The sequence below is a fragment of the Aneurinibacillus thermoaerophilus genome (assembly GCF_900099925.1).
In the GTDB taxonomy this organism is placed as follows: domain Bacteria; phylum Bacillota; class Bacilli; order Aneurinibacillales; family Aneurinibacillaceae; genus Aneurinibacillus; species Aneurinibacillus thermoaerophilus.
In genome coordinates this window covers 1-45,180 of sequence record NZ_FNDE01000032.1, presented here as the reverse complement: position 1 = coordinate 45,180, position 45,180 = coordinate 1, and the positions used below count along the sequence as shown (strand labels likewise).

43 protein-coding genes and 1 rRNA gene are annotated in these 45,180 nt (G+C 43.9%); 32 read left to right on the top strand and 12 right to left on the bottom strand.

Annotation, left to right across the window (positions count from 1 at the left end; translation table 11 throughout):
- From BLR88_RS14265 to dnaA, 8 genes are all read right to left on the bottom strand, one after another.
- A 16S ribosomal RNA gene (locus tag BLR88_RS14265) occupies nt 1–135 on the bottom strand; the annotation flags it as partial.
- Nucleotides 136–647: 512 nt separating this feature from the next.
- The gene (gene gyrA, locus BLR88_RS14260; RefSeq protein WP_091260972.1) at nt 648–3,158 is read right to left on the bottom strand and encodes a DNA gyrase subunit A; all 2,511 of its coding nucleotides are present in this window, start codon (nt 3,156–3,158) and stop codon (nt 648–650) included.
- 143 nt (nt 3,159–3,301) lie between these two features.
- A complete protein-coding gene (gyrB, locus tag BLR88_RS14255) occupies nt 3,302–5,215 on the bottom strand; it encodes a DNA topoisomerase (ATP-hydrolyzing) subunit B (RefSeq protein ID WP_057897217.1) in 1,914 nt (637 codons plus the stop codon).
- Between the two features lie 7 nt (nt 5,216–5,222).
- Nucleotides 5,223–5,471: an extracellular matrix regulator RemB gene (remB, locus tag BLR88_RS14250; RefSeq protein WP_057897218.1), complete on the bottom strand. Its 249-nt coding sequence runs from the start codon at nt 5,469–5,471 to the stop codon at nt 5,223–5,225.
- 15 nt (nt 5,472–5,486) lie between these two features.
- Nucleotides 5,487–6,599 carry a DNA replication/repair protein RecF gene (gene recF, locus BLR88_RS14245; RefSeq protein WP_091260970.1) on the bottom strand — a complete coding sequence of 371 codons (1,113 nt, stop codon included), beginning with the start codon at nt 6,597–6,599 and terminating at the stop codon, nt 5,487–5,489.
- Nucleotides 6,600–6,652: 53 nt separating this feature from the next.
- Nucleotides 6,653–6,883: a S4 domain-containing protein YaaA gene (gene yaaA / locus BLR88_RS14240; RefSeq protein WP_057897220.1), complete on the bottom strand. Its 231-nt coding sequence runs from the start codon at nt 6,881–6,883 to the stop codon at nt 6,653–6,655.
- Between the two features lie 17 nt (nt 6,884–6,900).
- Nucleotides 6,901–8,043 carry a DNA polymerase III subunit beta gene (dnaN, locus tag BLR88_RS14235; RefSeq protein ID WP_057897221.1) on the bottom strand — a complete coding sequence of 381 codons (1,143 nt, stop codon included), beginning with the start codon at nt 8,041–8,043 and terminating at the stop codon, nt 6,901–6,903.
- Nucleotides 8,044–8,249: 206 nt separating this feature from the next.
- Nucleotides 8,250–9,611, bottom strand: coding sequence for a chromosomal replication initiator protein DnaA (dnaA, locus tag BLR88_RS14230; RefSeq protein WP_057897222.1), 1,362 nt, complete (start codon nt 9,609–9,611; stop codon nt 8,250–8,252).
- A 574-nt stretch (nt 9,612–10,185) separates the two neighbouring features.
- Between dnaA and rpmH the strand changes: the two genes are divergently transcribed.
- From rpmH to BLR88_RS14170, 11 genes are all read left to right on the top strand, one after another.
- On the top strand, nt 10,186–10,320 hold the full coding sequence (gene rpmH / locus BLR88_RS14225; RefSeq protein ID WP_057897223.1) for a 50S ribosomal protein L34: 135 nt from the start codon (nt 10,186–10,188) through the stop codon (nt 10,318–10,320).
- Nucleotides 10,321–10,419: 99 nt separating this feature from the next.
- Nucleotides 10,420–10,767 (top strand): ribonuclease P protein component, encoded by a 348-nt coding sequence (gene rnpA, locus BLR88_RS14220; protein ID WP_409359905.1) that lies wholly within the window; start codon nt 10,420–10,422, stop codon nt 10,765–10,767.
- Between the two features lie 100 nt (nt 10,768–10,867).
- Nucleotides 10,868–11,632 carry a membrane protein insertase YidC gene (gene yidC / locus BLR88_RS14215; protein ID WP_057897225.1) on the top strand — a complete coding sequence of 255 codons (765 nt, stop codon included), beginning with the start codon at nt 10,868–10,870 and terminating at the stop codon, nt 11,630–11,632.
- The gene (gene jag, locus BLR88_RS14210) at nt 11,629–12,402 is read left to right on the top strand and encodes an RNA-binding cell elongation regulator Jag/EloR (RefSeq protein ID WP_057897226.1); all 774 of its coding nucleotides are present in this window, start codon (nt 11,629–11,631) and stop codon (nt 12,400–12,402) included. Before yidC ends, jag begins: the two co-directional genes overlap by 4 nt.
- A 173-nt stretch (nt 12,403–12,575) precedes the next feature.
- On the top strand, nt 12,576–13,949 hold the full coding sequence (gene mnmE / locus BLR88_RS14205; protein WP_057897227.1) for a tRNA uridine-5-carboxymethylaminomethyl(34) synthesis GTPase MnmE: 1,374 nt from the start codon (nt 12,576–12,578) through the stop codon (nt 13,947–13,949).
- Between the two features lie 41 nt (nt 13,950–13,990).
- Complete coding sequence (gene mnmG / locus BLR88_RS14200) at nt 13,991–15,877, top strand: tRNA uridine-5-carboxymethylaminomethyl(34) synthesis enzyme MnmG (RefSeq protein WP_091260968.1); 1,887 nt, start codon at nt 13,991–13,993, stop codon at nt 15,875–15,877.
- 9 nt (nt 15,878–15,886) lie between these two features.
- A complete protein-coding gene (gene rsmG, locus BLR88_RS14195) occupies nt 15,887–16,603 on the top strand; it encodes a 16S rRNA (guanine(527)-N(7))-methyltransferase RsmG (protein ID WP_057897229.1) in 717 nt (238 codons plus the stop codon).
- Nucleotides 16,604–16,874: 271 nt separating this feature from the next.
- On the top strand, nt 16,875–17,699 hold the full coding sequence (gene noc, locus BLR88_RS14185) for a nucleoid occlusion protein (RefSeq protein ID WP_057897231.1): 825 nt from the start codon (nt 16,875–16,877) through the stop codon (nt 17,697–17,699).
- A 179-nt stretch (nt 17,700–17,878) separates the two neighbouring features.
- Entirely contained in the window at nt 17,879–18,640 is a 762-nt protein-coding gene (locus BLR88_RS14180; protein WP_057897232.1) for a ParA family protein, read from the top strand.
- Nucleotides 18,633–19,490 (top strand): ParB/RepB/Spo0J family partition protein, encoded by an 858-nt coding sequence (locus BLR88_RS14175; RefSeq protein ID WP_057897233.1) that lies wholly within the window; start codon nt 18,633–18,635, stop codon nt 19,488–19,490. Before BLR88_RS14180 ends, BLR88_RS14175 begins: the two co-directional genes overlap by 8 nt.
- An 83-nt stretch (nt 19,491–19,573) precedes the next feature.
- The gene (locus BLR88_RS14170) at nt 19,574–20,722 is read left to right on the top strand and encodes an aminotransferase class V-fold PLP-dependent enzyme (protein WP_057897234.1); all 1,149 of its coding nucleotides are present in this window, start codon (nt 19,574–19,576) and stop codon (nt 20,720–20,722) included.
- 101 nt (nt 20,723–20,823) lie between these two features.
- Here the strand turns inward: BLR88_RS14170 and yyaC are convergent, their stop codons facing one another.
- Entirely contained in the window at nt 20,824–21,465 is a 642-nt protein-coding gene (yyaC, locus tag BLR88_RS14165) for a spore protease YyaC (protein WP_057897235.1), read from the bottom strand.
- Nucleotides 21,466–21,925: 460 nt separating this feature from the next.
- Between yyaC and BLR88_RS14160 the strand changes: the two genes are divergently transcribed.
- Genes BLR88_RS14160 through BLR88_RS14150 form a run of 3 tightly spaced genes read left to right on the top strand, consistent with a single transcriptional unit; the run spans nt 21,926 to nt 23,386 of the window.
- Nucleotides 21,926–22,198 (top strand): DUF3343 domain-containing protein, encoded by a 273-nt coding sequence (locus BLR88_RS14160; RefSeq protein WP_057900187.1) that lies wholly within the window; start codon nt 21,926–21,928, stop codon nt 22,196–22,198.
- A 35-nt stretch (nt 22,199–22,233) separates the two neighbouring features.
- The gene (locus tag BLR88_RS14155) at nt 22,234–23,157 is read left to right on the top strand and encodes a mechanosensitive ion channel family protein (protein WP_057897236.1); all 924 of its coding nucleotides are present in this window, start codon (nt 22,234–22,236) and stop codon (nt 23,155–23,157) included.
- 25 nt (nt 23,158–23,182) lie between these two features.
- Nucleotides 23,183–23,386: a DUF951 domain-containing protein gene (locus BLR88_RS14150; protein WP_057897237.1), complete on the top strand. Its 204-nt coding sequence runs from the start codon at nt 23,183–23,185 to the stop codon at nt 23,384–23,386.
- Nucleotides 23,387–23,428: 42 nt separating this feature from the next.
- Here BLR88_RS14150 and BLR88_RS19630 read toward each other — a convergent pair whose 3' ends face one another.
- A complete protein-coding gene (locus tag BLR88_RS19630) occupies nt 23,429–23,578 on the bottom strand; it encodes a hypothetical protein (protein ID WP_156423976.1) in 150 nt (49 codons plus the stop codon).
- Nucleotides 23,579–23,710: 132 nt separating this feature from the next.
- Between BLR88_RS19630 and ychF the strand changes: the two genes are divergently transcribed.
- The 18 genes from ychF (at nt 23,711) to rlmH (ending at nt 42,726) form a co-directional block, all read left to right on the top strand.
- Complete coding sequence (gene ychF, locus BLR88_RS14145) at nt 23,711–24,817, top strand: redox-regulated ATPase YchF (protein ID WP_057897238.1); 1,107 nt, start codon at nt 23,711–23,713, stop codon at nt 24,815–24,817.
- 249 nt (nt 24,818–25,066) lie between these two features.
- A complete protein-coding gene (rpsF, locus tag BLR88_RS14140; RefSeq protein WP_057897239.1) occupies nt 25,067–25,357 on the top strand; it encodes a 30S ribosomal protein S6 in 291 nt (96 codons plus the stop codon).
- 24 nt (nt 25,358–25,381) lie between these two features.
- The gene (gene ssb / locus BLR88_RS14135; protein ID WP_217639395.1) at nt 25,382–25,849 is read left to right on the top strand and encodes a single-stranded DNA-binding protein; all 468 of its coding nucleotides are present in this window, start codon (nt 25,382–25,384) and stop codon (nt 25,847–25,849) included.
- A gap of 40 nt (nt 25,850–25,889) precedes the next feature.
- The gene (gene rpsR / locus BLR88_RS14130) at nt 25,890–26,120 is read left to right on the top strand and encodes a 30S ribosomal protein S18 (protein WP_057897240.1); all 231 of its coding nucleotides are present in this window, start codon (nt 25,890–25,892) and stop codon (nt 26,118–26,120) included.
- Between the two features lie 139 nt (nt 26,121–26,259).
- Nucleotides 26,260–27,252 carry a YybS family protein gene (locus BLR88_RS14125; protein WP_057897241.1) on the top strand — a complete coding sequence of 331 codons (993 nt, stop codon included), beginning with the start codon at nt 26,260–26,262 and terminating at the stop codon, nt 27,250–27,252.
- A gap of 14 nt (nt 27,253–27,266) precedes the next feature.
- Entirely contained in the window at nt 27,267–29,228 is a 1,962-nt protein-coding gene (locus tag BLR88_RS14120; protein WP_091260966.1) for a DHH family phosphoesterase, read from the top strand.
- Complete coding sequence (rplI, locus tag BLR88_RS14115) at nt 29,225–29,668, top strand: 50S ribosomal protein L9 (protein WP_057897243.1); 444 nt, start codon at nt 29,225–29,227, stop codon at nt 29,666–29,668. The genes BLR88_RS14120 and rplI overlap by 4 nt, the downstream gene beginning before the upstream one ends.
- Nucleotides 29,669–29,684: 16 nt before the next feature.
- A complete protein-coding gene (gene dnaB / locus BLR88_RS14110) occupies nt 29,685–31,037 on the top strand; it encodes a replicative DNA helicase (protein WP_091260964.1) in 1,353 nt (450 codons plus the stop codon).
- 274 nt (nt 31,038–31,311) lie between these two features.
- Entirely contained in the window at nt 31,312–32,601 is a 1,290-nt protein-coding gene (locus tag BLR88_RS14105) for an adenylosuccinate synthase (protein ID WP_057897245.1), read from the top strand.
- Nucleotides 32,602–32,951: 350 nt separating this feature from the next.
- The gene (locus tag BLR88_RS14100; protein ID WP_091260962.1) at nt 32,952–34,430 is read left to right on the top strand and encodes a M23 family metallopeptidase; all 1,479 of its coding nucleotides are present in this window, start codon (nt 32,952–32,954) and stop codon (nt 34,428–34,430) included.
- 114 nt (nt 34,431–34,544) lie between these two features.
- Nucleotides 34,545–35,264 (top strand): response regulator YycF, encoded by a 720-nt coding sequence (gene yycF, locus BLR88_RS14095; protein ID WP_175493633.1) that lies wholly within the window; start codon nt 34,545–34,547, stop codon nt 35,262–35,264.
- A 3-nt stretch (nt 35,265–35,267) separates the two neighbouring features.
- Nucleotides 35,268–37,082 carry a cell wall metabolism sensor histidine kinase WalK gene (gene walK / locus BLR88_RS14090; protein ID WP_057897247.1) on the top strand — a complete coding sequence of 605 codons (1,815 nt, stop codon included), beginning with the start codon at nt 35,268–35,270 and terminating at the stop codon, nt 37,080–37,082.
- Nucleotides 37,072–38,460, top strand: a complete 1,389-nt coding sequence (locus BLR88_RS14085; protein WP_091260960.1) for a YycH family regulatory protein — start codon at nt 37,072–37,074, stop codon at nt 38,458–38,460. Before walK ends, BLR88_RS14085 begins: the two co-directional genes overlap by 11 nt.
- Nucleotide 38,461: 1 nt before the next feature.
- Nucleotides 38,462–39,283: a two-component system regulatory protein YycI gene (locus BLR88_RS14080; RefSeq protein WP_057897249.1), complete on the top strand. Its 822-nt coding sequence runs from the start codon at nt 38,462–38,464 to the stop codon at nt 39,281–39,283.
- A gap of 174 nt (nt 39,284–39,457) precedes the next feature.
- Nucleotides 39,458–40,285, top strand: coding sequence for an MBL fold metallo-hydrolase (locus BLR88_RS14075; RefSeq protein WP_057900190.1), 828 nt, complete (start codon nt 39,458–39,460; stop codon nt 40,283–40,285).
- Nucleotides 40,286–40,316: 31 nt separating this feature from the next.
- Complete coding sequence (locus tag BLR88_RS14070) at nt 40,317–41,540, top strand: S1C family serine protease (RefSeq protein ID WP_057897250.1); 1,224 nt, start codon at nt 40,317–40,319, stop codon at nt 41,538–41,540.
- Nucleotides 41,541–41,763: 223 nt separating this feature from the next.
- Nucleotides 41,764–41,985: a CxxH/CxxC protein gene (locus BLR88_RS14065; protein WP_057897251.1), complete on the top strand. Its 222-nt coding sequence runs from the start codon at nt 41,764–41,766 to the stop codon at nt 41,983–41,985.
- 261 nt (nt 41,986–42,246) lie between these two features.
- Nucleotides 42,247–42,726 carry a 23S rRNA (pseudouridine(1915)-N(3))-methyltransferase RlmH gene (rlmH, locus tag BLR88_RS14060; protein WP_057897252.1) on the top strand — a complete coding sequence of 160 codons (480 nt, stop codon included), beginning with the start codon at nt 42,247–42,249 and terminating at the stop codon, nt 42,724–42,726.
- Here the strand turns inward: rlmH and BLR88_RS14055 are convergent.
- Nucleotides 42,628–44,376 (bottom strand): recombinase family protein, encoded by a 1,749-nt coding sequence (locus BLR88_RS14055; RefSeq protein WP_091260956.1) that lies wholly within the window; start codon nt 44,374–44,376, stop codon nt 42,628–42,630. The two genes, rlmH and BLR88_RS14055, sit on opposite strands and share 99 nt — an antisense overlap.
- A 395-nt stretch (nt 44,377–44,771) precedes the next feature.
- A partial coding sequence (locus BLR88_RS14050) for a transposase (RefSeq protein ID WP_091260830.1) occupies nt 44,772–45,180 on the bottom strand: 409 nt, incomplete at its 5' end.

The window sequence follows — 45,180 nt, the reverse complement described above, 5'->3', positions numbered from 1 at the left end:
GGCAGGTTGCCTACGTGTTACTCACCCGTCCGCCGCTAACCTCAGGAATGCAAGCACTCCATCGGTTCGCTCGACTTGCATGTATTAGGCACGCCGCCAGCGTTCGTCCTGAGCCAGGATCAAACTCTCCAAAAAAGTTGAAGATTGATACGCAAGCTCGTAAGCTAGCTCATAAAGTAAAGAATGTTTTTCGGGCCCCATAAAAGTGCCTGAAATCAACTTTGAAGCTGACCTTCACTTTCATGGGATATTTACCTCGCACACAAACGAGTGTCACTGTTCAGTTTTCAAGGAACTTCTTTTTCATTTTCACCGCGTTTCAGCGGCGACTTCTTTATCTTATTACATTCTAAAATAAATAGCAAGCACTTTTTTATAAAAAATTTAAACTCACTTACCATTTATTGTTGAATGCTTTGTTTTTAAACAGCAGTATTGGATAATGTACCACGTTTTTGGTTTAAATAAAAATCTTTATCCCAGAAGAGAAGAAAACCTAATGCTTCTCTCAGCTTTTCAAACTTCGCTAAAAAAACAAAACCGACCGTATTAGTCAATCGTCTTGCACTTATTTAAAAAGGAAAAGCAGCGCTTATGCACGCTGCCCTCCTGTAAAACTTTTCGGCTTTTCTTCATAATCAAACTTACTATGAAGGTTCGACAACCTCACTCGTTATTTCCTGCACTTCCGCCGTCTCTTCTGTTACTTCTACTTTGGCCACAGTCGCTACTTCTTCCTGCTCGTCAAGACGAATTAATTTAACTCCTTGCGTATTGCGACCCATGGAAGAAATGTCTTTTACACTAAGCCGAATGATAATACCGGTAGATGTCACCAGCATTAAGTCATTCTTCTCATTCACAACTTTTAACCCCACGACTACCCCGTTACGTTCTGTCAAATGCAATGTCTTAATTCCTTTACCTCCGCGGGATTGAAAACGGTAAGAAGACAGTGGGGTACGCTTGCCGTAACCGCGCGAAGTAACGATAAGCACATCAGCGTTTTCTTCAGCAATGTCCATGTCAATTACGCAATCTTCTTCACTTAAATGAATACCTTTTACGCCGGTCGCAGAACGCCCCATCATTCGTACGTCCTTTTCCGAGAACAGAATGGACATCCCCTTTTTGGTTCCCATAATGATGTTCTGATCTCCGTCAGTTAACCGAACACCCACAAGTTCGTCATCTTCCCGCAAATTAATAGCAAACAAACCGATACGACGAATATTACTAAAAGAAGCCAAATCTGACCGCTTCACGATCCCTTGCTTCGTGGCAAAGAACAAGTAATGGTTATCAGTAAACTCCTTAATCGGGATAATGGTTTGGATGTGCTCACCCTGTTCAATCTGCAGCAAATTAATAATTGGAATGCCCTTTGCGGTACGGCTCAATTCGGGAATCTCGTATGCTTTTAAACGATATACCTTTCCTTTGTTTGTAAAAAACAAAAGATAGTTATGCGAATTCGTTGTAATCAAGTGTTGCGCAAAATCATCTTCACGCGTACTCATCCCCTGCACACCGCGACCACCGCGTTTCTGCGCCCGATACGTATCCACAGGTAACCGTTTAATATAACCGCGGTGCGTAAGAGAGATAACAACTTCTTCTTGCGGAATTAAATCCTCATCCTCAATATTGTTCATATCTACCGTAATTTCGGTCCGACGATCATCCCCGTATTTTTCCTTAATTTCGGTTAATTCCTCACTAATAATTTCTAAAATTTTACTTTCATCACCAAGGATCGCACGTAACTCGGCAATTAATGCAGACAATTCATTGTATTCTTCTGTCAGACGTTCAATCGAAAGACCAGTCAACGCTTGCAAACGCATATCCAGAATTGCGTTCGCCTGCTCCAGCGTAAAACCGAGTGGAACTTCCCGTCCCTTCATCGAGAAGGTCTCGGCCATCAAATAACCACGCGCTTCTTCACGGTCAGAAGCAGAGCGGATCGGCCCCTCACGATCCACTAAATCGTCCACAATGTCGATTGCTTTCAGCAAACCCTCAACAATGTGGAGTCTTGCCTCCGCTTTCCGTAAATCATATTCGGTACGACGGCGAATGACTTCTTTCTGATGTTCCAGATAATAATAAAGCATCTGCTTCAAATTCAAAATGCGTGGCTCATTATTTACGAGCGCTAACATATTAATTCCAAAACTCGTCTGCATGGCTGTGTGCTTATACAAATTATTTAATACAACCTGCGGGTTTACGTCACGTCTGAGTTCAATGACGATCCGCATGCCATTTCGATCCGACTCATCACGCAAATCAGTGATACCGTCCAGTTTCTTTTCACGAACCAGTTCTGCGATTTTTTCAATCAAACGTGCCTTATTTACCTGATACGGTATTTCCGTCACAATAATCTTTGGCTTATTTCCCTGATCTTCAATTTCCGCTTTTGCCCGGATAATAATGGAACCTCGTCCCGTTTCATACGCGCGACGGATTCCGCCTCGTCCCATAATATATGCTCCTGTTGGAAAATCAGGGCCGATGATATGCTCCATCAAGTCGCGGCTTGTACAATCGGGATTCTCAATAAGCAACAAAATTCCGTCAATCACTTCCCGCAAATTATGCGGAGGAATATTTGTTGCCATCCCTACCGCAATCCCAGATGTCCCATTTACAAGAAGATGTGGAAAACGGGCCGGCATTACAAGCGGCTCCTGTTCATTGCCATCGTAATTAGGGCCAAAATCAATCGTATCCTTGTTAATATCTCTCATAAGCTCCGTGGCGATTTTCGACATCCGCGCTTCCGTATAACGCATGGCAGCTGCGGAATCCCCATCAATGGAGCCAAAGTTCCCATGTCCGTCAACCAACGGATAACGGTAGGAAAAATCCTGCGCCATCCGCACCATTGTTTCATATACAGCCGAATCTCCGTGCGGATGGTATTTACCAATAACGTCCCCAACAATACGTGCCGACTTTTTGTATGGTTTATCAGGGGTAACTCCCATCTCGTTCATCGCATATAAAATCCGGCGGTGAACAGGCTTCAGACCATCGCGAACATCCGGAAGAGCGCGACTCACAATAACGCTCATCGCATATTCAAGGAATGATTCGCGCATCTCCTGGTTTATATTAATATCAATAACGTTAGATTGTTGTTCGGCCATTAAACTACCTCCGTCGTTCAACGTTTATTTGGCCCACTCACAGCAGGTCGCAATCATTTTGCCCATAAGTTTTATTATATCATTTATCTCCGTTTACGCACAAAAATAAGCCCTCTTAATTAAAGAAGAAGGCTTATTTTTTGTTAAATATCGAGGTTGCGAACTTTTCTTGCGTTTTCCTGGATAAAATCACGCCGCGGTTCGACTTTATCCCCCATCAACATCTCAAAAATTTCATCCGCCTGCATCGCGTCTTCCAACGTAACGCGTAATAGCGTACGGCTTTCAGGGTCCATGGTAGTTTCCCATAGCTGTTCTGGATTCATCTCACCAAGACCCTTATACCGTTGAATATTTGGTTCCGGACGTGGTGACGCTTCCGCTCTAATCTTCGCGAGCTGAGCATCATTATAAGCATAGCGAATGACTTTTCCCTGCTGGAATTTGTATAAAGGCGGCTGTGCAATATAAACGTAACCATTCTCTATCAACGGTCGCATATAGCGGAAGAAGAATGTGAGGAGAAGGGTACGAATATGCGCCCCGTCTACGTCAGCATCCGTCATAATAATAATCCGATGATAACGGGCTTTAGAAAGATCGAAATCTTCCCCGATTCCCGTTCCTAAGGCGGTAATAATCGCTCGTATTTCCATGTTGGAAAGAATCTTATCCAAGCGCGCTTTCTCCACGTTCAAAATCTTACCTTTCAGCGGTAAAATCGCTTGGAATTGACGGTCGCGCCCCTGCTTTGCTGAACCTCCGGCTGAATCTCCCTCGACAATGTACAACTCGCTGATGGAAGCGTCCCGACTAGAACAATCGGCCAGTTTTCCCGGTAATGAGCTAAATTCCAGCGCGTTCTTCCGCCGGGTAAGTTCCCTCGCTTTCCGGGCCGCTTCCCGAGCACGTGCCGCCATCATCGACTTTTCCACAATTTTCTTTGCTTCTTGCGGATGCTCCTCAAGGAAAGTGAAAAAATGCTCAGCAAACAACGATTCCGTTATACCACGCGCTTCACTATTTCCAAGCTTTGTTTTCGTCTGGCCTTCAAACTGCGGGTTTGGAATTTTTACACTAATAATCGCCGTCAATCCTTCACGCACATCATCGCCTGTCAGATTTCCGTCTTTGTCTTTCAGCAAGTTATGCTTGCGTGCGTAATCATTAATCACCCGCGTTAGTGCGCTCTTAAAGCCGGACTCGTGCGTTCCGCCTTCATGCGTGTGAATGTTGTTAGCATAAGAATAAATATTGCTGGCAAACGAATCGTTATATTGAAGAGCAATCTCAACCATGAGACCGTCTTTTTCGCCGTCGATATAAATCGGAGGCTCATGGAGTTTTTCCCGGTTTTTATTCAGATATTCTACAAAAGAGCTAATGCCACCGTCATAATGGAAAGTCTCTGTCTTGTTCTCCCGCTCATCATGCAAGGTAATACGTATGCCGCGGTTTAAAAACGCCAGCTCGCGCAAACGCTTCTGCAAAATTTCGTAGTCAAACACGGTTGTTTCTGTAAAAATCTCCGGATCAGGCAAGAAAGTTACCTCCGTTCCCGTGTCTTCCGCTTCCCCGACCACCTTCAGTTCATCAAGCGGTTCTCCGTACGAATAACTTTGCTTATAACGCTTGCCATTCCGTTTCACTTCTACAGTCAGTGATTTAGACAGCGCGTTTACGACAGACACGCCCACCCCGTGCAAACCGCCGGATACTTTATATCCTTCACCGCCGAATTTACCGCCGGCATGCAATACGGTTAAAACGGTCTCAACTGTGGATCTGCCGGTTTTTTCGTGAATTTCCGTCGGAATGCCTCGTCCGTTGTCTGTAACCGTTATACTGTTATCCGGATGAACATATACGTGGATATCATCACAATACCCGGCAAGCGCTTCGTCAATGCTGTTGTCTACAACTTCCCAAACGAGATGATGCAATCCCCGAGTACTCGTCGATCCAATATACATGCCGGGACGTTTCCGAACCGCTTCCAGACCTTCAAGAACCTGAATCTGACTTGCTCCATAATTGTTCTGCGCATTATCTGTCATATAAGTCTCACCTGCTTTCTAAAAAATGAGCGCGACGCTTCAACGTTAGAGATGAAATCGGAGAACAATAAATTTTATCTTTCGTCACAACATACGATTTCGCTTGTTCATCCCCAAGCGCGACAACGCGGCCAGACTCCTCTGCCTTCTGCAAAAATTGCCGGGTAATCTTAGAGGATTGCTTCATGTGGTAATCAAGAATCGCGATTACATCTTTGGCACGTACTACCATATCGCCACCCAAATGAATAAACATACGGTTCCTCCTTCATTATTCCCGCGTAATAGTTCCTTGTTTTACCCGGTAAAGCGCAGCCTGCTGCAATGTCTGATGATATAAGCCCTCTACGCCTGTCGTAGTCACAAACGTTTGCACGCGGTCTTTAATATTTTGCAAAAGGTGGGTCTGTCGATTAGCATCCAACTCGGACAGCACGTCATCAAGAAGAAGAAGCGGGTACTCTCCCACCTCCTGACGAATTAATTCAATCTCTGCCAGCTTTAATGAAAGCGCGGTTGTACGTTGCTGTCCTTGTGAACCATATCGATGAACGCTCGTTCCGTTAATAAAAAAATGGATATCATCACGGTGCGGTCCAGCCAGACTGGTGCCCCGGACGATTTCCCGCTCCTGAATAGAGGTAAGGTATTTGTAGACAACTTCTTCTGCTTCGTTTTCCGACATATCTTTTGTAACCGGGAACGTACTTTCATACGAAAGCGTCAATTTTTCTTTTCCCTGAGTGATTTGGGCATGGATTTCCCGCCCCCACTTTTCCAGTTTATCCATGAAAACGAAACGTTTTTGCAGCACTTTCACAGCGAGATTTGCCATCTGGATATTGTAAACGTCAAGCATATCGCGAAACGCCTTGCCCGTCTGTAGTTCTTTCATCGCTTGATTGCGCTGTTGCACAAGTTTTTGGTACTGCAGCATATTATACAAGTAAGACTTGGATACCTGCCCGATTTCCATATCGAGAAAACGGCGACGGACATTCGGGCTTCCTTTTACGATGCTTAAATCTTCGGGCGCGAACATCACGACGTTCATAGCGCCGATATAATCGCTCAAACGGCGCTGTTCTAATTGATTGACTTTGGCTTTTTTCCCTTTTGCGGTAAGCTGAATATCCAGCGTTACCGGGCTACCCCGACGATCTAACCGGCAAGACAGGCGGGAAAACGAAGCGTCCCACCCGATTAATTCTTTGTCTTTGTTTGTGCGGTGTGATTTCGCCATCGCCAGAACGTAAATTGATTCCAGCATGTTTGTCTTTCCCTGCGCGTTTGAACCGACAAATAAAACAATAGGAGCGTCAAAATGTACGTGGACATGCTCAAAATTCCTGTAATGTGTCAATTCCAATTCTCTCAATATCAAACCGTCTTCCCTCCCGGCTCGCACGCTTTTCTATGGATAAAGCATGCCGCTGGCTACTTCACGGTTTGACGTAACACTTCATATGTGCCGAACCCTTCTACGTAAACCGTATCTCCATTATACAACTTTTTGCCGCGTCGATTCTCTGGCTCTTCATTTACCTCAACATGTGTTTGGGCAAGAAATATTTTTGCCTGTCCGCCTGTATCAATAATCTCGGCCAATTTCAAAAATTGGCCGAGGGGGATATATTCCGTCGTAATAGTAACCTTTTTTTTCTCCATTATGATGTAACCGCTCCCTATTGATTCGTTCTCACAGGCAAAATAAGGTGTAAGATCCAATCATGCTCCGTTGGACGAATGATAAATGGACTCATCGCACCAGTAAAACCGATGCGGATATTTTCGCTATCTACGGCCCGAAGTGCATCAATCATGTATTTCGCATTAAATGAGATTTTTACGTCTTCACCATCTACGGAGGAAGGTGCAACCTCTTCGGTTACTTTCCCTACTTCCGGCGTATTAGAAGAAATCTCGACCATTCCATCCGGACGCGTAAACAGGCGAACAATGTTATTTTTCCCTTCTCTTGCTAATAAGCTTGCCCGTTCTATTGCCCCTAAAAACTCTTTTGTCGATAAAATTATCTCCGTTTTCGTATTTTGCGGAATAATACGGCTTGTATCCGGGTATGTTCCGTCCAAAATACGAGAGTAAAAAAGAATATAGTTAATCTTTACCAAAATTTGATTATCTGTAATAACAAGATCCACTAGTTGGTCATCGTCTGGGAGAACTTTACTAAGCTCAATCAAACTTTTTCCTGGAATAACTACATTATCGAAACTTAAACTTGCCGCTGATTCAACGGAGGCTTTTCTTGTAGTTAGACGATGACTGTCTGTGGCCACGAACGAAAGTTGTCCGTCTCTCAGTTCCCACATAACGCCTGTCAGAATCGGTCGGGTTTCTGTAGTAGCAACCGCAAAGACCGTTTGACGAATCATTGTTTTTAACAAATCAGAAGGTAAACTAAGTATCTTATCCTCTTCAATTTGCGGCAGACACGGATAATCTTCAGCATTCATACCATTCAGGTTAAATTCTGAACGTCCAGAAGAAATGGTAGTAATAAACCGTTCATTCACTGAAATAGTTACTTGTTCGCCCGGCAACTTCCGTACAATTTCCCCTAAAAATTTAGAGGGCAGAACAACACTGCCTGGCGTAATGTCTTCAATCCACTGATGTTCTCCCGATTCCATCGGGACGTATTGTTCAATTGAAATATCCGAGTCGCTTGCTGTCAATGTAATTCCATCCTCATGAGCTACAATCTTAATTCCTGTAAGAATCGGAATCGTTGTTCTGGACGACACAGCTTTGCTCACTATATTAATCGCATTCGTCAGTTGCTCTCTTTGAATTGTAAACTTCATTGTATCCCCCTTTTAGGAATCTTCTTGGTCATTTTATCATATACTTTTATTTTATTCTTTTTTTATATCCAGTAATAGTAATAGAGGAGGTGGATATGTGAATAAGTTTGGTGTAAAAAAGAAATAAAGCCTATACACATGTGGATAACTTTGTGTACAGGCTATGTTGGTTATTCACATTTGTGCACAGGCAGGCTAATCGAAATTTATCGGCCGTTTTTAATCTTATCGATTAATTCCTGAATGGTTCCTTGTAACTGGCGATCGTTTTGTAAAGCCTTCGTAATTTTTTCATGCGCGTGAATGACGGTGGTATGATCGCGTCCACCAAATTCTTCCCCGATTTTTGGCAGGGAATAATCGGTTAGCTCTCTGGATAGATACATGGCAATTTGCCGTGGGAACGCGACGGACTTTGTTCGTTTCTTCGCTTTAAAATCCTCCAATTTTAGATTGAAGTATTCACCTACAGCTTGCTGAATGGTTGCGATGTTGATGATACGTGGCTTGTTGGAAGGAATAATATCTTTTAGTGCCTCTATTGCCAGTTCTGTGTCGATGTCCCGATTAATAAGAGAGGAATAGGCAACGACACGAATAAGCGCTCCTTCCAACTCACGGATATTCGTATCGATTTGGTTGGCAATATACACCATAACCTCGTTTGGAATTTCTAGGTTTTCCGCTTTTGCTTTCTTGCGTAAAATGGCGATTCTTGTTTCCAAATCCGGAGGTTGAATATCGGTAATTAGCCCCCATTCGAAACGGGAGCGTAACCTGTCTTCTAGCGTCGGAATTTCTTTGGGGGGCCGATCGCTTGAAATTACGATTTGCTTGCTTTCTTCATGCAAGGTGTTGAATGTATGGAAGAATTCTTCCTGCGTCTGTTCTTTTCCGGCTAGGAATTGAATATCGTCAATAAGCAAAATGTCTACGTTCCGGTATTTGTTGCGGAAATTGACTGTTTGATTATCACGGATCGAATTAATAAATTCATTTGTAAATTTCTCGGACGACAGATAAACGACTCGGGCGTTTGGGTTTTGCTCAAGTACATAATGACCGATTCCGTGCATTAGATGCGTTTTTCCCAGCCCAACGCCTCCGTAGATAAAAAGTGGGTTGTAAGCCTTTGCAGGCGCTTCAGCGACTGCAAGAGAAGCCGCATGCGCAAAGCGATTCCCCGCTCCAATGACAAATGTATCAAATGTATACTTCGGGTTTAGCATCGTTTGGGGGGAGTCGTCTTGCGTCGAGCTACGTTTTTCTTTTGAAGCGGGAACCGTACCCATTTCCGGTTCGTTTTGTTGGGAGTTTGAGGTAGGGACAACAAATTTGATTGTAATAACTTTGCCGGTTACCTCATACAATGTTTCTAGAATTAATTCGGAATATCTTGATTCGAGCCAGTCCCGCGTAAATTCGTTAGGAGCAGTAATTAAGAGCGTATTGTCGTCGAGCGACGTGGCTTTTGTTGATTTTAGCCATGTTTCAAAACTGGGTTTGCTAATGCGGGTTTGTATATGTGATAAGATAGTATCCCAAAGTTCTTTAGCATTGGTAACCATGTGTCTCCTTCCTTCTCCTTCCCCTTCCCATATAACAGCTTTGCTGAACCGTGTTTTTTTAAGAAGAAGCATGTAATGCTTAATAGGCGGCGATAGCAAAAGACATTGTGGATAATTCGTTTATATTTTGAGCGAGCACCGCAAAGGCTTCTTACTGTCTTTTGACAAAATCCCCATACATGTGGATGGTATTTTCCACACTATGTTTAAAAATGTCCACAATTTTATCCACATATTGTGGATAAATACATTGGTAACGTCAAGTTATCCACCGATTAAAACAAAATCATGATAGCAGATAAAGCTAATCACCGCAACGTTTTTTTGATAGTTATCCACAAATTCTATACCTTGTGTATAAAAGATATTCACAACACTAGATTTTGTGAATATCTTTTGGAGAAATGTGTGGGTAATTTGATTTCGGGAAATAATTTACTCACAGGGGATTGGGAAATAAAAAATGTGGATAAAGAATGACAGCTTGACATCTCACTCCTGGGATAGATATAATAACTTAGACTGTCTATAATATTGTTATTTTGGATGGAACCTTCCCAAGGAGGTGGATATAATGAAACCGACTTTTAACCCAAACAATCGTAAGCGTAAAAAAGTTCACGGCTTCCGCGCTCGTATGAGCACAAAGAACGGTCGTAAAGTTCTTGCACGCCGTCGCAGAAAAGGAAGAAAAGTATTGTCAGCATAAGGCCACTCCCATAGTGGCCTTTTCTACCGTTTTATTGGAGGATAAAGCGGGGAAGACAGCAGCAGATAAGGAGTGTGTCCTTTGTATCGCAAGAACAGGTTGCGAAAAAATGAGGAATTCCAGATTGTTTTTAAACAGGGCACTTCTGTTGCGAACCGCCAATTCGTTATTTATTATCTGGAAAAAGAGGGACAGGACGCTTTTCGGGTAGGGGTTTCTGTCAGCAAAAAGATGGGAAAGGCGGTTACGCGCAATCGGCTGCGGCGAATCATCAAAGAGGCGATTCGCCTGCGCGCGGATGAGATTAAACCGAACGTTGACTTCATTGTGATTTGCCGTCTGCCTGCTGTGGAGCTGGGATTTCATCAATTTAAAGAAAGCCTCTACCATTGCATGAGGAAAGCCCGTTTATTCAAAGGAACGAAAAGAGGAAAAAATACATCTTGATAATAATATTTGATAATAATATTTGTGTCAGAAAGTTTTCATTTTTTTCTTTCGGCAAGTATAATAATTGAAAATACATAAGTTGCAAGGGGGAATTTTCTTGCTTCCCAAGCGATTAAAACTGGCACTGCTTTTTGCGCTAATCGCTGTATTTTCCGCAGGATGTACCGCCGCCAACCCGAATCATCCTTTGCCGATCGACCCGAACAGAGGAATTTGGGACAAGTTTTTTGTATATCCGCTTTCTTGGTTGTTACAAGAATCGGCGGCTTTGGCCAGTGGAAACTACGGAATTGCGATTTTAATCGTAACTATTATTGTTCGCGTAGCGATTTTGCCGCTCATGATAAAACAGATGAAAAGCAGCAAGAAGATGCAGGAATTGCAGCCTGAGATGATGAAGCTGCGCGATAGGTTCAAAAACGATCCGCAACGTTATCAGCAAGAAATGATGAAGCTGTACCAAACGCATCAAATCAACCCGCTTTCTGGATGTTTGCCGATTTTAATCCAGATGCCGATTTTGCTTGCTTTTTATCATGCGATTATTCGGACAGGAGAAATTCGCTCCCATAGTTTTCTATGGCTGCAGCTTGGCGCAAAAGACCCGTATTTCATCTTACCGATTATTGCAGCTATAACCACGTATTTGCAACAATGGATGATGATGCGAAACAATGCGGCTGCTGCTGAAAATCCGCAAATGAAAATGATGCTATATTTGATGCCGGTTATGATTCTTGTCATCTCTATGACCCTTCCGTCTGCCTTATCTTTGTACTGGGTATACGGAAACATCTTTACTATTGTTCAAACATATTTCCTTTATCGCGATACTGCTCCTAAAGGAGGAACGGCCAAGTGAAAAAGGTGACGGCAACGGGAAAAACAGTAGAAGACGCGATTCAATCAGCGTTGCGGGAGCTTCAGACCACGCGCGACATGGTTACATACCGTGTGCTGGAGGAGCCAAGTAAAGGCTTTTTTGGGTTAATTGGTGCTCGTGACGCAAAAGTGGAAGTAATTCTACAGGAAAAACTAGAAAAAAATGAAGTTTCTGGTGTTCTGGAAGAGTCGTCTGTAAATGAACCTGTGCCTGAACCTGAAAAAATAGCCATTTCTTCCCTAGAAGAAAATGTTGAAGAGGCGGAAGAAACACCGGAAATGCCCAGGGAGGCAGTGAGAGTAGATGCGATCCGCCGAGGGAAAGCGTTTTTGGAAGAAGTACTCGCTACAATGGGGCTTCATGTCCAAGTGGAACAGATCGAAGAAGATGGGAAAGTAATCTTTAACCTAAAAGGCCAAGGGCTTGGTCTCGTCATCGGTCGCCGCGGCCAAACGCTTGATTCACTTCAATATTTAGTAAATGTGGTGACAAACCGGCATATGGATAAGCGAGTGCGAATTGTGCTGGATGCGGGGGATTACCGTGAAAAACGGAAAGGGGCACTGGAGCAGCTAGCAGATCGGATGGCGCGCCAAGTAGCTAAAACCCGAAAACCAGTACGTCTGGAACCGATGAATCCAGCGGAACGGAAGATGATTCATAGCCGACTGCAAAATCACCCACAGGTAGAGACGTTTAGCGAAGGGACGGAGCCGTACCGACGTGTGGTTATCACTTTGAAAAAGTAATAATAAATATAGAAACCTCCCTGCTTTTTATTGTAGGGAGGTTTTTTGTGGATAAAGTAAAGATGATACTTTACTAATGAACTTTTGTTTTGTTCTCAAATATTGATGAAGTATGTTATCCTATAAATTTAGGGAAAGCTTTAAAAAACATGCCTTTTGCGTGGTGACATAAAATGGATTTTGATACAATAGCAGCCGTTGCAACGCCTCTGGGTGAGGGTGGTATCGCCATTATTCGCGTGAGCGGATCGGATGCGATTGCAGCTGTGGATAAAATATTTAAAGGACGTCAAAAATTATCCACTGTGGATAGTCATACCATCAATTACGGGCATCTAATAGATGAAAACGGTGAAACTTTAGAAGAAGTGATGGTTTCTGTTATGCGGGCACCGCGTACGTTTACGAGGGAAGATGTTGTCGAAGTGAATTGCCATGGAGGGATTGTGTCCGTAAAGCGCGTACTAGATCTTGTACTTGCGCAGGGGGTACGCATGGCCGAACCGGGCGAGTTTACGAAGCGGGCATTTCTTAATGGTCGAATCGATTTGTCGCAGGCGGAAGCGGTTATCGATTTGATTCGCGCTAAGACGGATCGTGCGATGAAAGTGGCGCTTAATCAGGTGCAAGGTAAGTTGTCAAAACTTATTGGTAAACTGCGTCAGCAGCTGCTCGAATTAATGGCACATATTGAAGTAACAATTGATTATCCTGAGCATGATGTGGACGAAGTGACACGAACTTTGTTGTCCGAGAAAAGCCGCTGGGTACAGGGAGAGATCGAAAAGCTTCTAAGCACAGCAAAGCAGGGAAAAATTCTGCGCGAAGGTTTGGCTACCGTTATTGTTGGTCGGCCAAACGTGGGAAAATCGTCGCTTTTAAACAGCTTGCTACAGGAGGTGAAAGCCATCGTTACAGATGTTCCTGGCACGACGCGTGATATTATCGAGGAATATGTCAATGTCCGGGGTGTTCCGTTACGCCTTGTTGACACTGCAGGGATTCGGGAGACCGAAGATATTGTCGAGCGTATTGGGGTCGAGAAATCGCGTGAGATGCTGGGAAAGGCTGATTTGGTTCTCTTGGTGCTGAACTTTGGGGAAGAGTTAGAGGATGAGGATCGTAATTTGCTTGCGGTCGTTAAACCGATGAACGCAATTGTTATTGTTAATAAGACTGATTTGCCGCAGAAAATCGACATGGAAGAAGTACGCAGACTGGCTGGAGATTTGCCGCTCGTTACCATCTCGGTGAAAGAAGAAGAGGGGATCGAACAACTTGAAGAAGTGATTGCTTCTTTATTCTTCTCCGGCTCGGTACAGAGCGATGATTTAACATATGTAAGCAATTCTCGACATATTCAGCTTTTACAGGAAGCGTATAGAACGATTGGAGAAGCGATTGAAGCAGTGGAAAACGGATTGCCTGTCGATATGGTGGCGTTTGATATTCGCCGCACATGGGAACTGCTTGGCGAGGTGGTCGGGGACGCAGTGAGCGATGATTTGATTGATCAGATTTTTTCTCAGTTCTGTCTTGGAAAGTAGTAAGAAAGCGCGGAGAATTGCGCGGAGGAGGAAATACGAAAATGGGATACCAGGCAGGTACATTTGATGTAATTGTTGTCGGCGCCGGACATGCGGGAGTGGAAGCGGCGCTTGCCGCGGCCCGCATGGGATGTTCGACGCTTCTGTTAACAATTAATCTGGATATGATAGCGTATATGCCATGTAACCCTTCGATTGGCGGGCCGGCCAAAGGTCACGTGGTTCGTGAAATCGACGCGCTCGGTGGCGAGATGGGCAAAAATATTGACAAAACGTATATTCAGATGCGGATGCTAAATACGGGGAAAGGCCCGGCTGTGCGTGCGTTGCGCGCGCAGGCGGATAAATTTCTATACCAGCATACAATGAAGCAAACGGTGGAAAATACAGAAAATCTGACGTTGCGCCAAGGGATGGTTGAGCGTTTGATTGTTGAGGATGGCGTATGTAAAGGTGTGATTACGAAAACTGGTGCCGAATATGCAGCTAAGGCAGTTGTATTGACAACCGGTACGTATTTACGTGGAAAAATTATTATCGGTGAGTTGCAATATGAAAGTGGTCCAAACAATATGCAGCCGTCCATCGGATTGTCCGATCATTTGAGAGAGCTTGGTTTTGAATTGGTTCGTTTTAAAACTGGTACGCCGCCGCGCGTTCACAACAGTTCAATTGACTATAGTAAAACAGAAATTCAGCCGGGAGATGATGTTTCGCGGGCATTTTCTTATGAAACAACGGAATTTCGTGTAGAGGATCAGCTACCATGCTGGCTTACGTATACGAATGAGAGAACACACGAAATTATCAACAATAATTTGTATCGTGCGCCGATGTTTTCCGGAGCGATCGAGGGAACGGGTCCTCGTTATTGTCCTTCTATCGAGGATAAAATTGTTCGCTTCAGCGATAAGCCGCGTCATCAAATTTTCTTAGAACCGGAAGGACGCAATACAGAAGAAGTATATGTACAAGGATTATCCACAAGCATGCCTGAAGAAGTGCAATTAGAAATTCTGAAAACAATCTCTGGTCTGGAAAACGTAAAAATGATGCGTCCTGGATATGCCATTGAATATGATGCGATTGTACCGAGTCAGCTGTGGCCAACCCTTGAAACAAAGCGGCTTAAAAACTTGTACACAGCGGGACAATTAAATGGCACATCCGGCTACGAAGAAGCGGCGGGCCAGGGAATTATGGCTGGCATTAACGCCGCGTTGAAAGTACAAGGTAAAGAGCCGCTCATTCTTGATCGTTCGCAAGCATATATTGGTGTGATGATCGATGATCTTGTCACGAAAGGAACGAGTGAACCGTATCGTTTGCTTACATCCCGGGCGGAATACCGGTTACTTCTACGTCATGACAACGCGGACATGCGTCTTACGGAAATCGGATATAAAATTGGCTTGATTAGCGAAGAGCGTTATCAGCGTTTTTTGAAGAAAAAAGAAGCGATCGAAGCAGAGAAGGAACGCTTGAGGACAACGAAAATAGGGCCGCAACCGGAAGTGCAGCAAATGCTGCGCGAGGTTGGTTCTAAAGAGCTTGACAATGCGATTGATCTGTATTCCTTGTTGAAACGTCCGGAAGTAACTTATAAGCATATTGCACAGATTGCGCCGGCGGAAATGGAGATCCCGGCGGACGTAGCGGAGCAGGTTGAAATCCAGATTAAGTACGAAGGATATATCCGCAAGCAATTACAGGATGTGGACCGTCTCAAGAAAATGGAGAAAAAACGTTTACCAGAAAATCTGGATTACATGAATATCCAAGGTCTTGCAATGGAGGCGCGCCAGAAACTTAACAAAGTCAAACCTCTTTCTATTGGCCAGGCATCGCGCATTTCCGGGGTAACGCCAGCGGATATCTCCGTTTTACTTGTATATCTCGAATCTTATAATCGAAAAGTCGCAAATTAGGAGAGATCCATGGACGCAGTGACATTGAGACAATTAACTGCTGAAAAAGGAATTGAACTTTCAGAAGAGCAGCTTCAGCAGTTTGAGAAGTATTATGAGCTACTTGTAGAATGGAACGAAAAAATGAATTTGACAGGGATTACGGAAAAGCAGCAGGTATATGAAAAACATTTTTATGATTCAATTACACCGGCGTTTTATTATACGTTTACTGGTGCGGAAAGTTTAATTGACGTTGGTTCAGGTGCGGGCTTTCCGGGGATTCCGCTCAAAATTTGTTTCCCGTCATTAAAATTGACGATACTTGATTCGTTGAATAAGCGGCTTGTCTTTTTGCAAGAAGTGGCAAGGCAGCTTGGCCTGGTGGATATCTCATTTGTCCATAGCCGGGCAGAAGATGCCGGAAAAGACAAGAAATACCGTGATCGCTTTGATCTTGTGACTGCCCGGGCGGTAGCGAGGATGAGCGTACTTGCGGAATTGTGTTTACCGTTTGTTAAACCGGGCGGCGCGTTCCTTGTCATGAAAGGTGCGGATATTGAAGCGGAGTTGAACGAAGGCAAAAAAGCGATTAAAGTTCTTGGTGGAAAAACCGAAAGAGTCGAGACGTTTGAACTTCCGGAAGAAAAAGCGGAACGCAACATCATCATTATTCGTAAACAGCAGAAGACCCCATCTGTTTATCCTCGAAAAGCCGGTACTCCCGCCAAGAAACCAATTGTATAACAAGGACAAGAAGGTAGCCAAAAGGCTGCCTTTTCTCATTGACAAATGCGAAAAACTTATGGGGCCTGTCCGTCTTTCCTTTTTTGCGGCAAATTTGTATGGGAGCAACAAAGGCTGTTGCCTGCGCTTGCGTTTGACAGCAGCTAAGTTTTTTATCGTGTTCTATAAGATTGCGCGCTTTCATAATGTTTCACGTGAAACATTGTGCAGGAAATAGGTGGGATGATGGCGAATATTGAAATTGGAAAGAAGGAGAAGTGGGTGATGTCTTATGAAGGATCAGTTTTCTCGATTATTTGGTCTAACAGAACGTACCGATCAGGAAGAGATTCGACAGATACCCGTAGCTCAAATTGTCCCTAATCCTTATCAACCTCGAACTGTGTTTGATGATGATAAAATTGATGAACTATGCGAGACAATAAAAGTCCACGGCATTATTCAACCAATTGTTGTACGGGAAAGAAGAGGCGTGTTTGAAATTATTGCTGGTGAGCGACGGTGGCGCGCAGTTACAAGGTTAGGTATGGAAACAATCCCGGCTATTGTAAAGGATTTTAATGATGAGCAGGCGGCTTCTATTGCTTTGATTGAAAACTTGCAGCGAGAAGGGCTTACTCCAATCGAGGAGGCTATAGCTTACCAGAAGCTTATTGATATTCATGGCTTAACACAGGAAAGCTTGGCGAACCGGCTGGGGAAAGGCCAGTCGACGATTGCTAATAAATTACGTCTGCTTCATCTGCCAGAACAGGTTCAAGAAGCATTGCTCGCTCGAAAAATTTCTGAACGGCACGCTAGGGCTCTATTAGTCTTAAAAGATGAGCGGGCCCAGTTAAAGCTTTTGAAAGAAATTATAGAAAAAGGGTGGAACGTAAAGCAAACAGAGCAACGCATCAAGTCGATAATGGAGCAGAAGAACGAAAAACCTGTGCCGAAGCGGCGTTCTTTTTCAAAAGATACACGTCTGGCCATTAATACTGTAAGACAATCTGTAGATATGGTGTTGCAAAGCGGCTTATATATTGAAACACAAGAAGAAGACCACGAAGAATTTTATCAATTCATCATTAAAATTCCGAAGAATAAAAAATAAGATTTTATCATTTAGCCAAGAATCTCGTGGCTTTAGCCATGAGAGATTTAAGAATGGCAAACTCATGCGGCATTCTAATGAATATTATTATCAAACCAAATGAAGGGAGGCAGCAGGATGAGGCGCATTCCTCCCGCTCTTAAACAGGCGGGCTTCCTGCGCCTTTTTCTGTGAAACGTATGGGTAAAATTATTGCGGTCACAAATCAAAAAGGCGGCGTAGGAAAAACAACTACCTCTGTTAATCTTAGTGCATGTATTGCCAAAGAAGGAAAGAAAGTACTGCTTGTTGATATTGATGCCCAGGGAAATGCTACGAGCGGTATTGGAATCGAAAAAGCGAATGTTCGTTATTGTGTGTACGATGTATTGATTAACGACATTAACACGCTTGACGCAATTTTACCAACCGACATTGAGGGATTGTTCGTGCTGCCGGCTACCATTCAACTGGCAGGCGCAGAGATTGAACTTGTGCCTGTATATTCGCGAGAAAAACGTCTAAAGAAAGCGCTTGATACAGTACGGGATAAGTATGATTATATTATTATTGATTGTCCGCCTTCGCTCGGCATTCTAACTGTTAATGCGCTGACCGCGGCTGATTCTGTCCTGATTCCGATTCAGTGTGAATATTACGCGCTGGAAGGGTTAAGTCAACTATTGAACACAATTCGGCTTGTACAAAAACAGTTAAATCGTAATTTATATATCGAAGGTGTACTGCTAACCATGCTGGACGCCCGTACTAATCTCGGCATTCAGGTTATTGATGAAGTGAAGAAGTATTTTCAAGAAAAAGTGTATGGTACGATTATCCCGCGCAATGTTCGCCTAAGTGAAGCACCCAGCCACGGCCAAGCGATTATCACCTACGATCGCCGTTCTAAGGGAGCGGAAGTGTATACTGATTTAGCCAGAGAGGTGATTGGCATTGACTAAACGACTGGGGCGGGGACTGGATGCGCTGATTTCTTCGCTTGATATTGATGAAGGAGATCATATTTTACAAGTAGAAATCAAAAAAATCCGGCCCAATCCATATCAACCCCGCAAATACTTTGAAGAAGAAGCGTTGAATGAGCTTGCTGATTCAATTAAAGAACACGGTATTATCCAACCGTTAATAGCAAGAAAAAGCATAAAAGGATATGAATTAGTAGCAGGCGAGCGGAGGCTTAGAGCCGCTAAATTGGCGAATGTCGAACATGTGCCCGTAGTTGTCCGTGAGTTTACCGATGAACAGGTCATGCAAATTGCTTTGATCGAGAATTTACAACGAGAAGATTTGAACGCGATTGAAATTGCACAGGCTTATCAGAAACTAATGACAGCTTTTTCATTAAAGCAGGAAGAATTGGCAAAGAAAGTAGGAAAAAGCAGGCCACATGTAGCAAACTTTTTGCGTCTTCTTCAATTACCGAAAGAAATTCAGGAGCGAGTTTCACGTGGAACGTTATCAATGGGACATGCCCGGACATTGCTCGGTGTAGAAAAAGACCAGATAAAAATTGAACTAGCAAAAGAAGTAGAAGAAAAGTCGCTCAGTGTTCGCCAGCTGGAAGAGATAGTAAAAAGAATGAGCGAAAAGAAAAAAGTTTCACGCGAAACAAAAGACACAGAAACTCAACGTTTTGTAAAGGACTGGGAAGAAAGGTTGCGCATGGCGTTCGGAACATTGGTACATGTTAAGCCTTCAAAAAGTAAAAATCGAGGCAAAATTGAAATTTCATATTTTTCTCAGGAAGATTTGGAACGGATTCTTGAACTTGTTGAAAATAGCAAAGCATAAGCAAGGCAACCTGCAGAAAATAGGTTGCCTTCGCTGTTAGAAACGGACAATATAAAGAATAAAGGAAGGGAGAGAAGAGCGTGATGATATATTTGGACAACGCAGCCTCCACTTGGCCGAAGCCAAAAGAAGTTAGCCAAGCAGTAGCCGAATGTATCGAAGAGTATGCTGCAAACCCGGGGCGCGGCGGCCATAAACTTTCAATGAAGGCAAGTAAAACGGTATATCAGGCAAGAGTAAAGCTAGCCAAGCTTTTTAATATTAAAAATCCAAATGATATCTTTTTTACATTAAATGCGACGCAAGCATTAAACCAAGCTATTAAAGGATTTATACGGCAGGGAGATCATGTGGTTACGACTTCGCTGGAGCATAATTCCGTCCGCCGTCCGCTGGAGTTTTTGCGGAAAGAAGTCGGCGTGGAGATTACATATATTAAACCGGAGAATTATATGTTTTCGCTTGAGACCATTCGTGCAGCTATTCGCGAGAATACGAAATTGATTGTTGTTAGCCATGCTTCGAATTTATTGGGGACAATTGCTCCTGTGAAAGAAATAGGTCGGATTGCCCGGGAAGCGGGAGTAAGATATCTGGTAGACGCGTCGCAGACGGCGGGCATTCTACCGATTGATGTAGAAGACATGTACATCGATATGCTTGCTTTTCCAGGGCATAAAGGGTTGTACGGCCCGCAAGGAACTGGAGGTTTATATGTTCATTCTTCTATTGCTCTTACGCCATTGCTGCATGGTGGAACAGGCAGTCATTCAGAGGATATTGACCAACCAATGACGCGGCCGGATCGTTATGAAAGCGGGACACTAAATACGCCGGGGATCGCCGGGTTGGCGGCGGGGGTGGAATTTGTGCTACAGACAGGAATAGAGTCTATTCGCAGAAAAGAATGGTGGCTTACGCGTCTTCTGCTTGAAAAGTTGGAAGACATGGAAGGGGTAACGGTGTTTGGACCTGATAAGGATACAGAACGGGTCGGGGTTGTACCGTTTATGCTAGAAGGGGTCGATGCTTCTGAACTCGCCTATATTTTAGATCAGGAGTATAATATTGCTGTCCGCGCCGGTTTTCATTGTACACCTTTGGCACACGAAACGGTAGGGACGTTGACAACAGGAGCTGTTCGCGCTAGTTTTGGTTATTTTAATAAACAAGAAGATGTAGAAGCGCTGGTTGTGGCTTTACGGGAGATTAGAGAGGCTTTTGCGTTCTAAAGGTTTTTCTCAATTAAATAATGGTCGAATGGTCGGCAAGAGAGCCGCAAGAGTAAAAAGAGCATATGATTCATAGTAGCAATGAATCATATGCTCTTTGCTTATTCGGAAGCGCTTTGATACAAGGAAGAGCGATTTCCTATGTTGGGCATATAGCGATATGGCGATTCTTTTATGTGGACGATTGCGCTATAAAGCGAAGTTGCGATAATTTCGCTCATTTTCATCACGACGCTTAGACGAGTGTTCTGTAGGACAAAATATTCCATAAATCCGCCTATATTCACAATGCCAGTAATGTGAAATGTTCCTACCTCGGGCAGTTGTTTTTTTACTCCTGCCCCTGGTTTAATGGGGCCGTGGGCGACTGTGATTTTACCAACGCTGTTGAGTTGTCCGAGACAGGCATCAATTGCGATAATAAGCGGATTGGTATGTTTTTTCTTTACATAGTCGATGGTTTCTTGAAGATTCACGGCATGGACGGGAGAATCAAGTGTTCCGTAAATCGAAACATTGCTTGGGTACATACGTTCAAGATGGGAACCGACAATTGGACCAAGCGCATCGCCGGTGGAACGGTCGGTTCCAATGCAGAATACGACGATATCCGAATATCCACGGTATACGCGAAGGCGTTGCTGCAGATGTTGGGTTAACAATTCAACGGCTTGTTCCTCTGAATGGTCAATGCGAAAGGGATTGGGCGGGTACATGTGTACCGTATTGCTGTCGTTTATCATTTGTACCTCCCGTATGAAAATAATATTATCAGTATACGCCGGAGTTGTTAAAAATATACTACTGTAATAACGTATTCAGAGATTGGGGAATAAGGGACAATGATGGGCGACACCAAAGAACATTTTATTAATGTTTACACGACTTGCTTTACAATATGACATGTGAAGGGATACATTTGGAATATGACTTAGTTTTGGAATTTTGCTATATTTTTGTACAGAGCATTATATTAAGAAAGTTTTTATGCTTATACTCGTTCGTTCTTTTTTCACGTATTAAAGAAGAATCATCATATTATGTGTAGACTGGCAAAGCATCGTTCACATCTTTTGTTTTTTTCATCTAAAATCGTAAATCCTCTACCCTTAAGCGAAGTATAGGAGGGGAGCGTTGACTGCTTATACGATTAATAAGGAAGAAAAAACGCAAAGGATGTTATGTTACAATAAGGAGAATGATATGAACAGCCGCATTTTAATTGCATTTGATTCGACCCAGCAAGCGCTGCGAGCAGAAGTGTTGCTTGAATATGCGGACATCGAGATTGACACAAGGCCGACACCGAAAGAAATTACGGCCGGATGCGCCCTATCGATCGATATTCCCGCCGCTGATTTTTTAGAAGTCGATCGCATTATTAAAGATGAAAATGTCGAAATAAAAGGGTATTATCATATGGTGAAGGGTATTTATGTACCTTATATTCATCGGGAAGAAATGGAACATGAATAGTTAGAACTAGATGGAGAATAGGAGGAATTGAATGCATGGATTTACATAAGTATTATGATGATTTTATAACTTATATAACCGATGTGGAAAAGTGGGTCGCTTTTGGTAAAATAACCCTTAAGATTGTTCTTATTCTCATCGTAGCGAAAATTCTTGTCGTTGTGGGAAACGCTGCGGTAAACCGTTTATTCAAAGAACGCGAAGCATCTGCAAATAAGTTTGATCGCCTTCGCATGGACCCACGCCGTAGCCAGACGATGCGAACCTTGATAAATAATGTTATTAAATATACGATTTATTTTATTGCGTTTTTAAACGTTTTTACGTTTCTTGGATATGATCCAAAACCGCTTTTGGCAAGTGCTGGTGTACTGGGATTGGCGATTGGCTTTGGCGCTCAGAATCTAGTGCGTGACGTGATTACTGGCTTTTTTATTATTTTTGAAGACCAATTTGCGGTTGGAGATGTAGTCACAATTAACAACATAACCGGAACGGTTCAAGAAATTGGTCTGCGCGTTACCCGAATCAAAATTTGGACAGGGGAAATTCATATTATTCCAAATGGGAGTATTACGGAAGTAACAAACTTGTCCATCGCAAATTCTATGGCTGTGGTTGATGTGAGCGTTTCGTATAAAGAAGATATTAATGAAGTCGTAAGAATACTTGAGGAAGCGGCGCCCAGATGGGAACAAGAATATGAAGAAATCGTTAAAACCCCGACCGTTCTTGGTGTGGAGCGTTTTGGCGCTTCTGATGTAGTTATCCGTCTCATTGCGGAATGCCAGCCGATGCAACATTATCCGGTTATGCGTAGATTACGGGCAGATATCAAAAAAATGTTTGATGAACGGGGCATTGAAATCCCTTACCCACATATGGTTATGATTCCTCAGCGTGGTGATAATAATCAGATGGCTGCTGAAGAAGTGTCCAAGCAGAAAGCTTCATCCTAATAACAAAAAGAGGGGAGACGTAAAGATGGAGCGGAAAGAATTTGGACTAGGAGACATCGTAGAAATGAAAAAGCCACATCCGTGTGGCACAAATCGTTGGAAAATTATTCGCATGGGAATGGATATTCGTTTAAAATGTCAGGGGTGTGATCACAGTGTTCTCATTCCGCGTCAAAAATTCGAGAAACGGTTAAAGAAAGTACTTGTCCGTGCCGGAGAAGAAAAATAAATTAAGAAAAGCTCGCGGGGCACACCTGCGAGCTTTTCTTATTTATTTTTCGCTCTTTTCATTTAAAAAAGCCATAAGTAGAATGCGAGAGTTGGTTTCTTGGCTTAATTGTTTTTCTAGCTCTTGAATTTTTGCTACTTCTCTTTCTGACAGATTGGCCGGGGGATATGTGTTAAGATACTCGTTAGCCATGATTTCACCTCCTCAACGTAGTATGCCCTGATTAAAGGGGGAGAGACGGGCTAATTGTTTTTTCCTGCGATATACTCGTGCTATAATGGTAAAAGTATTTTTGGAAATTAAGATTGAGGAGTGTTTACATATATGGGAAACTCTTGCGGTATTGTCGGCCTTCCTAACGTAGGAAAGTCCACTTTATTCAATGCGATTACACAGGCAGGCGCCGAATCGGCGAATTATCCGTTTTGTACGATTGAACCAAACGTAGGAATCGTGGAGGTGCCAGACCCGCGTCTGAAAAAGCTGACAGAAATTGTAGTGCCAAATCGTACGGTTCCAACGACGTTCCAGTTTGTTGACATCGCTGGTCTTGTGCGTGGCGCAAGCAAGGGAGAAGGGCTTGGTAACCAGTTTCTGTCCCATATTCGTGAAGTAGACGCGATTGCGCACGTAGTTCGCTGCTTCGAAGACGAGAATATTACTCATGTTGAGGGACGGGTAGACCCGGTTAGCGATATCACGACGATTAATCTTGAGTTGATACTGGCGGATCTTGAATCGGTTGAGCGTCGTATCGATCGTTTAGGAAGGAAAGTAAAAGCTGGAGATAAAGATGCAAAAATGGAATATGAAGTGCTTTTAAAAATTAAAGAAGCGCTGGAGAATGAGAAACCGGCTCGCAGTGTGGAGCTTACGGATGACGAGAAAAAACTTGTACGCCATTTCCATTTGTTAACGATGAAGCCAGTATTATACGTGGCCAACGTAAGCGAAGACGGTATCCAAGAAGCGGAAAACGGACAAAATGAGCATGTAGAGAAGGTGAAAGAATTCGCTGTAGCAGAAGGTTCACGCGTTGTTGTCATTTCCGCGAAAGTAGAGTCTGAAATTGCGGAGATGGATGAACAAGATAAGCAGATGTTTTTGGAAGAGCTTGGCCTGAAGGAATCTGGACTGGATCGTTTAATTCGCGAAGCATACGCGCTGCTTGGCTTGATTACGTATTTTACGGCCGGTGTGCAGGAAGTTCGCGCTTGGACGATTCGCCGTGGCACGAAGGCACCTCAAGCGGCTGGCGTTATTCATAACGACTTTGAACGCGGCTTTATTCGCGCGGAAGTAGTAGCTTACGATGATTTAATTGAAGCCGGTTCGATGACAAAGGCGAAAGAAAATGGAAAATTCCGTCTGGAAGGAAAAGACTATATCGTGAATGATGGAGATATTATGCATTTTCGTTTTAATGTATAAAAAATACAAAAAAATAAAGATAAAACAGTAGAAAATCATGTAAAATATTGGTAAAATATAAATACAAAAAGGTATCCATTTTTTTTTGACTGGAACGTGCTCTAGCAAATTGGAAGAAAAAATACTTGCAGCATTTTGAATAATTTATTATAATTTTTAAATGCGAGTTTAGAAATAGTCACGTCTAGAACGTGCTCGCTCCTTGTCCCATATATATGGGGCCGTTTAGTCCAAAAGGAGGTGAAGAATATGCGTAAATACGAAGTGATGTACATTCTGCGCCCGGATCTTCAAGAGGAAGCCATTAAGGCTAACATTGAGCGCTTCTCCGGAATTATTACGGAGAAAGGCGGTCAGATGGAGAAGATTACTGAAATGGGTAAGAAACGTCTGGCATACGAAATCAAGGATTACCGCGAGGGTTTCTATGTGCTCATGAATTTCCAAGCCGAGCCGCAAGCGGTTGCTGAGATGGAACGTCTGATGAAAATCAATGATGATATCATTCGTTACCTGGTTGTTCGTGAAGACGAAAAATAAGTCTTATGATTTGGAGGGATTATCGTGTTGAATCGTGTGGTATTGTTAGGGCGTTTAACCAAAGATCCCGAACTCCGCTATACGCCGAACGGAACTGCTGTAGTTACCTTTACGCTTGCGGTTGATCGTCGAATGACGAATCAACAGGGCGAAAGAGAAACCGACTTTCTTCCTATTGTTGTATGGAGCAAGTTGGCTGAATTATGCGCCCAATACCTGAAAAAAGGGCAGCAAGCCGCTGTGGAAGGACGCATTCAGGTGCGTAACTACGAAAATAAGGAAGGACGTCGCGTATATGTTACGGAAATCATTGCAGATAATGTGCAATTCTTAGGCGGTAGACAAGGCCAAAGCAGCGACGAATCATACTCCAGCGGATTTGAGAGGTCGGCGGGTTTTGATGGCGGACATTCTCGCGATTCGTTTGACGATAATCCCTTTGCTAACGATCAGAGACCGATCGATATTTCGGACGACGATTTACCATTTTAATAACGCTACGGTATGATTTAAACAAAAGGAGGGAATTTTCATGGCACAACGTCGTGGACGCGGTAAGCGCCGTAAAGTTTGTTACTTTACTGCGAACAAAATTACTCATATCGACTACAAAGATGTTGATTTGCTGAAGAAGTTCATCAGCGAACGCGGTAAAATTTTACCTCGCCGCGTAACTGGAACTTCCGCGAAATACCAACGTATGCTGACGGTTGCGATTAAGCGCGCTCGTCAAGTTGCTTTGTTGCCATACGTAACAGAGTAATATACATGGATAGAAAGAGGCAGAGAGGAATACTCCTGCCTCTTTTTTCACCTCCTTATTTGCCACTTGACCGTTCTTTATGATAAATTTAGTGAGGCTTATTTTTTTTGCAAAAAATGATAAAAAGGAGGGAACACCTGTGCAAAATAACGTAAGGGCGATCTTGGAAGGAGCATTCGTCAGCGCAATTTTTCTTGTGCTTTTTTTTATCGCGTTTTATACGCCGCTCAGCATTGTTGCCGTGTTTGCGTTGCCGCTTCCGCTTACCGTATATGGGTACCGTCATGAGGCAAAAGCAGGAGGACTGGCTGCTTTTGTGACTGTATTTTTGTCGTTTATATTCGCAGGCTTTCCAGGATTGCTACTATCTTTTCCGGCCGCTGTTATGGGACTGGTCATGGGTGTTGCCTATCGGAAGAAAAAGTCGGCTGGGCAGGTTCTAATGATCGGAACATTAGTGGAACTGACTTTTATGTTTGTCAGTATCGGTCTGGCGCTAGCCGTTATGAAAATAAATCCTTTGGATGATATGATAAAAGCTATGCGGGAAATTTCGGAGCAAGTTTTGACTGATATGCAGAAACAGATTGAGAATTCGGTTAGCCAATTGCCCGAAGACCAAAGAAATGAGGCACAGACAAAGCAACTCGCACAGCTTAAAGAATCTTTAGGGATGATGAAAGCGCAGGTTACATCTTTAATCACGGCTATCATTCCAGGGCTTTTAATTTCATCATCGCTTTTGTCCGCTTTAATCAACCATGCGTTTTTCCGGCGAATTTCGCAGCGAATGGGCGTACAGATTCAATCATTGCCAGCTTTACATAATTTGCGCTTTCCGCGCTCGATTTTGTATTATTATTTTATTGTACTCTTTCTGTTCATGATAAAAGGACTACAGGATTACCATTTTTTGTACATGGCGGTTCTTAATATTATGCTGGTGTTGCAGCTGCTCTTTTTCGTGCAGGGATTAGGATTTATTGCGTACTGGATTCATCAGCGTAACGCAAGCAAAGGGCTGTTATTTATTGCGGTGATCTTGTTCCTTATTCCGCCGTTTACTTATATACTACTGTTAATAGGGGTTCTGGATGTAGGTTTTAATCTGCGGAACCGATTTTTTCGATAATAGGAGCTGAGTATATGCTGAAGTTCCTGGCAAAGCGCTGGTTTGGCTCGCATATTATCCTCGCTCTCGGCTTTTGTGCATTAGCGGCTGGATTATTGGCTGTTTATGTAAATTGGGTGTTTGCGATCATTGGTTTTGTGGTGGTGGCGAGCAGTGGATATCTTGCGTTTCATAATCAGCTGCTTATTCGTGATGAGATGGAGACATATATTTCTACATTAAGCCATCGCATCAAAAAAGCGGGGGATGGAGTGGTCAATGAACTGCCGATCGGCATTGTGCTCTATAATGAAGATAAGGTGATCGAATGGCACAATCCATATTTGCAGCATATGACCGAAAAAGACAGCTTAATTGGCGAATCGCTGCTTGATGTATTCCCACCGCTTACTGAAATAAAGGAAGATCAGCAAAAAGCGGAGATAACATACCGCAAGCGAATTTACGAAATATTGCATCGCCCGGAGGAGCGTCTGCTTTATTTTACGGACATTACCGATTATAAGGAATTGCAGATGCATTATGAGGAGGAAAAGCTTGTACTTGCGATTGTTCATCTGGATAACTTGGATGAGGTAGCACAGGGCATGGATGAACAAAGCCGAAGCCTTCTTCTTACTAATGTTACGGGAGCGATCACAAAATGGGCGCATCAATATGGTATTTATCTACGGCGTTTTTCTTCTGACAAGTTCTTGGCGGTATTTGATCAAGGAACTTTGCATCAGTTGGAGGCCACTCGCTTTGATATTCTTGATGTGGTGCGTGAGATGACGAACAAGAATAAAATCCCGATTACGCTGAGTATCGGAGTAGGAGCCGGAAGCGACACGGTTATTGAACTGGGTGAAATGGCACAATCCAGTCTTGACGTGGCACTTGGCCGCGGCGGTGACCAGGCGGCTGTGAAATTCAGGGATAAAATTACGTTCTATGGTGGTAAGTCTAATGCTGTTGAAAAGCGGAACCGGGTACGCGCACGCGTTATTTCGCACGCGCTGCGCGATTTAATGCTGGAAAGTGATCTTGTGCTTATTATGGGACATAAAATGCCGGATATGGACGCGATTGGCGCCGCAATCGGCGTGCTGAAAGCAGTGCATGCGGCTGAAAAACAGGGGTATATTGTACTGGATGAAAGCAATCCTGCGATTGAGCGCTTGATGCAGGAAGTAGAAGAACATGAATACTTGGGTGACTATTTTGTTTCCAGCGATCAGGCGTTGCAAATGGCGACGAAGAGGACGCTTCTGGTCGTGGTCGATACGCATCGTCCGTCTATGGTTATCGAACCGCGTTTGTTGAACGTGACCCACAAGGTTGTTCTTATCGACCATCATCGGCGTTCGCAGGAGTTTATTTCCGACCCGGTTCTTATTTACCTTGAGCCTTATGCTTCATCGACTAGCGAGCTTGTTACCGAATTGCTTCAGTATCAAGGAGATAACCTGGCGCTTGATGTGTTGGAAGCGACCGCGTTGCTCGCTGGAATTGTGGTTGACACGAAGAGCTTTGCGTTTCGCACCGGTTCACGGACTTTTGAAGCCGCTTCGTTCTTGCGGCGTAAAGGGGCGGATACCGCTCTTGTACAAGTGCTTCTGAAAGAAGACTTACATCAATACATTCGCCGTGCGGAAATTGTCCAACATACGGAAGTGTTTTGCGGCTCTATCGCCATCGCGAGAGGGAAAGAGGACGAAACATACGGTCAATTGTTGATCGCGCAGGCGGCGGATACGTTGCTCACGATGGCTGGTATTGAAGCTTCGTTCGTTGTCTGCCGCAGACCGGATGGTTTGGTGTCTATCAGCGCTCGCTCGCTGGGTGATTTCAATGTTCAGCTTGTCATGGAACAGATGGGCGGCGGCGGACATTTAAATAATGCAGCTACCCAGTTGAAAGACGTGACCGTTTCCGAAGCGGTTGCTCAACTAAAAGAAATACTTAAGAATTATCAAGGGGGGAAACTAAAATGAAAGTAATCTTTTTGCAAGATGTGAAAGGGCAAGGAAAAAAAGGGGAAATTAAGGAGGTTTCCGAAGGTTACGCGCGTAACTTTTTGTTTAAAAAAGGATTGGCGCAGGAAGCGACTCCCGGCAATTTGAAAATGCTTGAAGCACATAAGAAAAGCGAGGCCAAACGCAAAGAACAGGAGCGTGAAGACGCGAAAGCACTGGCAAAAGAGCTTGAGAATTTCACGCTTACTGTTAAAGCGAAAGCCGGTGAAGGTGGTCGGCTGTTTGGCGGCGTGAGTACAAAGCAAATCGCCGAGGAATTGAAGAAAGCGAATTACAAGGTAGATAAGCGTAAGATAGAGCTTTCTGAACCGATTCGTACCCTTGGTTATACAAATGTGCCGATAAAGCTGCATCCAGAAGTAACAGCGACCGTAAAGGTACATGTTGTTGAAGAATAGAATTGAGGGATAGGCTATGAGTGATATTTTCCTCGATCGTATTCCACCCCAAAACATCGAGGCCGAACAGGCCGTTTTGGGGGCTATTTTTTTGGAGCAGGAAGCATTAATCACGGCGACGGATATTTTGACGGCAGAAGATTTCTACCGAACATCTCATCAACGCATTTTTCAGGTGATGGTGGATTTAGGGGAACGGAATGAGCCAGTCGATCTTGTAACCGTTACGGCGGAGCTGGAGAACCGCAAACAGTTGGATGAAGTAGGCGGGGTTTCGTACTTGACTGATCTGGCCACATCTGTTCCAACAGCCTCCAATGTGGAATACTACGCCCGGATCGTAGAGGAAAAATCAACTCTGCGCCGCTTAATTCGGGCTGCGACCAAGATTGTGACAGACAGCTATACGATGGGTGAAGATGTGCAGGCGCTCTTGAGCGAAGCTGAGCGTAGCATTATGCAGATTGCGCAGCGTCAGCGTACATCCAGCTTTCAGCACATTAAAGATGTGCTGATGGATACGTATGAGTACATTGAGACACTATCGAATAATAAGGGCGAGATTACCGGGTTGCCTACCGGGTATCCGGATCTTGATAAGATGACAGCTGGGCTGAAACCGTCCGAGCTTATCATCTTGGCTGCCCGGCCAGCAGTGGGAAAAACTGCGTTCGCGTTAAATGTGGCACAGAATGTGGCTGCTCGCGCCGGGGCTTCCGTGGCGATATTCAGTCTGGAGATGTCAGCGACCCAGCTTGTGCAGCGGATGATTTGTGCGGAAGGCAATATTGATGCACAGCGAATGCGTACAGGGTATTTCACGGAGGAAGACTGGCACAAGTTGACGATGGCAATTGGTACGCTGGCGAACGCTCCTATTTATATAGATGATACGCCAGGAATTACTATAAGCGAAATCCGTTCCAAGTGCCGCCGCCTGAAGGCGGAGGTGGGTCTGGGTTTGATTTTGATCGATTATTTACAGTTGATTACCGGGAGAAAGGGCGGCAGCGATAATCGCCAGCAGGAAATTTCCGAGATTTCCCGAACGCTTAAGTTGCTCGCCCGTGAGCTTGAATGCCCGGTCATTGCCTTATCGCAGCTAAGCCGTGCTGTGGAACAGCGTCAGGACAAGCGGCCGATGTTGTCCGATATTCGCGAGAGTGGAAGCATTGAACAGGATGCTGATATGGTTGCCTTCCTTTACCGCGATGACTATTACAACAAAGAGACGGAGCGGAAAAACATCATTGAAGTCATTATCGGTAAGCAACGGAGCGGGCCGACTGGGACGGTGGAACTTGCCTTTCTTAAAGAATACAATAAGTTTGTAAGTCTAAGTCAGCATGAGGAGCCGGTGCAGAAGTAGGAAGTACCATCCATGCATATATTTTCAAAAAAATCCCTATTCTACTTGATAGGGATTTTTTTGATATTTTGCAGATCCGATCGACAGGACGCAAAGCGGCCGTTTTCCTTTTTTAAGGAAAAAGGACAAATAGCAATGCCCGCGAATTTTTCTTATATTTATTCTAATTCTCGAACAAATTGCTTCAATAGAACCCGATCGTTCGGTTTTGATTGACATACAAGAGAGCGATTGCTAAACTTAGTATGTTAGAAAAGTAGGAGGTGCCCAGCCAATGTCAACCGTAGTAGTTGTAGGAACCCAATGGGGAGACGAAGGAAAAGGAAAAATCACTGACTTCTTAGCGGAAAAAGCGGAAGTCGTCGCGCGTTATCAAGGTGGAAACAATGCGGGTCATACCATTGTTTTTGGCGGGACAAAATATAAATTGCACTTAATTCCTTCAGGAATTTTTTACAAAGAAAAAATCTGCGTCATCGGAAATGGAATGGTTGTCAATCCGAAGGCGTTAGTAGAAGAACTAGATTATTTACATAACAATGGTGTAAACACGGATAATCTGCGCATTAGCGACCGTGCTCATGTTATCATGCCGTATCATATGAAACTCGACGCGGCAGAGGAAGCAAAGAAAGGCGACAATAAAATCGGCACAACCTTAAAAGGTATCGGACCGGCATATATGGATAAATCTGCCCGTATCGGTATTCGCATCGCCGATTTGATGGATAAGGAAGTATTCGAAACAAAACTTCGCCGCAATCTGGAGGAAAAAAACCGACTGTTCGAAAAGTACTATGAAACAGACGGTTTTACAGCGGAGGAAATTCTCGATGAATACTTGGCATATGCGGAACGCATTCGCCCATATGTAACGGATACGTCTGTTGTGCTGAATGATGCTATTGATGCTGGGAAGCGTGTATTGTTCGAAGGTGCGCAGGGCGTAATGCTGGATATTGACCAAGGAACATACCCATTTGTAACGTCTTCCAATCCGGTAGCTGGCGGCGTGTGCATCGGTTCCGGCGTAGGACCGACAAAAATTCATCATGTGGTAGGCGTGGCAAAGGCGTACACTAGCCGTGTGGGTGACGGGCCATTCCCAACTGAACTGCATGATGAGATCGGTAACCGTATTCGTGAAGTAGGCCGTGAATATGGTACGACAACAGGTCGTCCGCGCCGTGTAGGCTGGTTTGATAGCGTAGTTGTCCGCCATGCGCGTCGCGTAAGTGGGATCACAGCTCTTGCTCTGAACTCTCTGGATGTATTGACTGGGCTCGATACGGTGAAAATTTGCGCCGCTTACCGCTATAAGGGCCAAATTATCGAACATTACCCGGCAAACCTTAATATGTTGGCGGAATGCGAGCCGGTATACGAAGAACTATCAGGCTGGAAAGAAGACATTACAGGCGTTCGTTCGCTTGATGAACTTCCGGAAAATGCGCGCCACTATGTGGAGCGTATCACACAACTGACCGGCATTCCGCTTGCGACGTTTTCCGTAGGTCCTGATCGTGATCAAACCAATGTTGTTCGTAGCGTATATTCTTTGTAATGTGTCAGCGTAATGCTATATATAACGAGGTTAATCGCTTCCGGCTTTATTTAAAAAAGCCGGGAGCATTGCTTTTTCAGGGAGTTTAGATATTTATTCCTCTTCTTCCTGTTATTTTCTGTCGAAATGTGTCGTTTTTTCTTGCTATTATACTCTTTCGGTGCTACCATGAAGGGGTGTTTGGAAGAAGGAACATGAAGGCATTGTCGTGCTCTGCCTTGCGATATGTATAAAATTTCCCCGTTAACTAAAAAATAAGCAAGGACAAAGGGATACTTTTCTAAGGATCCCCTTTTTTGTTATTTATAGAAGAATCTTTGCGATTCGACGGAGAAAAACGGGAGGTTACGATGTTTATTGAAAGAATGTCGTCATGGACGAAAGGAACATGGTCTCATGGCGTAAGATTCGTTCAAAATAAAAAAAATACAGGGAAGCTGGCACTTGGTATTTTTGCAGTTTTTTTGTTGGTAAGTGGAACAATTGTAGGTGGTTATATATATCAGTCCAATCTTAGTACGTTGTATCGCGTCGCGATAGACGGAAAAGATATTGGTGTGGTTGATAATCCGCAAATGATTCAAAAATGGCTCGCGGATATGCTGGTAGCTGAAAAGAAAAAGTATCCTCATCTTGCCTTCGGATTTAACAAAAAGATTACAATAACCGAAGAAAAACATTACGCCGAGAAAAAGTTAGAGAATAAAGCCGTACTGGATCGTCTGGCCTCCGAAATCAAAGTAGAAGCGAATGCCGCACAACTTGTAGTGAACGGAAAAGCGATTGCTTATGCGCGGGATAAGAAAAGTATTGAGCAGGCGTTAACACGGTTAAAAGCGATGTATAGCGAGAAGAAGTCTACGCACGCGCTGATGGTAGCCGTTACTCCTGCCTTCGCACCGAAGGTACACGCGAAGGCGCAACCTGATTTATCGGATGTCAGCATTAAGGAACATATTGACATTACATATAAAACCATTTCTCCCACCCGTGTATTAAATGACGAACAACTGATGAATGTGCTGCTGAAAGGTGTACCGGAGCAAAAAAATCATGTGATCAAGGCCGGGGAGACGCTCTGGAATATCGCATCGCAATATGGGCTTAAAGAAAAAGAATTGCTTGCTTTAAATCCTCATCTTAAAGAAGATAGTGTATTGCAAATCGGTGACACGATAAATGTGCAGGCGTTCTCACCTCAGGTTACGGTAGTGTCCCGAAAGGAAATGGTCGAAACGGTTGCTATTCCTTACCCGGTAAAGCAGCAGAATGATCCGAAAAAGTACCGTGGTGATGACAAAGTTGTCATCCAGGGCAAAAATGGAAGCAAGCAGATTGTGTACGAACTGATAAAAGAGAACGGCAAACTTGTGAGGAAAAATCCTGTACACCAGAAAATATTGCAGAAACCGGTCGCCCAAGTTGTGATCCGCGGAACAAAAATCAAGCCTTCCCGCGGAGATGGACATTTTCGCATGCCTGCGGTCGGACTTTTGAGTTCGCGTTTTGGTATGCGCTGGGGCCGGATGCATGAAGGAATTGATATCGCAAATCCGGTTGGCACGCCAGTACATACAGCCGATCATGGCCGCGTTGTTTTTGCCGGAGAAAAAAGCGGCTACGGAAAATGTATGATTGTCGATCATGGAAATGGATACAGAACGTTATATGGCCATTTAAGCAGCTTTATAGCTAAGCCGGGCGATATTGTGGTAAAGGGAGAAGTGATCGCCAAATCCGGCAATACAGGGCGTTCCACAGGGCCCCACTTGCACTTTGAGATTCGCAAAAACGGGGAAGCTGTCGACCCGCTCCCCTATCTTCGTTAATATAGAATAGAGAAAAAACCGGTGTAAGAGGCTTCTTTCACCGGTTTTTTAATGGGGATATCCGGGGCAGGATTTTAGCCAGGAAAGTGGAAAGTAGTTAGAGAGGTGAAAACCGTGAGACATAAAGTAATGGTAGTAGACGATGAACGTCCGATCGCGGACATTTTGCAGTTTACGTTAGAGAAAGAGGGCTATGAGGTTGTATGTGCTTATGACGGAAACGAAGCGGTCACACTTGCGGAAAAAGAAAATCCGGATTTAATTTTGCTTGATATCATGCTTCCGGGAAAGGACGGTATGGAAGTGTGCCGTATTATCCGTCGCACATCTGATGTGCCGATTATTATGCTAACGGCTAAAGATAGCGAACTAGATAAGGTGCTCGGCCTAGAACTCGGCGCTGATGATTATGTTACGAAGCCGTTCAGCAGCCGTGAATTGCTTGCGCGGATTAAAGCCAATTTGCGTCGTCACGTAAAGGAGCGTGTGGTGGAAGAAAACAAGAAAGAAAGCGAGTCTCCTTCCAGGATTACGGTAGGTCAACTGACAATTGACATGAAGTCTTATACAGTTGAAAAGAACGGGCAAAACATTGATATTACGCACCGCGAGTTTGTGCTTTTACAATACATGGCGAAACACTGTGGCCAGGTGATGACGCGCGATCACTTGTTGCAGGCGGTATGGGGCTTTGATTACTTTGGCGATGCACGCACTGTTGATGTAACCATTCGACGCCTGCGGGAGAAAATTGAAGACGATCCGAGTTCTCCGCAGTACATTATTACCCGGCGTGGACTCGGATATATGATGCGCAACGGCGTGGAGGAATAACGAATGAAACGTATCCGTTTTTTTCAAACGGTTCAATGGAAGATCGTTATTCTTTATTTATTGTTAATTCTGATTGCAATGCAGGTGATCGGGGCGTATTTTATCCGCTCCGCAGAATCGTATTATTTAAATAATTTCAATGAAACGTTGAATACACAGGCGAATTTGCTAGCTGTTAATGTGGAGAAATACCTAGAAGAAGAGATGGTTCCGCGGGAGGATATAGATAATCTAATCCATAACTTGTTTGCCCTGCGCAATGCGGATGTCCAATTGTTAGATCAGAACGGGATTGTACTTACCACGACCGAAGAAAACAAAGCTTTTATCGGCCAGAAAAATACACGAGCCGAAGTAAATATGGCGTTGCTTGGCACAAGGAACGAATCGATCCAGTACAACCCGGAAACCCGGCAGCGGGTTAAGGTACTGGCCCTGCCGATTAAGAAGGGAACAAAAATTCTTGGCGTGCTTTACATGGTGGCTTCAATGGAAGAAGTTTATCACACAATGCGCCAGATTAATGGAATTTTCGCTACCGGTACGGGGATTGCCCTCCTGCTTACAGCCGCGCTGGGGATTGTACTGGCGCGCACGATTACGACGCCGGTCAAGGAAATTACCCGGCAAGCGACAGCAATGGCAAACGGGGATTTTAACAGGCAAGTTCGCATTTATTCCGAAGACGAAATCGGACAATTGGGGGAAACGTTTAACTTGCTTACCCGAAGACTAAAGCAAGCCCTTTCTCAGACTGAGGCAGAAAAAGAAAAACTTTCCTCGATTCTGGCAAATATGAGCGACGGTGTCATTGCCGCTGATGGCGATCGTAACATCATCCTTGTCAATAAACCTGCACAGCGTATTTTGGGTGTAAGTTATAAAACCGTGCTTGGTAAGAATTTGTATGAGGTGCTCTCTATTCCTGGCGATAGTGATGAACGGGACTCTTTATTTGAAGAAAACGGATCGTTGTTAATGGATATGAATGTAGAAGGGGAAGAGAGGCTGATCCGCTTTTCGTTTACGGTGCTAAAAAACCGGGCAGAGCAAAAACATGCTGGTATTATCGCCGTTTTGCAGGATGTGACTGAGCAGAAAGCGCTTGAGCGCGAACGACAGGAATTCGTAGCCAACGTGTCGCATGAATTGCGTACGCCGCTGACGACGCTGAAAAGCTATCTTGAAGCGCTGGAAGAAGGCGTAGTCGATGATCCGGAGCTTTCCCGGAGGTTTCTTCGCGTATTGTTGAACGAAACGGATCGGATGACGCGGCTGGTAACTGACTTATTGCAGCTTTCCCGGTACGATGCCGGGCAATACAACTTTGATTTTCAGCCAGTGAATGTCCCGGAATTGTTGCAAGACGTAGTAGAAAGATTTGCGTTACAGAGCCGGCAGGAAAACATTGAGCTTCAATTGGATTTTCCGGCGCATGATCTTCCGCCTGTAAAAGCAGATCGGGATAATATCATTCAGGTGCTGGACAATTTGATTTCAAACGCTATGAAGTATTCCAATGAGAATACAAAGGTGATGATTCAAGCGTGTGAAGTGGGAGAAAAATATGTACGGATTGATATTATGGATGAAGGGATGGGAATACGGAAACGCGATCTGACAAGAATTTTTGAACGCTTTTACCGGGTAGACAAAGCGCGTAGCCGCAGTATGGGAGGCACGGGCTTGGGTCTGTCTATTGCCCGGCAGATTGTGCTGGCGCACGGCGGAACGATTGAGATTGACAGCGAGTGGCAGAAAGGAACGAGGGTCAGCTTCACGCTGCCGGTATACGAGGAGATGAAGAATGAATCTTGAAAAAATCAAAACAATACTCCTAACTTTTTTGATTATCATAAGCCTTGTGCTTTCCGGGTTGCTTTGGAATAGCACCCCTCAGTTGGAAAACCTTGCTCCTTCCGATTATGTTGCGCCGCCGCCGGCAGGCCATAAATATGAAGTAACTGATGTAATCCGTCCCACGGCCTTTATCCTCCATACAGGAAATGGAAGACATATGAAAGCCGCCGTTGAATCAGGGACATACAAAAAAATCCAATACGAAATGGATACGTGGTACTTTTATGATTTTGCACGTACTCGGCTTACGAAAGAAGAATGGGAAAATATTATCAACAAGAAAAAGGCTGTGGAAATTGTGTATAGCCACGAAATCCCAGCCGATATTATGCCCGAACTTTTTACAGTTCGTGGAAGGGGAGCGGAAGAGTTTCGCTCGGCGAGCCGGATTTTGCTGTATGAGAGTCGGGAGAAAAATATCGTCAACGCTTTATTTATTTCAGATCGTGATCAACAGGTTGTTCGGGCTCACACTTCGGTGACAGTTGGACAAATGGACAGCATTCTTTCACCTAATTATCTGACTCATCTACCTGAGCAAATGATGTACCGAGCATTTGTCCATCATCGTGAAGAGGCTATTCACTCTAATCGGTATGCATTCTATCAACCGATTTATCTGCCGAAAGAACGGGAGAAGATGTCGCGCTACCGATATTTCTACCAGCCTTTGACTGTTAGGCAAGTACTGGAGGCGATGTTTGTCGACGTAAGTTTGACCCGGCAGGTGACGGAGCGCGATGGCACTACGATCTATACAAATGGCAGTCAATCCGTTTCCATTCCGGCTGCACGAAATTATTTATTGTATCGATATCCTGTGCATGAGTGGGAACAGGCGGAAACAAAGCAGGCGAACTATGAAGCGTTGAATTCCGCACTTTCTTTTGTCAATCGTCATGGTGGATGGACCGGACGTTATTACTTGGAGAGTGTTGATATGGTAGAGCCGGAGCGCGAAAGAACAGTAACCTATCGTTTTCGCCAGTATATTGGAGCTTATCCTTTGTTTAGCGATGGGCCGGATGAGAACACGATTTCTGTCCGGGTATCGGGCGGTACGGTTTCTGAACTGTATTATCCAATGCGGCAACTTGATGTATACTTCGAGCGTGTACCAGTTACAGTTGTATCAGGTGAAGAATTGATAAAGCGCCTTGAAGAGCTTGGAATTTCCAGACAACAGGTCGTCTCCATTGAACTGGGATTGTGTACCCGTCCGGTTTATGATTTTATTGAGATGAAACCTTGCTGGACAGTAAGAATGACGGAGCGTCCGCCAATCTATATCGAAGCCGATGCCACCGCGTTTGATAAGCGGGCGGAGGGAAAGTAAAATGGACTGGAGCAAAGCGAAAACCATTTTAATTATTACATTTTTATTGCTGGATTTGTTTCTTGGCTATCAGGTGATGATGAGCCAGAACCGGGACATGGAAATTGCGCCTCAAGGAGAGCTGATTCCATCAAGTCTTGAGGAGCTTTTAAAAACTCGCAATATCAAACTGGAAACGGAGATTCCAACCGAAATGCCGCCAGAGATGAACTATGTGAATGTTCGGTTTACCAGTTTTGCCAGTCACCTGCAGAAGTTAACCGGACAGATTGTCGGACAGCAAGGTGTAGGGGTGACGGTAAAGTTTAATAAGCCATTGCTACTGACGAACCTTATAAATAAGGAGGAATTGTTGAAAAAGGTGGAACGGTATATCGCGTATAGCCAGGATTACACATATGACAAGAAGAGAAGTTCCAAGACGCTGCAATGTTATGTCCAGCAATACGGCAAGTATCCGATATTCAGTGCCCCGCTGGAAATTATGAATGATCGCAACCGGATGCTGGGGTATCGACAGATACATGTTCAAATTGTTAATCAGGGGACGGGACGTAAAATCATCCCGGCTTTCACTGCCATCCGCACGTTGTTGGATAATGGGTACATCCGTTACGGTGAAGCTATCTCTGATGTAACGGTCGGTTATTTCGGTCATATGTATGATGCGGACATTCAAGTGCTGGCTCCTGTCTGGCGGGTGGTTCATACCGGAGGCATACAGTATGTGAACGGTATCACCGGGGCGATCGAACAGGCCCCTCCTCTTGAAAAAAATGAGGCAATCTCCAATAATAATACTAGTGGTATTCCCCCGTCATAAAAATGACGGGGTTCCTTCTAGAGTATGAATAGGAAAAACTTACGAATTGCGCTCCGCTCTAAAGCGATGCTAGGAGGCTGTTTTTACATAAGCAGCACAAGGATAAATGCGGGTAGCATGCGAGTTTTCCTTAAATTTGCAAAGAAGGGCTTAGCAAGGAGCGAAGAACGTGTTATGAAATTTAGCGTGCTCGCCAGTGGAAGTACTGGCAATTCTTTTTTTATCGAATCAAAAAATAGTAAATTATTAGTAGATGCCGGATTAAGTGGTAAGCAAATAGAGAGGTTATTGGAAGAGGTAGGCGTGAATGCTGCTGATTTGGACGCTATCCTTATTACCCATGAGCACTCCGATCATATTAAGGGGGTGGGAGTGCTGGCCCGCCGTTATCAGCTTCCCATTTACGCCAATTCAAAAACATGGGAACAGCTGGAGCGCCAACTTGGGCAAATCGCCGAAGATCAGCGTCTTATTATGGAAGTAGGCGAAACAGTAGAATTTGGGAACATAAAAGTAGAATCGTATGGCTTATCACATGATGCCGCTGAACCGATGGGCTTTTGTTTTTATGAGGGTGAAGCCAAGGTGAGCTTGACAACCGACTTAGGATATGTAAGTCAACGAATTAAGGATACAGTTCGCGATTCAGATGCATATATCTTTGAATCCAATCATGATGTGGAAATGCTTCGCATGGGTAGCTACCCATGGAATACAAAACGGCGTATTCTAAGCGACGTTGGTCACCTCTCCAATGATGCGGCCGGTGAAGCGCTGGGAGATATTCTTGCAGGTAAGGGAGAGACCGTGTATTTGGCCCATTTAAGCAAAGAGAACAACATGACTGAATTGGCACGGCTAACGGTGAAGAATATTCTTGAGGAATACGGATTTTATGAAGGAGAAGATATACATTTGATGGATACTTCGCCTGTTCATCCTACAGCTGTTCAGGAAATTGTTCGTAAGGGAAGCGGCATGACAGGTAACAATGGAAAGTAGGAAGTGATCAGGGAAAGAAAGGAGCAACGCCATGGGTTATTACGATGATGAACTTTATAACGGCCACAAGAAAGGAAAGCGGGGCGGCGCCTCTACGTTCTTTATTGCGCTTGTGTCAGCGATCATCGGCGGCCTTGTGGTACTGATGATGGTGCCGACATTGCTGAAATCAGGTTATTTTCCCGGATGGACGGCTCTGCCCGAGCAGCCGGGACAGCGGGAACCTGTAATCGGGGGCAATACGGCCAACTATTCGGTCAATGTTAATACTGCTATTGTAGATGCGGTGGAAAAAGTAGAAAATGCGGTGGTTGGTGTCGTCAATATTCAGCAGAGACGCGATTTCTTCGGATTTGTGGAAGAGGGAACAGCAGGGACAGGTTCTGGTATTGTGTTTCGCAAAGCCGGGGGAAAAGCATATATCGTAACGAACTATCATGTGATTGAAAGAGCTGAACAAGTACAAGTTGCATTGGCCAATGGTGAAAAGAATGTAGAGGCGAAAGTAGTAGGTGCAGACGAGTATACCGACCTTGCAGTACTAGAAATTGATGGTTCAAAAGTAGAGCAAGTCGCGGAATTTGGCGATTCTTCCAAAGTCAAAGTTGGAGAGCCGGCGATCGCGATCGGCAATCCGCTTGGTCTTGCATTTTCCCGCACTGTAACGCAGGGCATCATCAGTTCTACGGAACGGACGATGCCGGTGGATATCGACGGGGACAATGAGACGGATTTAGAAGTAAACGTTTTACAGACAGATGCGGCGATTAATCCAGGAAACAGTGGCGGACCGCTTGTGAATATTGCCGGACAGGTTATTGGAATCAACAGCATGAAAATCGCGAAAACAGGCGTAGAAGGCCTTGGTTTTGCGATTCCGATCGATGATGCAAACAAGATTATTGACGATTTAATTCGCTACAAGTCTGTGCAGCGCCCGATGCTTGGTCTTGAGAGACCGGTAGACTTGGGACAGGTTCCGGAAGACGCTCGCCGAGACCCGCTGCAGTTGCCGGGTGATGTGGAAAGTGGCGTTGTGATTACGAGTGTAACGCCGATGAGCCCGGCCGACAAAGCTGGACTGAAGCGGTACGATGTAATTGTGCAGCTTGATGATCAGAAGATTGAAAGCCTGGCGCAGCTGCGTAAGTATTTATTCCAGAAGCGGGTTGGCGATACGGTTCAAATAACGTTCTACCGCGGATCGATTAAGAAAAGTGTAAATGTGACGCTTGTGAAGCAGCTCATGCAATAAATAATGAAACAGAGGCCGGGGAATTTTCCCCGGTTTTCTTATGTGTAAGAAATATGGTTGTTTATCGGGAGTTTAGATAAAAATATGTCTCTTCTTCTTTCTGGTAAGTATTGAATCATCAACATCCGTGTGTAAAAATGCGAGTGGGAGTTTTTCTGTATGTCTGTCAAGTAAATACGGTATCATAGGGTAGCAAATAAAATATGTAACGGAGGAAAAAAGAATGCTCGATCCGGTTAAAAAGGAATATTTGGAGAACGGTGGTGAGCGCTTTATCGTGTGTGCGGCTGATCAGCTTGAGCTGGCGCTTGATGAATTTGTAGATGAGTACGGAGAGGCACCAGACGTGTATGTATTGTCGGAAGTGGAGAAAGAAGTCGTGGGCTGGAAAGCGCCGAAGACGTGTCGGTATAGCGCCGAAAAGCCTGCATATATTTTACTATAAATAAAATTCCACAGGTGAACAAAGAGAGGGAAGGTTATCCAATAGCTGTGAATAACTTGTGGGTAATCTTGTGTGTATGTAGTTATTCACATTTGAAAAAACAAGGTTTTAGATGGCACAATTATTGATTTTACTGGGTTTTTTGAATGTTATTTCGTAGTATATATTCACAGTCATGTTATCAACATAATGTGGATAACTCTGTTTATACAGGGGATAACTGTGCAAAAAGTGTGAAAAAAGAGAGAGGCGGAAAAAGTTATGCACATAACAGTTGTCGCAGTTGGCAAATTGAAAGAGAAATATTTGAAGTTGGGGATTGAGGAATATTCGAAACGTTTGTCGGCGTACGCGAAAGTGGAAATCGTAGAAGTGACGGATGAGAAGGCACCGGAGAATTTGAGTGAGGCTGAGATGCTGCGGGTGAAGGAGAAGGAAGGAGAACGGATTCTGGCCGTGTTGAAGCCGGATCAGCATGTGATCGCGCTTGCGATCGAAGGCGAGATGTGGTCATCAGAGAAGTTGGCACAGAAACTAGATTACTGGGCGACGTATGGTCAGAGTTCAGTGGCATTTGTGATTGGCGGTTCGCTGGGGCTGTCGGCTGCGGTGATGAAGCGTGCGAACGAGTCGTTGTCATTTTCAAGGATGACATTTCCACATCAGTTGATGCGGCTGATTTTGCTTGAGCAAGTGTACCGCGGGTTTAAGATTAATCGCGGCGAACCGTACCATAAATAGAGGCAAAAATTGTTGAAGATAAGGTGGAATTTTATTGTCGGAAGCGGGTATTGGCTGTGGATAATCAGTTTCATTATCCGCTTCACGATACAACATGTGGATAAGTATAAAGGTTTTAGATATGTTGACTTCTGTAAAATCGAATTCAAGTTCAATGTTTTTAATGGTTCTTGATTTTCCTGTTTGTTTAATTGTAATTTTATCGATCAATAACTGAAGTAGCTGTTTTTGATTTTCTCTTGATGTCAGTTTATAAACGAATAGAAATTTTTCAAGCAGCATTTCAATAAGCTCCGGTTGAATAACTTTTGAATCAGAAGAAATCAAATGTACTGCAATCTCATTTTTCTTCTGTTCTAATTCTCTTTTTTCATTGGAAACCTTTTGTAATCTTTCTTGTAGGATATCTATCGGGAGTGTATTCTTTTCAAAAGCTTCCATATATTTGTCTTGCAATTGCTGGATTTCCAACAAGCGGTTTTCAATCTGTTCTAGTTCTTTATTCAGTTTGTTTAGAGAACTAGCAGAACTTGAATTTATTTCTTTTAATGTTTTATATAGCTTTTGCTTATTGGTAACGAGTTTTTCAATTCTATTAATAACCTCGTCCTCTGCTTCATCTGCTTTTATGGAATTCGCTTTACATGCTGCAGATCCTTTATTATGGAAATTACTACACACATAATATCGATGTTTTCGTTTCGTCCCATCCTTTCGTGTAGATGTTGTAATGGAAGGGACCATTCCTTGACCGCAATCAGGGCAACGCAAAAGACTGCTAAGTAAAAAAGGTTCATTCGATTGGCGCTGTTTAAATGATTTGCTTTTTCTTCTTGCTTGAACTAAACTCCATAATTCATCTGAAATGATGGCTTCATGCTGCCCCTCAACAATGATAGGGTCAGGATTCTTTCCTTTTCTTCTCTTAGTGTCCCAATTTTCAACCTTTAACCAGCTGATTTTACCATTATAGATGACATTGTCTAAGATTGTTGCAATCCCATTTATAGAAAAATAACGGCCTTTTTTCGTTCGATATCCTAATTTATTTAAGTAGTTTGCAATTGCCTTTAACCCCTTTCCGCTTGCATACATTTCAAAGATCATTTTTACGATCTCTGCTTCTTTATGATTGATGACAAGTTGTTTTTCAACAGTATCGTAACCAAATACAGAACCACCATTCCATTGTCCCTCTAATGCCCTTTGTTTCATACCAAGTTTTACATTTTCCGATAACGTATTTCTTTCCATTTCCGCAATAGAAGCCATTATTTGCAGTACTAAACGGCCAATAGGGCTTCCGGTATCAAAGTTTTCCGAGTAAGATATAAATTTTACATCGTATTTTTCAAACTTATCCAAAATGACTAGAGTATCCAACATATTTCTTGAAAGCCGGGATATTTTCCATACTAGAACGGCATCAAATTTGTTGATTTCCACATCATCAATAAGCCTTTTCATTGCTGGCCTGCCTTTTATCGATTTTCCACTAATCCCCTCGTCTACATATTCTTCAACAACTTCCCAGTTGTAAAGTTGAGCATATTGTCGAAGTGTTTGAAGTTGAGCGGTTATACTGTACCCTTCTTTAGCCTGCTCTTCTGTACTAACACGGGCATATATGGCTACTTTTTTAATTTCCATCTCTTAACCTCCCTCTATGAATTAAAGTTTTTCTTACGAATACTCACGTATTCTCATGATATCTTGATTTTTATAAACGAAGTCTCAGTTAGACATTTGAAACTTTTAAAAATGTTGGAAGTGGAGGACGTAGCCTATCAGAGATCTATCGCCTTTTTGAAAAATATGGTTGCACATTGGATCTCCACAAGACTCATGGTGGTGTACCCTCCCATGTCTCTCAGGATCTGCTGTCCCTACTTTCCTTCGTTCAACCTGTCCATGAGGTGGAGGCCAGAGATGCTCCTTTTCAGGGTCAGTGCCCGCATGGTGAAAATCATTCCGGCTTCTCCGTGCTTCGTTTTTAATCAAGGTATCGAATAAGAACGTATGCCAAAAAGAAACAACTAAAAGATTTATGCAGTGAGAGGCAAGATCTGACTACATAAAGGCGTAGCTTTCATCATCTTGTTCATGTCAAAATCGACTTCTTTACGTGCCAGCACAAACATAATCCGAAGCAGACGACAGCACAGGGCAATCAACGACTGCTGCTTGCGGAGCGGATTCTGCTGTCGGGTCGTATCATACATATGCAGCGCCTTGAATGCCTGGTTTTTGGCGACCAAGGGTCGGATCACTTTGTAGAGAAGTGCGCGAAGCTGTGGTCGTCCTCGTTTGGTAATTCGGGTTTTCCCTCGGTGCTTTCCTGAGCGGTTTTCTTTAAGGTTCAGACCAGCCAGCTTTTGAAGTTGACGAGGGTGCTGGTATCTGGACAAGTCGCCAACCTCTGCGAAAAAGCCGGCAACCGTGGCGATTCCCATA

What these genes read in the sequence shown, in the direction of transcription:
- gyrA (WP_091260972.1), bottom strand. Translation starts at nt 3,158, where the DNA reads ATGGCCGAACAACAATCTAACGTTATTGATATTAATATAAACCAGGAG.
- gyrB (WP_057897217.1), bottom strand. Translation starts at nt 5,215, where the DNA reads ATGACAGATAATGCGCAGAACAATTATGGAGCAAGTCAGATTCAGGTT.
- remB (WP_057897218.1), bottom strand. Translation starts at nt 5,471, where the DNA reads ATGTTTATTCATTTGGGTGGCGATATGGTAGTACGTGCCAAAGATGTA.
- yaaA (WP_057897220.1), bottom strand. Translation starts at nt 6,883, where the DNA reads ATGGAGAAAAAAAAGGTTACTATTACGACGGAATATATCCCCCTCGGC.
- dnaN (WP_057897221.1), bottom strand. Translation starts at nt 8,043, where the DNA reads ATGAAGTTTACAATTCAAAGAGAGCAACTGACGAATGCGATTAATATA.
- dnaA (WP_057897222.1), bottom strand. Translation starts at nt 9,611, where the DNA reads ATGGTTACCAATGCTAAAGAACTTTGGGATACTATCTTATCACATATA.
- rpmH (WP_057897223.1), top strand. Translation starts at nt 10,186, where the DNA reads ATGAAACCGACTTTTAACCCAAACAATCGTAAGCGTAAAAAAGTTCAC.
- mnmE (WP_057897227.1), top strand. Translation starts at nt 12,576, where the DNA reads ATGGATTTTGATACAATAGCAGCCGTTGCAACGCCTCTGGGTGAGGGT.
- mnmG (WP_091260968.1), top strand. Translation starts at nt 13,991, where the DNA reads ATGGGATACCAGGCAGGTACATTTGATGTAATTGTTGTCGGCGCCGGA.
- rsmG (WP_057897229.1), top strand. Translation starts at nt 15,887, where the DNA reads ATGGACGCAGTGACATTGAGACAATTAACTGCTGAAAAAGGAATTGAA.
- noc (WP_057897231.1), top strand. Translation starts at nt 16,875, where the DNA reads ATGAAGGATCAGTTTTCTCGATTATTTGGTCTAACAGAACGTACCGAT.
- BLR88_RS14180 (WP_057897232.1), top strand. Translation starts at nt 17,879, where the DNA reads ATGGGTAAAATTATTGCGGTCACAAATCAAAAAGGCGGCGTAGGAAAA.
- BLR88_RS14170 (WP_057897234.1), top strand. Translation starts at nt 19,574, where the DNA reads ATGATATATTTGGACAACGCAGCCTCCACTTGGCCGAAGCCAAAAGAA.
- yyaC (WP_057897235.1), bottom strand. Translation starts at nt 21,465, where the DNA reads ATGATAAACGACAGCAATACGGTACACATGTACCCGCCCAATCCCTTT.
- BLR88_RS14160 (WP_057900187.1), top strand. Translation starts at nt 21,926, where the DNA reads ATGAACAGCCGCATTTTAATTGCATTTGATTCGACCCAGCAAGCGCTG.
- BLR88_RS14155 (WP_057897236.1), top strand. Translation starts at nt 22,234, where the DNA reads ATGGATTTACATAAGTATTATGATGATTTTATAACTTATATAACCGAT.
- BLR88_RS14150 (WP_057897237.1), top strand. Translation starts at nt 23,183, where the DNA reads ATGGAGCGGAAAGAATTTGGACTAGGAGACATCGTAGAAATGAAAAAG.
- BLR88_RS19630 (WP_156423976.1), bottom strand. Translation starts at nt 23,578, where the DNA reads ATGGCTAACGAGTATCTTAACACATATCCCCCGGCCAATCTGTCAGAA.
- ychF (WP_057897238.1), top strand. Translation starts at nt 23,711, where the DNA reads ATGGGAAACTCTTGCGGTATTGTCGGCCTTCCTAACGTAGGAAAGTCC.
- rpsF (WP_057897239.1), top strand. Translation starts at nt 25,067, where the DNA reads ATGCGTAAATACGAAGTGATGTACATTCTGCGCCCGGATCTTCAAGAG.
- rpsR (WP_057897240.1), top strand. Translation starts at nt 25,890, where the DNA reads ATGGCACAACGTCGTGGACGCGGTAAGCGCCGTAAAGTTTGTTACTTT.
- BLR88_RS14120 (WP_091260966.1), top strand. Translation starts at nt 27,267, where the DNA reads ATGCTGAAGTTCCTGGCAAAGCGCTGGTTTGGCTCGCATATTATCCTC.
- rplI (WP_057897243.1), top strand. Translation starts at nt 29,225, where the DNA reads ATGAAAGTAATCTTTTTGCAAGATGTGAAAGGGCAAGGAAAAAAAGGG.
- dnaB (WP_091260964.1), top strand. Translation starts at nt 29,685, where the DNA reads ATGAGTGATATTTTCCTCGATCGTATTCCACCCCAAAACATCGAGGCC.
- BLR88_RS14105 (WP_057897245.1), top strand. Translation starts at nt 31,312, where the DNA reads ATGTCAACCGTAGTAGTTGTAGGAACCCAATGGGGAGACGAAGGAAAA.
- BLR88_RS14100 (WP_091260962.1), top strand. Translation starts at nt 32,952, where the DNA reads ATGTTTATTGAAAGAATGTCGTCATGGACGAAAGGAACATGGTCTCAT.
- walK (WP_057897247.1), top strand. Translation starts at nt 35,268, where the DNA reads ATGAAACGTATCCGTTTTTTTCAAACGGTTCAATGGAAGATCGTTATT.
- BLR88_RS14085 (WP_091260960.1), top strand. Translation starts at nt 37,072, where the DNA reads ATGAATCTTGAAAAAATCAAAACAATACTCCTAACTTTTTTGATTATC.
- BLR88_RS14080 (WP_057897249.1), top strand. Translation starts at nt 38,462, where the DNA reads ATGGACTGGAGCAAAGCGAAAACCATTTTAATTATTACATTTTTATTG.
- BLR88_RS14075 (WP_057900190.1), top strand. Translation starts at nt 39,458, where the DNA reads ATGAAATTTAGCGTGCTCGCCAGTGGAAGTACTGGCAATTCTTTTTTT.
- BLR88_RS14070 (WP_057897250.1), top strand. Translation starts at nt 40,317, where the DNA reads ATGGGTTATTACGATGATGAACTTTATAACGGCCACAAGAAAGGAAAG.
- BLR88_RS14065 (WP_057897251.1), top strand. Translation starts at nt 41,764, where the DNA reads ATGCTCGATCCGGTTAAAAAGGAATATTTGGAGAACGGTGGTGAGCGC.
- rlmH (WP_057897252.1), top strand. Translation starts at nt 42,247, where the DNA reads ATGCACATAACAGTTGTCGCAGTTGGCAAATTGAAAGAGAAATATTTG.
- BLR88_RS14055 (WP_091260956.1), bottom strand. Translation starts at nt 44,376, where the DNA reads ATGGAAATTAAAAAAGTAGCCATATATGCCCGTGTTAGTACAGAAGAG.